This window comes from Micromonospora sp. URMC 103, assembly GCF_051386435.1.
GTDB lineage: Bacteria > Actinomycetota > Actinomycetes > Mycobacteriales > Micromonosporaceae > Micromonospora.
Genome location: NZ_JBPQTR010000004.1, coordinates 1,982,070 through 2,039,615 on the forward strand (window position 1 = coordinate 1,982,070; position 57,546 = coordinate 2,039,615).

51 protein-coding genes and 2 pseudogenes (2 of these 53 running past the window's edge) are annotated in these 57,546 nt (G+C 74.5%); 44 read left to right on the top strand and 9 right to left on the bottom strand.

Annotation, left to right across the window (positions count from 1 at the left end):
* Nucleotides 1-124: the 3' portion of a TetR/AcrR family transcriptional regulator gene (locus tag ACSNOA_RS12785; protein ID WP_436658199.1), read on the top strand. Its footprint begins 485 nt before the window's first position; the window shows 124 of its 609 coding nt (coding positions 486-609); its start codon lies beyond the left edge, outside the window; the stop codon is at nt 122-124.
* A gap of 62 nt (nt 125-186) precedes the next feature.
* On the opposite strand, the gene ACSNOA_RS12790 is transcribed toward ACSNOA_RS12785, so the two are convergent.
* Entirely contained in the window at nt 187-2,106 is a 1,920-nt protein-coding gene (locus ACSNOA_RS12790; RefSeq protein ID WP_436658395.1) for a helix-turn-helix domain-containing protein, read from the bottom strand.
* A gap of 14 nt (nt 2,107-2,120) precedes the next feature.
* Nucleotides 2,121-2,903, bottom strand: coding sequence for a 3-hydroxybutyrate dehydrogenase (locus ACSNOA_RS12795; RefSeq protein ID WP_436658200.1), 783 nt, complete (start codon nt 2,901-2,903; stop codon nt 2,121-2,123).
* Between the two features lie 228 nt (nt 2,904-3,131).
* Between ACSNOA_RS12795 and ruvC the strand changes: the two genes are divergently transcribed.
* The 10 genes and pseudogenes from ruvC (at nt 3,132) to ACSNOA_RS12845 (ending at nt 13,510) form a co-directional block, all read left to right on the top strand.
* Nucleotides 3,132-3,659, top strand: a complete 528-nt coding sequence (ruvC, locus tag ACSNOA_RS12800) for a crossover junction endodeoxyribonuclease RuvC (RefSeq protein ID WP_436658201.1) — start codon at nt 3,132-3,134, stop codon at nt 3,657-3,659.
* Complete coding sequence (ruvA, locus tag ACSNOA_RS12805) at nt 3,656-4,258, top strand: Holliday junction branch migration protein RuvA (RefSeq protein ID WP_436658202.1); 603 nt, start codon at nt 3,656-3,658, stop codon at nt 4,256-4,258. Before ruvC ends, ruvA begins: the two co-directional genes overlap by 4 nt.
* A pseudogene (locus ACSNOA_RS12810) lies at nt 4,255-4,599 on the top strand (Holliday junction branch migration DNA helicase RuvB); the annotation flags it as partial. The gene ruvA and the pseudogene ACSNOA_RS12810, both read left to right, overlap by 4 nt.
* 39 nt (nt 4,600-4,638) lie before the next feature.
* Nucleotides 4,639-5,277 (top strand): annotated as a pseudogene (locus ACSNOA_RS12815) (LAGLIDADG family homing endonuclease); the annotation flags it as partial.
* A 9-nt stretch (nt 5,278-5,286) separates the two neighbouring features.
* Nucleotides 5,287-6,333, top strand: a complete 1,047-nt coding sequence (gene ruvB, locus ACSNOA_RS12820; RefSeq protein WP_436658396.1) for a Holliday junction branch migration DNA helicase RuvB — start codon at nt 5,287-5,289, stop codon at nt 6,331-6,333.
* Nucleotides 6,334-6,452: 119 nt separating this feature from the next.
* Nucleotides 6,453-6,809: a preprotein translocase subunit YajC gene (gene yajC, locus ACSNOA_RS12825; protein WP_436658203.1), complete on the top strand. Its 357-nt coding sequence runs from the start codon at nt 6,453-6,455 to the stop codon at nt 6,807-6,809.
* A 249-nt stretch (nt 6,810-7,058) separates the two neighbouring features.
* Nucleotides 7,059-8,990 carry a protein translocase subunit SecD gene (gene secD, locus ACSNOA_RS12830; protein WP_436658204.1) on the top strand — a complete coding sequence of 644 codons (1,932 nt, stop codon included), beginning with the start codon at nt 7,059-7,061 and terminating at the stop codon, nt 8,988-8,990.
* 1 nt (nt 8,991) lies between these two features.
* Complete coding sequence (gene secF, locus ACSNOA_RS12835) at nt 8,992-10,176, top strand: protein translocase subunit SecF (protein WP_436658205.1); 1,185 nt, start codon at nt 8,992-8,994, stop codon at nt 10,174-10,176.
* Between the two features lie 105 nt (nt 10,177-10,281).
* Complete coding sequence (locus tag ACSNOA_RS12840; protein WP_436658206.1) at nt 10,282-10,848, top strand: adenine phosphoribosyltransferase; 567 nt, start codon at nt 10,282-10,284, stop codon at nt 10,846-10,848.
* Between the two features lie 166 nt (nt 10,849-11,014).
* Complete coding sequence (locus ACSNOA_RS12845) at nt 11,015-13,510, top strand: RelA/SpoT family protein (protein WP_436658207.1); 2,496 nt, start codon at nt 11,015-11,017, stop codon at nt 13,508-13,510.
* 409 nt (nt 13,511-13,919) lie between these two features.
* Here the strand turns inward: ACSNOA_RS12845 and ACSNOA_RS12850 are convergent, their stop codons facing one another.
* On the bottom strand, nt 13,920-14,759 hold the full coding sequence (locus ACSNOA_RS12850) for a peptidylprolyl isomerase (RefSeq protein ID WP_436658208.1): 840 nt from the start codon (nt 14,757-14,759) through the stop codon (nt 13,920-13,922).
* A gap of 63 nt (nt 14,760-14,822) precedes the next feature.
* Complete coding sequence (locus ACSNOA_RS12855) at nt 14,823-15,716, bottom strand: peptidylprolyl isomerase (protein WP_436658209.1); 894 nt, start codon at nt 15,714-15,716, stop codon at nt 14,823-14,825.
* A gap of 261 nt (nt 15,717-15,977) precedes the next feature.
* Between ACSNOA_RS12855 and ACSNOA_RS12860 the strand changes: the two genes are divergently transcribed.
* Both ACSNOA_RS12860 and hisS read left to right on the top strand, forming a co-directional pair.
* A complete protein-coding gene (locus ACSNOA_RS12860; protein WP_436658210.1) occupies nt 15,978-16,697 on the top strand; it encodes an MBL fold metallo-hydrolase in 720 nt (239 codons plus the stop codon).
* Nucleotides 16,698-16,752: 55 nt separating this feature from the next.
* Nucleotides 16,753-18,081: a histidine--tRNA ligase gene (gene hisS, locus ACSNOA_RS12865; protein ID WP_436658211.1), complete on the top strand. Its 1,329-nt coding sequence runs from the start codon at nt 16,753-16,755 to the stop codon at nt 18,079-18,081.
* Between the two features lie 18 nt (nt 18,082-18,099).
* On the opposite strand, the gene ACSNOA_RS12870 is transcribed toward hisS, so the two are convergent.
* Both ACSNOA_RS12870 and ACSNOA_RS12875 read right to left on the bottom strand, forming a co-directional pair.
* On the bottom strand, nt 18,100-19,080 hold the full coding sequence (locus ACSNOA_RS12870) for an NADPH:quinone reductase (protein WP_436658212.1): 981 nt from the start codon (nt 19,078-19,080) through the stop codon (nt 18,100-18,102).
* Complete coding sequence (locus ACSNOA_RS12875) at nt 19,080-19,367, bottom strand: antibiotic biosynthesis monooxygenase (protein WP_436658213.1); 288 nt, start codon at nt 19,365-19,367, stop codon at nt 19,080-19,082. Before ACSNOA_RS12875 ends, ACSNOA_RS12870 begins: the two co-directional genes overlap by 1 nt.
* Before the next feature lie 55 nt (nt 19,368-19,422).
* Between ACSNOA_RS12875 and ACSNOA_RS12880 the strand changes: the two genes are divergently transcribed.
* Nucleotides 19,423-19,890, top strand: a complete 468-nt coding sequence (locus ACSNOA_RS12880) for a MarR family winged helix-turn-helix transcriptional regulator (RefSeq protein WP_436658214.1) — start codon at nt 19,423-19,425, stop codon at nt 19,888-19,890.
* 117 nt (nt 19,891-20,007) lie between these two features.
* Here ACSNOA_RS12880 and ACSNOA_RS12885 read toward each other — a convergent pair whose 3' ends face one another.
* Nucleotides 20,008-20,514 carry a PaaI family thioesterase gene (locus ACSNOA_RS12885; protein WP_436658215.1) on the bottom strand — a complete coding sequence of 169 codons (507 nt, stop codon included), beginning with the start codon at nt 20,512-20,514 and terminating at the stop codon, nt 20,008-20,010.
* Nucleotides 20,515-20,570: 56 nt separating this feature from the next.
* Here ACSNOA_RS12885 and ACSNOA_RS12890 point away from each other — a divergent pair, with 56 nt between their 5' ends.
* Nucleotides 20,571-21,056 carry a winged helix-turn-helix transcriptional regulator gene (locus ACSNOA_RS12890; protein WP_436658216.1) on the top strand — a complete coding sequence of 162 codons (486 nt, stop codon included), beginning with the start codon at nt 20,571-20,573 and terminating at the stop codon, nt 21,054-21,056.
* 252 nt (nt 21,057-21,308) lie between these two features.
* Nucleotides 21,309-22,358 carry a S1 family peptidase gene (locus ACSNOA_RS12895; protein WP_436658217.1) on the top strand — a complete coding sequence of 350 codons (1,050 nt, stop codon included), beginning with the start codon at nt 21,309-21,311 and terminating at the stop codon, nt 22,356-22,358.
* Nucleotides 22,359-22,491: 133 nt separating this feature from the next.
* Here the strand turns inward: ACSNOA_RS12895 and ACSNOA_RS12900 are convergent, their stop codons facing one another.
* Nucleotides 22,492-23,208 (bottom strand): DUF998 domain-containing protein, encoded by a 717-nt coding sequence (locus ACSNOA_RS12900; RefSeq protein ID WP_436658218.1) that lies wholly within the window; start codon nt 23,206-23,208, stop codon nt 22,492-22,494.
* A 154-nt stretch (nt 23,209-23,362) separates the two neighbouring features.
* On the opposite strand from ACSNOA_RS12900, the gene aspS reads away from it, so the two are divergent.
* The 4 genes from aspS to ACSNOA_RS12920 all read left to right on the top strand — a co-directional run bounded on the left by aspS (nt 23,363) and on the right by ACSNOA_RS12920 (nt 28,099).
* Nucleotides 23,363-25,168, top strand: a complete 1,806-nt coding sequence (gene aspS, locus ACSNOA_RS12905; RefSeq protein ID WP_436658219.1) for an aspartate--tRNA ligase — start codon at nt 23,363-23,365, stop codon at nt 25,166-25,168.
* A 100-nt stretch (nt 25,169-25,268) separates the two neighbouring features.
* Complete coding sequence (locus ACSNOA_RS12910) at nt 25,269-26,078, top strand: SDR family oxidoreductase (RefSeq protein WP_436658220.1); 810 nt, start codon at nt 25,269-25,271, stop codon at nt 26,076-26,078.
* An 84-nt stretch (nt 26,079-26,162) separates the two neighbouring features.
* Nucleotides 26,163-26,750, top strand: coding sequence for an ArsR/SmtB family transcription factor (locus ACSNOA_RS12915; RefSeq protein WP_436658221.1), 588 nt, complete (start codon nt 26,163-26,165; stop codon nt 26,748-26,750).
* Nucleotides 26,747-28,099: an MFS transporter gene (locus tag ACSNOA_RS12920; RefSeq protein ID WP_436658222.1), complete on the top strand. Its 1,353-nt coding sequence runs from the start codon at nt 26,747-26,749 to the stop codon at nt 28,097-28,099. Before ACSNOA_RS12915 ends, ACSNOA_RS12920 begins: the two co-directional genes overlap by 4 nt.
* A gap of 83 nt (nt 28,100-28,182) precedes the next feature.
* Here ACSNOA_RS12920 and ACSNOA_RS12925 read toward each other — a convergent pair whose 3' ends face one another.
* Complete coding sequence (locus ACSNOA_RS12925; protein WP_436658223.1) at nt 28,183-28,923, bottom strand: GNAT family N-acetyltransferase; 741 nt, start codon at nt 28,921-28,923, stop codon at nt 28,183-28,185.
* A gap of 139 nt (nt 28,924-29,062) precedes the next feature.
* Between ACSNOA_RS12925 and ACSNOA_RS12930 the strand changes: the two genes are divergently transcribed.
* The 24 genes from ACSNOA_RS12930 to aroQ all read left to right on the top strand — a co-directional run.
* On the top strand, nt 29,063-29,275 hold the full coding sequence (locus ACSNOA_RS12930; protein WP_436658224.1) for a hypothetical protein: 213 nt from the start codon (nt 29,063-29,065) through the stop codon (nt 29,273-29,275).
* A gap of 75 nt (nt 29,276-29,350) precedes the next feature.
* On the top strand, nt 29,351-30,868 hold the full coding sequence (locus ACSNOA_RS12935) for a replication-associated recombination protein A (protein ID WP_436658225.1): 1,518 nt from the start codon (nt 29,351-29,353) through the stop codon (nt 30,866-30,868).
* A 2,885-nt stretch (nt 30,869-33,753) separates the two neighbouring features.
* Nucleotides 33,754-34,377, top strand: coding sequence for a hypothetical protein (locus tag ACSNOA_RS12940; protein WP_436658397.1), 624 nt, complete (start codon nt 33,754-33,756; stop codon nt 34,375-34,377).
* 152 nt (nt 34,378-34,529) lie between these two features.
* On the top strand, nt 34,530-34,991 hold the full coding sequence (locus tag ACSNOA_RS12945; RefSeq protein ID WP_436658226.1) for a DUF948 domain-containing protein: 462 nt from the start codon (nt 34,530-34,532) through the stop codon (nt 34,989-34,991).
* 30 nt (nt 34,992-35,021) lie between these two features.
* Nucleotides 35,022-35,327: a hypothetical protein gene (locus ACSNOA_RS12950; protein ID WP_436658227.1), complete on the top strand. Its 306-nt coding sequence runs from the start codon at nt 35,022-35,024 to the stop codon at nt 35,325-35,327.
* On the top strand, nt 35,324-38,002 hold the full coding sequence (gene alaS / locus ACSNOA_RS12955; protein WP_436658228.1) for an alanine--tRNA ligase: 2,679 nt from the start codon (nt 35,324-35,326) through the stop codon (nt 38,000-38,002). The genes ACSNOA_RS12950 and alaS overlap by 4 nt, the downstream gene beginning before the upstream one ends.
* Nucleotides 38,003-38,075: 73 nt before the next feature.
* Nucleotides 38,076-38,534: a Holliday junction resolvase RuvX gene (gene ruvX / locus ACSNOA_RS12960; RefSeq protein WP_436658229.1), complete on the top strand. Its 459-nt coding sequence runs from the start codon at nt 38,076-38,078 to the stop codon at nt 38,532-38,534.
* Nucleotides 38,534-39,730, top strand: coding sequence for an endolytic transglycosylase MltG (mltG, locus tag ACSNOA_RS12965; protein WP_436658230.1), 1,197 nt, complete (start codon nt 38,534-38,536; stop codon nt 39,728-39,730). The genes ruvX and mltG overlap by 1 nt, the downstream gene beginning before the upstream one ends.
* On the top strand, nt 39,730-40,554 hold the full coding sequence (locus tag ACSNOA_RS12970; protein WP_436658231.1) for a shikimate dehydrogenase: 825 nt from the start codon (nt 39,730-39,732) through the stop codon (nt 40,552-40,554). The genes mltG and ACSNOA_RS12970 overlap by 1 nt, the downstream gene beginning before the upstream one ends.
* A 142-nt stretch (nt 40,555-40,696) precedes the next feature.
* The gene (locus tag ACSNOA_RS12975; protein WP_436658232.1) at nt 40,697-42,400 is read left to right on the top strand and encodes a glycosyl hydrolase; all 1,704 of its coding nucleotides are present in this window, start codon (nt 40,697-40,699) and stop codon (nt 42,398-42,400) included.
* A gap of 173 nt (nt 42,401-42,573) precedes the next feature.
* Complete coding sequence (locus ACSNOA_RS12980) at nt 42,574-44,514, top strand: hypothetical protein (RefSeq protein WP_436658398.1); 1,941 nt, start codon at nt 42,574-42,576, stop codon at nt 44,512-44,514.
* Nucleotides 44,515-44,590: 76 nt separating this feature from the next.
* On the top strand, nt 44,591-46,183 hold the full coding sequence (locus ACSNOA_RS12985; protein WP_436658233.1) for a lipopolysaccharide biosynthesis protein: 1,593 nt from the start codon (nt 44,591-44,593) through the stop codon (nt 46,181-46,183).
* Nucleotide 46,184: 1 nt separating this feature from the next.
* Complete coding sequence (locus ACSNOA_RS12990; RefSeq protein WP_436658234.1) at nt 46,185-47,552, top strand: O-antigen ligase family protein; 1,368 nt, start codon at nt 46,185-46,187, stop codon at nt 47,550-47,552.
* Nucleotides 47,549-49,264, top strand: a complete 1,716-nt coding sequence (locus tag ACSNOA_RS12995; protein WP_436658235.1) for a lipopolysaccharide biosynthesis protein — start codon at nt 47,549-47,551, stop codon at nt 49,262-49,264. Before ACSNOA_RS12990 ends, ACSNOA_RS12995 begins: the two co-directional genes overlap by 4 nt.
* Before the next feature lie 7 nt (nt 49,265-49,271).
* Complete coding sequence (locus ACSNOA_RS13000) at nt 49,272-50,174, top strand: sulfotransferase domain-containing protein (protein ID WP_436658236.1); 903 nt, start codon at nt 49,272-49,274, stop codon at nt 50,172-50,174.
* Nucleotides 50,171-51,451 carry a hypothetical protein gene (locus tag ACSNOA_RS13005; RefSeq protein WP_436658237.1) on the top strand — a complete coding sequence of 427 codons (1,281 nt, stop codon included), beginning with the start codon at nt 50,171-50,173 and terminating at the stop codon, nt 51,449-51,451. The genes ACSNOA_RS13000 and ACSNOA_RS13005 overlap by 4 nt, the downstream gene beginning before the upstream one ends.
* A 125-nt stretch (nt 51,452-51,576) precedes the next feature.
* A complete protein-coding gene (locus ACSNOA_RS13010; RefSeq protein ID WP_436658238.1) occupies nt 51,577-52,056 on the top strand; it encodes a UDP-N-acetylglucosamine--LPS N-acetylglucosamine transferase in 480 nt (159 codons plus the stop codon).
* A gap of 101 nt (nt 52,057-52,157) precedes the next feature.
* Nucleotides 52,158-52,769 (top strand): glycosyltransferase, encoded by a 612-nt coding sequence (locus ACSNOA_RS13015; protein ID WP_436658399.1) that lies wholly within the window; start codon nt 52,158-52,160, stop codon nt 52,767-52,769.
* Entirely contained in the window at nt 52,766-53,686 is a 921-nt protein-coding gene (locus tag ACSNOA_RS13020) for a glycosyltransferase family 2 protein (RefSeq protein WP_436658239.1), read from the top strand. The genes ACSNOA_RS13015 and ACSNOA_RS13020 overlap by 4 nt, the downstream gene beginning before the upstream one ends.
* Before the next feature lie 26 nt (nt 53,687-53,712).
* The gene (locus tag ACSNOA_RS13025) at nt 53,713-54,369 is read left to right on the top strand and encodes a class I SAM-dependent methyltransferase (protein ID WP_436658240.1); all 657 of its coding nucleotides are present in this window, start codon (nt 53,713-53,715) and stop codon (nt 54,367-54,369) included.
* 78 nt (nt 54,370-54,447) lie between these two features.
* Nucleotides 54,448-55,626: a chorismate synthase gene (gene aroC, locus ACSNOA_RS13030; RefSeq protein ID WP_436658241.1), complete on the top strand. Its 1,179-nt coding sequence runs from the start codon at nt 54,448-54,450 to the stop codon at nt 55,624-55,626.
* Nucleotides 55,623-56,150: a shikimate kinase gene (locus tag ACSNOA_RS13035; protein ID WP_436658242.1), complete on the top strand. Its 528-nt coding sequence runs from the start codon at nt 55,623-55,625 to the stop codon at nt 56,148-56,150. Before aroC ends, ACSNOA_RS13035 begins: the two co-directional genes overlap by 4 nt.
* Nucleotides 56,151-56,190: 40 nt before the next feature.
* On the top strand, nt 56,191-57,270 hold the full coding sequence (gene aroB, locus ACSNOA_RS13040) for a 3-dehydroquinate synthase (protein WP_436658243.1): 1,080 nt from the start codon (nt 56,191-56,193) through the stop codon (nt 57,268-57,270).
* A protein-coding gene (aroQ, locus tag ACSNOA_RS13045) for a type II 3-dehydroquinate dehydratase (protein ID WP_436658244.1) crosses the window boundary here: on the top strand, nt 57,267-57,546 show its 5' portion. Its footprint extends 158 nt past the window's final position; 280 of the gene's 438 nt are visible here — the first part of the coding sequence; it begins with the start codon at nt 57,267-57,269; its stop codon lies beyond the right edge, outside the window. The genes aroB and aroQ overlap by 4 nt, the downstream gene beginning before the upstream one ends.

Consider the following 57,546-nt stretch of genomic DNA (forward strand, 5'->3'; position numbering starts at 1 on the left):
CCTGGCGCTGCTCACCGGGCCGATGCTCATTCAGCGCGTCCTGCGCTGGCACCCCGAGCTGGACGACACGGTGCTGCCGGAACAGGTGGTCGACGGGGTGCTCGACGGCATCCGCGCCCGCTGACCCGGTCGCGCCGGGCTGTGCCGCCACGCGGGAGCCACGTCGAGCCGCGGGCGCCCGCCGCCTCAGCCGGCGGGGGAGCGCAGCCGGTGCAGGCGCAGCGCGAGCTGCACCTCCAGGGCCCGCTCGGGCTTCTGCCAGTCCGCGCCGAGCAGCTGACCGACCCGTTCCAGACGCTGGGTCACCGTGTTCACGTGCACGTGCAGCTGCTCGGCGGCGCGGGCGAGGCTGCCGCCCACCCCGAAGTACGCCTCCAGCGTCCGGACCAGCGCCGTGCCCCGGCGCGCGTCGTAGTCGACCACCGGGCCGACCGTCGCCGTGAGGAACTGCTCCACGTCGCGGTCGCCGCCGTCGCCGACCGCCCCGAGCAGCAGGCCCACGAAACCCAGCTCGGCGGTGCTCGCGCCCTGGCCGGCCCGGCCCAGCGCGCCGAGCGCCGTGAGGCACCGGTCCGCCTCGCGGAACGCGGTCGCCAGCGAGGCCGGGCCGACGGACGGGCCGCTCGCCCCGGCCGTCACGGGCCGACCGGTCACCCGGGACAGGTCCCGGGACACGGCGCGGGCGCTGCCGCCGGCGTCCTGGCCGGGCAGCATCAGCACCACCCGGCCGTCGCGCGCCGCGGCCAGCCCGCCGCGGGTCGAGGCGTACGTCGTGGCCCAGGAGAGCACCCGCTGCCGGGCCGAACCGGTCGTGGCGATCGCATCCTCGCCGACCGCCACGAGCACGTGCGGCGCGTCCAGGTCGACCCCGAGCCGGCGGGCGCGGCTGCGCAGCGCGTCGGTGTCCCGCAGCGGCCGGGCGATGAGGTCGTCGAGCAGTTCGCCGCGCACCCGACCCTCCGCCTCGGCGACCGTACGGCGGAACAGCAGCAGCAGCGCGGTCACCAGCGCGGCCCGCTCCAGGATCCGCTGGTCGGCGTCGACCAGCTCCTCGTCCGGGCGCAACACCAGCGCGCCCAGGTTCTCGGCGCCGGCCACCACGGCGGCGTACCAGAGCGACCCCCGGCGCACGCTGCGCCCCTCCGTACGCGACGCGGCCACCGCCTCCACGATGTCCGGCCGTTCCGGCTCGTCTATCTCGCCGACCCGCGCGAGCCGGCGGCCTTCGGCGTCCAGCGCGAGCAGCGCCCCGCCGAGCACCTCGACCACCGCGGCGGCCACGTCCTCGACCCCGCCGCCGCGCAGGACGAGGGCGGTCATCCGGTCGTGCGCCGCGGCGGCCCGCTCCACCGAGCTGCTGTGCGCCCGGATCGTGGTGTTCGCGGCCGACAGCTCGGCCAGCGCCGAGCGGGTCTCGGCGAGCAGCCGGGCCGTGTCGATGGCCACCGCCGCGTGCGCGGCGAGCGACACGAGCAGGGCCACCTCCTCCCGGGCGAACGGCCGCGCCGAGCGGTTGGCCGCGTAGAGGACGCCGATCGAGGTCGACCCCAGGCGCAGCGGCACGCCGAGGATGGCCACGAGGCCCTCCTCACCCACGCCCGCGTCGATCTCACCGGTGTGGTGGAAGCGGTCGTCCTCCGGGTAGTTGGCGGTCACGTAGGGGGCGCCGGTCTGCGCCACGAGGCCCCCGAGCCCGGCGCCCATGGGCAGCCGCAGCCGCTGGAACCGGGCCGACACCGAGCCGTCGGTGACCCGCATGTAGGTGTCGCCGCGCTCGTCGTCGTTCAGCGTCATGTACGCCACGTCGGCGCCGAGCAGCGTCCGCGCCCGGTGCACGATGGCGCGCAGCACGTCGTCCAGGTCCCGGAGGCCGGCCAGGTCGCTCACCGTGTCGTACAGCCCGGAGAGCTCGGTCTCCCGGCGGCGCCGGCGCTCCAGCAGCGCGCGGACCCGCAGCGCCACGGTCTTCGCCTGCTCCAGCTCGGCGAGTTGGTCGGCGGGGAGGCCGGCGGCGCGGGCGGCGACCAGCGGGCCCTCGAACTCGACGGCGGCCGCCTCCCGCGCGAGCAGTTCGAGGAACTCCACCGGCGAGGACATGACGCCCATTGTGCGGGGGGCCACTAGTTCGCCGTCCAGCCCCCGTCGAGGGCGATCGACGCGCCGGTGATGAAGGCCGCCGGGGTGGTGCAGAGGTACGCCATCAGCTCGGCGACCTCCTCCGGCTCGATGAGCCGCTTGATCGCGGCGCGGGCCAGCATGATCTTCTCGACGACCTCGGACTCCGGGATGCCGTGGCTGGCCGCCTGGTCGGCGATCTGGCTCTCCACGAGCGGCGTGCGCACGTACGCCGGGTTGATGCAGTTGGCCGTGACCCCGTGCGCCGCGCCCTCCAGCGCCACCACCTTCGACAGGCCCTCCAGGGCGTGCTTCGCCGACACGTACGCCGACTTGTACGGCGAGGCCCGCAACCCGTGCACGGAGGAGATGTTGACGATGCGCCCCCACCCCTTCGCGTACATGTGCGGCAGCGCCCGGCGGATGATCAGGAACGGCGCCTCCACCATGACCCGGTGCAGGTACGCGAAACGCTCGGCGGGGAAGTCCGGCACCGGGGCGACGTGCTGCAGGCCGGCGTTGTTCACGACGATGTCGACGTCGGTGTCGAGCCGGTCCACGGCCTCGGCGTCGGCGAGGTCGATCCCCTCGGCCCGGCCGCCCGCCTCGGCGGCCACCGCCTTCGCCGACTCGACGTTGCGGTCCACCACCAGCACGGCCGCGCCGGCCGCCGCCAACCGGAGGGCGCAGGCCCGGCCGATGCCGCTGCCGCCCCCGGTGACCAGGGCGGTCCGACCGGTGAGGTCGACGTTCACGACGTGGGGGACCGCCACGGGTTCTGCCGTCATGGCGCACAAAACTACGAGCTGTGTGGCCGGGCGCACATGGGGTCGTGACACATACTCGACCGCCAGGGTGTGTGGGAGCGCTGCACGACCGGCGGCGGGCCGGCGGCTGCTGTCGGTCACGTGTGTCGCGCGCCGCCTCCGCCCCGGCGTGTCCCGTGAGGCCGGTGGTTCCGGTGACCAGTAGGGTGTCGAACACACGTACTGCTGGCGGCTGGGGGAGGAGGCGGCGTGCGGGTGCTCGGCGTCGACCCGGGGCTGACCCGGTGCGGTGTGGGTGTCGTCGAGGGCGTGCCCGGCCGGCCCTGCACCCTGGTCGCCTACTACGTCGTCTACACCGACCCCGCCGACGAGCTGCCGCTCCGCCTGCTGCACCTGGACCGCTCGCTCACCGACCTGGTGGCCGAGCACCAGCCGGAGAGCGTGGCCGTGGAGCGGGTCTTCAGCCAGCACAACGTCCGCACGGTGATGGGCACCGCCCAGGCCAGCGGGATCGCCGTGCTCGCGGGCGCGCGCGCCGGGCTGCCCGTGCAGACGTACACCCCGAGCGAGGTCAAGGCGGCCGTGACCGGTTCCGGCCAGGCGGACAAGGCGCAGATGACGGCCATGGTGACCCGGCTGCTGCGGCTGCCGGAGCCGCCGCGCCCGGCCGACGCCGCCGACGCGCTCGCCCTGGCCATCTGCCACATCTGGCGCGGCGGCACCCGCTCCAAGCTGGCCGCCGCGGCCGACCGGGCCCGACGAGGAGGAGTCAGATGATCGCGAGCGTGCGCGGGGTGGTCGCGGCGACCGGTCCCGACCAGGCCGTCATCGAGGTCGGCGGCGTGGGCCTCGCGGTGCACTGTGCCCCGGCCACGCTGGCCGAGCTGCGGGTGGGCCAGCCGGCCCGGCTGGCCACCAGTCTGGTCGTGCGGGAGGACTCGCTCACCCTGTACGGGTTCGCCGACGACGACGCCAAGCAGCTCTTCGAGCTGTTGCAGACCGCGAGCGGGGTCGGCCCCCGGTTGGCCCAGGCCGTGCTCGCCGTGCACACCCCCGACGCGGTACGCAAGGCGATCGCCAACGCCGACACGGCCGCCCTGACCCGCGTGCCCGGCATCGGCAAGAAGGGCGCCGAACGCCTCGTGCTGGAGCTGCGCGACCGGATCGGCCCGGTGCCGGTGGGCGCCGACGGCGCGGCCGGCGTCACCGGCGGGGCCTGGCCCGACCAGGTCCGGCAGGCGCTCGTGGGGCTGGGGTGGACGGCCGCCCAGGCGGACCAGGCGGTCGCCGCGGTCGCGGAGACCGTCGACGGGCCGACCCCGCCCGTGCCGGTCCTGTTGAAGCAGGCCATCCGGCTGCTGGGCCGCACCCGATGACCGCTCCCGACGGCGGGCTCGTCTCGGCGTACGTCAACGACGCCGAGCGGGACGCGGAGGCCAGCGTCCGGCCGAAGAAGCTGGACGAGTTCATCGCCCAGCACCGGGTCCGCGACCAGCTCGACCTGCTGCTTCAGGGCGCCATGCGGCGCGGGAGCCCGCCGGACCACATTCTCCTGTCCGGGCCGCCCGGCCTGGGTAAGCCGGTGTCCGTCGACGCTCTGGTGCTGCTCGAGAACGGCTCCCGGCGGCGTCTGGGCGACATTCGTGTCGGCGATCGCGTCATCACCCGCACCGGTGCGGGTGCGGCGGTGAGTGCGGTGCACGAGCAGGGCGAGCTGAGCTCCGTTCGGATCCGGACCGCCTCGGGCCGGGAGGTGGTGGCGGCACCGGATCACCCGTTCTGGACGCCCGACGGCTGGGTGAAGGCCGGCGACCTCACCGACCGTGACTACGTCGCGAACGTGCTGACGCCGGACCTGGTCGCCGACGGCACACAGGATCTGGCCGAGTTCAAGCTCGCCGGCTACCTGGTGGGTGACGGCTGCACGACCAACCAGGTCACCTTCACGGGCGGCGACGAGAGTGTTTTGGCCGACTTCCGGGCGACCTGCGATCGGTTGGGCCTCGTCCACACCACCAGACCCAACAGCGCACGAAGCTCCCTGATCCGGATCTCCGGCCTCCGCCCGTGGCTCGCGGAGCACGGGCTGCTCGACAAGAACGCCTGGCAGAAACGGGTCCCGGAGTTCGTCTATCGAGGCGACGCCTGGCAGGTGTCGGCGTTCCTCGGCGCGTACTTCGCCTGCGACGGCACGGTGAGCCGGCGCGGGAGGAATCGCTACGACGTGGTTGTCGAGTACTACAGCGTGTCTCGTGAGCTGCTGGCGGATGTGCAACACCTTCTGCTGCGTCTGGGCATTCAGTCCCGGCTGAAGCTGAAGCGGGGGCGTTACCAGGGCAGACAGCATGAGTCGTGGCGTCTCAGCATCACCAGCCAGGACGACGTGGCCAGGTTCGTCGAGCGGGTGACCGTGATCGGGGAACGAGGCAGGCGACTCGCGGAGTGGGCTCCCCGGCGTGACCGGTTCGAGGAGCGGCTCGCGGCGGACCGGGTGACCGCGGTGGAGCCGGTGGGCCTCCAGGAGTGCCGGTGCCTGACCGTTGAGGGCGACCACACGTTCACCGTCAACGATTTCGTCGTCCACAACACCACCCTCGCCAACATCGTGGCCGCCGAGCTGGGCTCGGGCATCCGGGTGACGAGCGGCCCCGCCATCGAGCGTTCCGGCGACCTCGCCGCGATTCTCACCAGCCTCGCCGAGGGCGACGTCCTCTTCATCGACGAGATCCACCGGATCGCCAAGCCGGCCGAGGAGCTGCTCTACAGCGCCATGGAGGACTTCCGCGTCGACGTGGTGGTGGGCAAGGGGCCGGGCGCCACCGCCATCCCGCTCGACGTCGAGCCGTTCACGCTGGTGGGCGCGACCACCCGCTCCGGCCTGCTCACCGGGCCCATGCGGGACCGGTTCGGCTTCGTGGCGCACCTCGACTTCTACTCCCCGCAGGACCTGGAGGTGCTGCTGCGCCGCTCGGCGCGGATCCTCGGCGTGCCGATCACCGACGACGGCGCCGCGGAGATCGCCGGCCGGTCCCGGGGCACGCCCCGGATCGCCAACCGGCTGCTGCGCCGGGTGCGCGACTACGCCGAGGTCCGGGCCGACGGCGTGGTCACGCTCGACACCGCCCGCGAGGCCCTCACGGTGTACGACGTCGACGCGCTCGGCCTGGACCGGCTCGACCGGGCGGTGCTCACCGCGCTGGTGGACTCGTTCCGGGGCGGCCCGGTGGGGCTGTCCACCCTCGCCGTGGCGGTGGGGGAGCAGCCGGACACGGTCGAGGAGGTCTGCGAGCCGTTCCTGGTCCGGGCCGGGCTGCTGGCGCGTACGCCCCGGGGGCGGGTGGCCACCGCGGCGGCCTGGCATCACCTGGGCCGTACGCCACCGAATGGTACATTTGGCACGGATGCCCCTCCCGTGCCCGATCTGTTCTCGACCGCGCCCGATCAGCCGTGATCCGAACGTGATCTGTGCCGCATTCGGCGTTCCCAGGCGCAGGGATTAGACTTCGCCGCGGTCTCTACAGGATGTGAGATTCCGCCTCCGCTCCGGCATACCGGTGCCGGCGGGAGCCAATGGGAAGGTCTGTAACCGTGCATTACGCAGCAGCGGGCGGTGGAGCCGGCGGTCTCACGCCGATCCTCATGATCGTCCTGCTCTTCGGTGTCATGTACTTCATGATGATCCGCCCCCAGCAGAAGCGCCGGCGCGAGGCCGAGGCCATGCAGTCCGCGCTGGGTCCGGGTGACGAGGTGGTCACCATCGGCGGGCTCTACGGCACGGTCACCGGCGTGGACGACGACACCGTGCTGCTGGAGGTCGCCCCCGGGGTGCAGACCCGGTACGCACGCCCGGCCATCGCCCGGGTGGTCACGCGGGCCGAGCTTCCGGCCACCCCGGCCGTCGACGACGCGGACACCGTCAAGGAGTGACCCGCCACCTGTCCGGGCGGCTCCTCCGCCGGCCGGACCGGACGGCGGGCGGGACGTGAAAACTGGATAGTCGGGTCGACGCCTGAGGCGTCGGCACGCCTCCGTGACCGGTCGGTGTCCCCTGCCGCCCGCGGGAGTGTCGTGCCGCCGTCGTGCGCGCCGCCCGGGAGGACCCGTCGGCCGGTGACCCCGGCCGACACCGTCGCCGCGGGGGCGGCGGCGCGACCGTTACAGGGAGACAGGACAGCCGTGGCACCACCTCAGGGACAGATGCGCCCCGGCCGGCAGTTGGCCGTGCTGGCGGGCATCTTCGTGGTCCTCTATCTTTTGGTGTTCTTCTCGGGAGGCGCCAGCGGCAGCTTCAAGGACCGGCTCGAGCCGCGGCTCGGCCTGGACCTCATCGGCGGCACCCGGATGACGCTCGAGGCGAAGAACACCGTCGACGGCCGGGCGCCGACGGCGGAGAACCTCGAAGAGGCCCGCCAGATCATCGAGAACCGGGTCAACGCGTTCGGTGTGGCCGAGGCCGAGGTGGTCACCGAGGGCAACCGGAACATCGTGATCTCCCTGCCCGGCGAGAACCGCGACCTGACCAGCGTGGGCACCCCCGCCGAGCTGCGTTTCCGCAAGGTGCTCAAGGCGGCCGACGGCAGCGGCGCGGTCACGCCCCCGGCGCCGGCGCCCACTCCGTCCGGCAGCGCCAGCCCGGCCCCGTCGGGCAGCGCGAGCCCGTCGGGCGGTGCGAGCGCGACGCCGTCGGGCAGCCCGTCCGCGAAGGTGACCACCTCGCCGTCGGGCGGCCAGGGTGGCATGGCGCCGACGCCGAGCAGCAGCGCCAGCCCGTCGGCACCCGCGTCGGCCTCGCCGAGCGCCGCCGCGCCCTCGCCGAGCGCCAGCACTCCGGTCCCGGCCGGTATCGAGGAGCAGCGCAAGGCCGTCGAGCAGAAGGTCGGCGCGGCCGCCTGGTCGGCCGCCAACGGCCTGCAGGCCCCGGCGGACCTCACGGCCGACCCCTCCCTCGCCGACAAGCTGAAGCCGTTCAGCACGCTCAGCCCGGAGGAGGTCGGGGTCCTGCCGGCGCAGATGCAGTTCAACGTGCCCACCATCGGTTGCGCCCAGCTCGACAAGCGGCCGCCGGGGTCGATCTCCGACCCCAACCAGCAGACCGTCGCGTGCGAGGACGGCGCCGCCAAGTACCTGCTCGACGTGGCGAAGGTGCTCGGCACCGACGTGGACGACGCCAGCGCCGTGCTCGACCAGACCAACTCCTGGGTCGTCAGCCTGGACTTCACCGGCGGCGGTCAGGACAAGTGGACCAACCTGACGCGTGAGGCGTTCAACAACGAGGGGCAGGCGTGCGACGCCTCCGCCCTCGGCCAGGACGGCAAGTGCCGCGTCGCCGTCGTGCTGGACAACGAGATCGTCTCCTCGCCCGAGATCCAGGGCGTGCTCACCGGCAACTCCCAGATCACCGGCAGCTTCAACCAGAAGGACGCGAGCACGCTGGCCAGCCAGCTGCGCTACGGCGCCCTGCCGGCGACCTTCGAGGCGCAGGAGCAGCAGAACGTCTCGGCCACCCTGGGCGCGAGCCACCTGCGGGCGGGTCTGCTCGCGGCCGGCATCGGCATGCTGCTGGTCATCATCTACGCGTTCTTCTACTACCGGCTGCTCGGCTCGGTGATCTTCCTGAGCCTGGCGCTCTCGGCGCTGCTGGTCTTCGGTGCGCTGATCGTGCTCGGCCGGCAGATCGGCTTCACCCTGACGCTCGCCGGCATCGCGGGCTTCATCGTCTCGCTCGGTGTGGCGGCGGACTCGTTCGTCATCTACTTCGAGCGCCTGAAGGACGAGATCCGCGAGGGTCGCAGCCCACGCAGCGCGGTGCCCCGGGCCTGGGCCCGTGCCCGCCGGACGATCATCTCGGCGAACGCCATCTCGATCCTCGCGGCCGTGGTGCTCTACATCGTGTCGGTCGGCACGGTGAAGGGCTTCGCCTTCGCGCTGGGTCTGGCCACGGTGCTCGACCTGGTCGTGGTGTTCCTCTTCCGGCACCCGATCATGACGATGTTCGCCCGGACGAACGCGTTCCTGTCGCCACGGGTGAGCGGCCTGGGCCGCGTCCTGCGCACGGCCGAGGCCGAGGGGGCCACCACCACCCGCCCGTCCCGCGTGAAGGAGGCCTGACATGGCCCGCAGTGGTCTGGCCACCCGCCTCTACCGGGGCGAGGCCGGTCTCGACATCATCGGCAAGCGCAAGCTCTGGTTCTCCATCGCGGGCGTGCTGGTGCTCGCCGCGGTGCTGAGCTTCTTCGTCCGGGGTTTCACCCTCGGCATCGAGTTCGAGGGCGGCAACTCCTTCCAGGTGCCCGCGAGCGTCGGCACGCTCACGCAGGCCGAGGAGCGGGTCAACGGGGTCCTGGGCGCCGAGGCCGGCGGCGCCGAGGTCGAGTCGGCGCAGACCATCGGCGGTGGCTCCGGCGAGTTCTACGAGTTCCGCACCGCGGTCCTGCCCTCGGACGAGGCCAACGCGGTCAAGTCGGGGCTGGCGCAGGAGTTCGGCATCAACGCCGACCAGATCAGCGCCAACCAGGTCAGCGCGGCCTGGGGTGGCCAGTACACCGAGCGCGCCATCCTCGGCCTGGTCATCTTCATCGCGCTGGTGATGCTCTACCTGATCATCCGGTTCGAGTGGCGGATGGCGGTCGGCGCGGTCTCCTCGCTGCTGCTCAACCTCGTCCTCACGGCGGGTGTCTACTCGGCGGTCGGGTTCGAGGTGACGCCGTCGACGATCATCGGTTTCCTCACGATCCTGGGCTTCGCGCTCTACGACGTCGTCGTGGTGTTCGACAAGGTCCAGGAGAACACGCGGGGGATCACGGGCAACAACAACCAGACGTACGGCGAGGCGGCCAACCTGGCCATCAACCAGACCCTCATGCGGTCGATCAACACCGGTCTGGTCGCGCTGCTGCCCGTGGGTGGCCTGCTCTTCATCGGTGTGCCGCTCGGCGCGGTCACCCTGAAGGACCTCGGTCTGGTGCTCTTCGTCGGTATGTTCATCGCCGTCTACTCGTCGATCTTCTTCGCCACCCCGGTGCTCACCACGCTCAAGGACTTCGAGCCGCGGATCCAGGCGCACACCAAGCGCGTCCTGGCCCGGCGCGGGGCGATCGCCCGGGGCGAGCTGACCCCGAAGGGTGCGCCGCGTCCGGCCGCGGGCGCGGAACCGACCGACGCGGAGGCGGCCGCCCTCGCCGGCGCCGCGCCGAAGGTGGGCGCGCGTCCGGCGGGCAAGCGGCCGACCGGCGCCCGCAGCGGGCGGCCGAGCGGCGGCGGCGGAAACCGGCCGGGCGGCGCGAAGCGGCGCTGACCGGCCGGCCGGGGCCGACCCGGTAGGAAACCACCAGACGGCGTCCTGCATGCTGTGCGAGCAGCAGCAGGACGCCGTCGTCGTCGGAAGGGATACGGGACAGCCGTGACGGACACCCACAGCGCCGAGGTACGCGGCGACAGCGGCGAGCAGACCGCCCGCCTGGTGGCCAGCCGTGTGCTGGACGTGCCGGACTTCCCGAAGCCCGGGGTCGTGTTCAAGGACCTCATGCCGCTCTTCGCCGACGGCGCGGCCTTCCGCGAGGTGATCGACGGCATCGTGGCGTACCACGGGCGGGACGCGTTCGACGCCGTGGTCGGCATCGAGGCGCGCGGCTTCGTGGTGGCGGCCGCCATCGCGTACGCCACGGGGGTGGGCGTGGTGCCGGTCCGCAAGGCCGGCAAGCTGCCCCGGGCCGCCTACTCGGCGTCGTACGCCCTGGAGTACGGCGAGGCCACCCTCGAGGTGCACCAGGACGCGTTCACGGCCGGGCACCGGGTGCTCGTGGTCGACGACGTGCTCGCCACCGGCGGGACGGCCGCGGCGACGCTGGACCTCGTCGAGCGGGCCGGCGGCACGGTCGCCGGGTTCACCGTGCTGCTGGAACTGAGCTTCCTCGGTGGCCGGGAGCGGCTGGCGCCACGTCCGGTCCATGCCCTGCTGACCGTTTGACCCCGACGGCCGTCGGACGGACCCGGCGCGGTCCGTCCGGCGGAGCGGCAGGGCACCGTGCGTGCGGGTAGCATTGCCCTTTGCTGAGCGGACGTGACCCGTCCGGCGGCACGAGACCAGGCCGACCGTGCGGTCGGCGTGATTCCGGCGAGCGGTGAGGAGGCCGGTGTCCCACGATGTCGTCCCTCCGGTGGAGGGCACGGTGCACCCGACAGGCGACGCGGACGGCTCGGTGACCGACCGGAACGGTGACGCGACGGCCCGGGTGACGGGCGCTGGCAACGGCGTAGCCGTCCCGACCGACGACGTCCGGTCCGACGCGGTGCGTCCCGCCGACGGCGTCGTGGTCCCGCTCCGCGCCGACGTCGCGGGGGATGCCGCCCCGAGCGCCGGCTTCGCCCTCGCGAGCGCCCCGACCGGGCGCCGGGTGCGGGCGCGGCTCGCCCGGTTCAACGCGCCCTGGCAGACCTCCCAGGTCAGCGAGGTGCTCGAGCCGCTCATCGCCATGCACCGGGAGAACCACCCGAAGGCCGACGTGCGGCTGCTCCAGCGCGCCTTCGACACGGCGGCCCGGTGGCACTCCGGTCAGTACCGCAAGTCCGGCGACCCGTACATCACCCACCCCCTCGCGGTGGCCACCATCCTGGCCAACCTGGGGATGGACACGACCACGCTGGTCGCCGCGCTGCTGCACGACACCATCGAGGACACGGAATACACGCTCGACCAGATGCGGGCCGACTTCGGCGGCGAGGTCGCGCTGCTGGTCGACGGGGTCACCAAGCTCGACAAGGTGAAGCTGGGCGACGCCGCGAAGGCCGAGACCATCCGCAAGATGGTCGTGGCCATGGCCAAGGATCCGCGGGTGCTGGTCATCAAGCTCGCCGACCGGTTGCACAACATGCGCACCCTCACCTTCCTGCCCCGCCCCAAGCAGGAGCAGAAGGCGAAGGAGACGCTGGAGATCCTCGCCCCGCTGGCCCACCGGCTCGGTATGAACACGATCAAGTGGGAGCTGGAGGACCTGGCGTTCGGCACGCTGTTCCCCAAGCGGTTCGAGGAGATCAACCGACTCATCGGGGAGCACCAGCCGCAGCGCGAGGCGCTGCTGCGCCAGGTCACCCAGAAGGTCCAGACCGACCTGAAGGCCGCCAAGATCAAGGCGGAGACGACCGGCCGGCCGAAGCACCTCTACTCGATCTACCAGAAGATGATCGTGCGGGGTCGCGACTTCAACGACATCTACGACCTGGTCGGTGTGCGGATCCTGGTCGACACGGTGCGGGACTGCTACGCGGCGCTGGGCGTCATCCACGCCAACTGGCAGCCGGTGCCGGGCCGGTTCAAGGACTACATCGCGATGCCCAAGTTCAACATGTACCAGTCGTTGCACACGACGGTCATCGGGCCCACCGGCAAGCCGGTCGAGATGCAGATCCGCACGTACGCCATGCACCGCACGGCCGAGTTCGGCATCGCCGCCCACTGGAAGTACAAGGAGCACAAGGGCGTCCCGGTGGTCGGCCCGCCGGCCCACATCGACGAGATGACGTGGCTGCGGCAGCTGCTCGACTGGCAGCGCGAGGCGGCCGACCCGAGCGAGTTCCTCGACGCGTTGCGGTTCGACCTGTCCAGCCAGGAGGTGTACGTCTTCACCCCGAAGGGCGACGTCATCCCGCTGCCGACCGGGTCGACGCCGGTGGACTTCGCGTACGCCGTGCACACCGAGGTCGGGCACAAGTGCATCGGCGCCCGGGTCAACGGCAAGCTCGTGCCCCTCGAATCGACGCTGTCCAACGGCGACGTGATCGAGATCTTCACGTCGAAGTCCGACACGGCCGGCCCCACGCAGGACTGGCTGGGCTTCGTGAAGAGCCCCCGGGCGCGTACGAAGATCCGCCAGTACTTCAACAAGGAGCGCCGCGAGGAGGCGATCGAGGCCGGCAAGGACGCGATCGTCAAGGCGATGCGCAAGCAGGGCATGCCGCTGCAGCGGATGCTCACCTCCGACGCGCTCATGGCGATCGCCCGCGACCTGCACCTCGCCGACGTGGCCTCGCTCTACGCGGCGGTCGGCGACAGCCAGGTCAGCGCCCAGTCGGTCGTGCAGAAGCTCATGGCCTCGTACGGGGGCGAGGAGGGCGCGGCGGAGGACATCGCCGAGACCGCCGTCGCCACCCGGCCGCCGCGCAGCCGCCAGAGCAGCAGCGACCCGGGCGTGGTGGTCCGCGGCGTCAGCGACGTCTGGATCAAGCTGGCCCGCTGCTGCACCCCGGTGCCACCGGACGCGGTGTTCGGCTTCGTGACCCGCTCCGGCGGGGTGAGCGTGCACCGCGACGACTGCGCCAACGCCGAGGACCTGCGGGCGCAGGCCGAGCGGGTCGTCGAGGTGAGCTGGAAGCTGACTTCCGCCTCCACGTTCCTGGTCGCCATCCAGGTCGAGGCGCTCGACCGGCACAAGCTGCTCGCCGACGTCACCCGGGTGCTCTCCGACGAGCGGGTCAACATCCTGTCCGCGACCGTCACCACCACCCGCGACCGGGTGGCCGTGAGCCGGTTCAGCTTCGAGATGGCCGACCCGAAGCACCTGGGCCACCTGCTGGCCACGGTCCGCAAGGTCGACGGCGTCTTCGACGCCTACCGGGTCACCTCCGGCGCCTGACCCCGTCGCCCACCCGGGTGTCGTGGGGCAGGGTGTGCGCGCTCCGGAGGACCGGTGGCTCGCACGTGTCCGTCGCCCGAGGCGGCCTCGTGCTCACCAGCGTCCGGCGCCCGCAGCCGCCTCGTGCTCGCCGGCGCCGGTTGGGTCGCGGCAGCTGACGGGTACGCGCCCCGCGCCCTCGGGGCGACGCACCGGCCATCCAAGCCTGCCTGGCCGACCCGCCGCTGCATGATCGACCAACCGGAAGCGCTTGATCCACTCCGTTGCGCCGATGTGGCGGTGTCCGAGGGCGCCGGATACCGCCGTTTCGGCGGAATGGTGTCGATCAGAAGCCGCGGCGGCGGGCCGGATGCGACAGCGCCCGCCGGTCCGTGGACCGGCGGGCGCTGTTCGTCAGATCGAGGGAGCGTCAGCCCTGCGGGGCGCTCATCGTGAGCTTCTTGATGACGATCTCCTTCTTGGGGTGACCGCCACCGGCCTGCTGGGCGAAGGCGCCGTCGTCGCCGGCCTTGGCCACGTCCTGCACGATGTTCATGCCGCCGGTGACGGTGCCCAGGACCGTGTAGTTCGGGTCGAGCGGCGAGTCGCCGTAGACGATGAAGAACTGGCTGCCCGTGCTGCCCGGCTGGCCCGAGTTGGCCATGGCGATGACGCCCTCCGGGTACGGGGGACGCTTGTCGGTGGGCAGGTTCTCCTCGGCCAGGCGGTAGCTCGGGCCGCCGGTGCCGTCGGTGTCCCGCCAGCCCTTGCCGGTCGCGCTCGGGTCACCGCACTGGAGCACCTTGATGCCCTCGGTGACGAGCCGGTGGCACTTGCTGTTGTCGAAGAAGTTCTTCTCGGCGAGGTGGGTGAAGCTCCCCGCCGTGCACGGCACGAGGGACCGGTCGACCCTCGCGGTGATCTGCCCCAGGTTCGTGTCCAGCGTCATCGTCTGGACGCCGGTGTTCGACTGCTGGTTGGCCGGCAGGCCGACGTCCTTGATCTGCTTCGGCCGCTGGTCGGTCGGGAGCTCGGTGTAGGCGCACTGGGACTGGCCGGGCGCCGCGGCGTCGGTGGTGGTCTTGTCGTCGTCGCCACCGAGGCTGGTGGCCAGCCAGACGGTGCCCGCCACCACCAGCAGCAGGGCGAGGCTCGCCCCGACGATCGCCTGGGTCTGCCGGCGCTTGCGGGCCCGCGCCGCGCGCTCGGCCATCTCCTTCTCGAGCCGGGCGCGTGCCGCCGCGCGCTGCCGCTCTCTGGTGGACGTCACGCCTTGATCCTCCTGGACTGTCTGCTCGGCGCGGTGGGTGCCGTTGCGATGGGTGGGGCCGGGTCAGCCGGCGTTCGGGCTGGCCGAGGGGGCGCCCGAGCCGGTCGGCGCCGGCGCCGGGGTCGACGCCCCGGTGCTCGGCTCGCCGACGGTGAGGCTCTGGATCACCACGTCGGTCTTGGGCTTGACCTTCGCCCCCGCCCCATTGTCCACGGTCGGCAGGCCGCCGATCTTCTCCAGGACGTCGAGGCCGCCCGTGACCTTCCCGATCACCGGGTACGTCGGCTGCGGCGGGTTGTAGTCCTTGAAGAAGAGCAGGAACTGGCTGCCGTTCGCGCCCGGTGGGTTGGCGACCATCGCCACCGTGCCCTTCGGGTACGCGGGCGGCTGGTTCGCCGCGGGGCTCGCGGACGGGCTGGGCGACGGGACCTCGGGCACGTTCTCGTCGTAGAACGAGTAGGTCGGCCCGCCCAGGCCGGTGCCGCTCGGGTCGCCGCACCGCAGCGCGCCCTCCGCGGTGATCTCGTGGCACTTGGTGTTGTCGTAGAACGACCGGCTCGCCAGGTGGGCGATGCTCGCGCCGGCGCACGGCGCGGCGGCCAGGTCGAGGTCGGCGGTGATCGGCGCGCCCTGGTTGGTGGTCACCGTCATCGTGCGCGTGCCGTCGGTGGGCAGGCCCGTGGTGGCGGGCGTGCCCACGTCCTTGAGGTTGGTGTTGGCGGTGGCGTCCTGCGGGGTCCAGAGGCAGACCTCGTCGGCGGCCGTGTCCTTGGCCGGCTCGGAGTCGAAGGCACCGAGCGCCCAGGCGGAGCCGACCACGATCAGCGCGAGCACCACGGCCGCGCCCACCCCGGCCTGGATCTGCCGGCGGCGGCGGACCCGCGCCGCGCGCCGGGCCATCTGCCGATCGAGCTTGGCCCGCGCCAGTTTGCGCTGCCGGTCCCTGCTGGAAGCCACCCGTGCTCCCCTTCCTCTACCCTGGTCGTCACCGGCGTCCCGGGCGTTTCGCGCCCGTGCGGGCCAGTGCGCCACGCCACACGCCCGCCAGAGTGTACGGCCACCGGCTGTGAATGTGGTGTACGAGGTCCAGGCTGCCCGTATCGGAGCGCATCGCTGTGCCCGGTGGGACCGGCGGGACGGATGGTCCGCCGAAAGCCGACGGTCCCGCCGGTTAGGCTGATCAGGACGGACCCCGGCTCGACGGAAAGGGGAGCGGACGTGCTCGTGGCCGGCTTTCCCGCCGACGCCTTCGGCACCAACTGCTACGTGGTCGCCGCGGCGCCGGGGGAGCAGTGCGTGGTGGTCGACCCCGGGATCGGGGTGCTCGACCGGCTCGACGCCGTGCTCGCCGAGCACCGCCTGCACCCGGCCGCCGTGCTGCTCACCCACGGCCATCTCGACCACACCTTCTCGGTGGCGCCCGTCTGCGGCGCGCGGGGCATTCCGGCGTACGTCCACCCGGGCGACCGCGAGATGCTCGCCGACCCGGCCAAGGGGCTCTCGGCGGACCTCACGGCGCTGTTCGGCGGCCGGCTGCCGTACACCGAGCCGGAGGACGTGGCCGAGCTGACCGACGGCGCCACCCTGCGCCTCGCCGGCCTGGAGTTCACCGTCGACCACGCCCCCGGCCATACCGGCGGGTCGGTGCTGTTCCGGATGCCCGGCGCCGGCTCGCGCTGGGAGGCCGACGAGATCTGCCTCTCCGGCGACGTGCTCTTCGCGGGCTCGATCGGTCGCACCGACCTGCCGGGCGGCAGCATGCCGGCCATGCTCGCCAGCCTGCGGGGCAAGATCCTCCCGCTGGCGGACGACACGGTCGTCCTGCCCGGCCACGGCCCCACGACCACGATCGGCCGCGAGCGCGCGACCAACCCGTACCTCATCGAGGTGGCGGAGTCCGGCGGCGCGCGCCCGGCCGCGCCCACCCGCGGTCTGTGACGACCGCGACCCACGACCTCACCGCGCCGCCCGCGCGGCATCCAAGGAGTACGCGATGAGCAAGCCCACGCCCATCTCCGGCTTCCCGGAGTGGACGCCCGCCCAGCGGATGATCGAGCAGTTCGTGCTCGACCGCATCCGCGACACCTTCGAGCTGTACGGGTTCGCCCCGCTGGAGACCCGCGCGGTGGAGCCCCTCGACCAGCTGCTGCGCAAGGGGGAGACCTCCAAGGAGGTCTACGTGATCCGGCGGCTGCAGGGCGAGGAGCACGGCGGCGCGGGCGACGACGCGCTCGGCCTGCACTTCGACCTGACCGTGCCGTTCGCGCGGTACGTGCTGGAGAACGCCGGCAAGCTGCAGTTCCCGTTCCGCCGCTACCAGATCCAGAAGGTGTGGCGGGGGGAGCGGCCGCAGGAGGGGCGCTACCGCGAGTTCGTCCAGGCCGACATCGACATCGTCGACCGGGACACGCTCGCCCCGCACCACGAGGCGGAGATGCCGCTGGTGATCGGGGACGCGCTGCGGTCCCTGCCGATCCCCGAGGTCCGGATCCAGGTCAACAACCGCAAGATTTGTGAGGGCTTCTACCGGGGCATCGGGCTGACCGACCCGGAGGCGGCGCTGCGCGCCGTGGACAAGCTCGACAAGATCGGCCCGGCGAAGGTGGCCGAGCTGCTGGCCGAGACCGCCGGGGCGAGCGAGGCGCAGGCCAAGGCGTGCCTGGCGCTGGCGGAGATCTCCGCCCCGGACGCGTCGTTCGCCGACGCGGTGCGCGCCCTCGGCGTGAGCGACCCGCTGCTGGAGGAGGGGATCGCCGAGCTGGTGCGGGTGGTGGAGACGGCCGCCGAGCACGCGCCGGGCCTGTGCGTGGCCGACCTGCGGATCGCGCGCGGCCTCGACTACTACACGGGGACGGTCTACGAGACCCAGCTGCGCGGCTACGAGCGGTACGGCTCGATCTGCTCCGGCGGCCGGTACGACAACCTGGCCAGCTCCGGCGCCGTACGGTTCCCCGGGGTGGGGATCTCGATCGGGGTCACCCGGCTGCTCGGCCTGCTGTTCGGCACCGGCGGGCTGTCCATCTCCCGGGACGTGCCGACCTGCGTCCTCGTGGCGGTGACCACGGAGGAGCAGCGGGCGGCCAGCAACCGGGTGGCCGACGCGCTGCGCCGGCGCGGCATCCCGACGGAGGTCTCGCCGAGCGCCGCGAAGTTCGGCAAGCAGATCCGCCACGCGGAGCGCCGCGGCATCCCGTACGTCTGGTTCCCGGGCACGGACGGCGCGCAGGACGAGGTGAAGGACATCCGCTCCGGCGACCAGCTCCCCGCGACCCCGCACACGTGGACCCCACCGGCGGAGGACCTGAAGCCGCTGGTGAGCTGACCCCACGGGGGGAGGGGGCTAGAGCTCGACCACCACGCGGCCTCGGGAGCCGGACTTCTCGGCGGCGTCGTGGGCGTCGGCGATGCGGTCGAGGGGGTACCGGCCGACGATCGGGTAGCGCAGGTCGCCCGCCTCGACCGCCTCGGTCAGCGCGGCGGCCGCCGCCCGGTTGGCGTCCTCGGGGAAGTCGTCGTTGCTGAGGAACCGCACGGTGACGTTCTTGAAGCCGAGCGGCCAGTACGGGACCTGCGGCTCGGCGTTGCCCGTCGCGTACGTGGCGACGGTGCCACCGACGCGCAGGACCTCCAGATCGGTGGCGATGCCGGTGTCGAACGCGACCTCGGCGACCCGGTCGACGCCGTCGGGCGCCACGGCACGGATCTGGTCCACGTCCGCGGCGGTTCCGGCCGTGACGACGACGTGGTGGGCGCCGGCCGCCAGCGCCGGTGTCCGCTGGTCGGGGTGCCGCACGGTGGCGATCACGGTGGCGCCGCCGCGGCGGGCGACGGCGAGGGCGGCCCGGCCCACGGCGCCGAGCGCCCCCGTCACGAGGACCGTCCGCCCCGCCACCGGTCCGTCGGCGAAGACCGCCCGGTGGGCCGTGATGCCGGGGATCCCGAGCAGGGCGCCCTGCTCCAACGGCGCGCCGTCGGGCAGGTCCACGGCGTGCGCCGCCGGCACGGTCACGTACTCGGCGGCGGTGCCGAACGGGCGGTACGACTGGGCGAGGTACACCCAGACCCGGCTTCCGACGCGCGCCGCGTCGACACCGGGGCCGACGGCGTCGATCGTGCCGGCGCCGTCGCCGTGCGGGATCACCCGCGGGTAGGCCATCGTGGAGCCCCACCAGCCCCGCCGCTTGCCGAGGTCTCCGACGTGCACACCGGAGAAGGCCACCCGTACGCGCACCTCGCCGGGCCCCGGCTCGGGCGTGGGCACCTCGCCGACCTGCAGGACGTCGTGGGCGTCGCCCTGCCGCTCGTAGAACGCCGCACGCATCACCGCTCGCCTCCGGCCAGGGTGCCCTCCTCGGCGCTGACCACGCTGTCGATCGCCGCGAAGAACGCCGCGATGCCCGGCAGGTTCGCGCCCTTCGCGCGGGAGGCCGCGAAGTCCTCGGCGCTGCGCCAGCGCACGATGTCCAGCCATTCGCCGTCGGGCAGCCGGACCAGGTCGGCGTCGAGGAAACCGGCCCGGTCGGCGCGGAAGTCGGCGAGCATCGCCGGCCGGGCGGCCAGCAACGCGTCGGTCTGCTCCGGCAGGACGCGGAATCGCGTCAGTTCCACGGTCGTCATCTCACCCACACCCCTCAGTAGTAACCTGCGTTGATAGTATCCGGAGGTGACTAAATCGGAGCGGCGAAGCGAGCGGAAGCGACGTGATCCGGATCTCGGGGTCCTCCTCGGGCAGCTGCTGTTCGCGTTCCAGGACGAGCTGTTCGCCACCCTCGCCGCCCAGGGGCACCCCGACCTGCGGCCACGCCACGGCGTCGTGCTCGCGTACCTCGACGCCGAGGGCAGCCGGGCCACCGAGCTGGCCCGGCAGTCCGGGCAGCACAAGCAGGTCGTGGGCAAACTGGTCGACGAGCTGGAGGCGCTCGGGTACGTGGAGCGGCGGCCGGACCCCACCGACCGGCGGGCCAAGCTCGTGTCGCCGACCGCCCGCGGCCTGGACCAGATGGCGAGGTCGGACGCGATCGTGGCGGCGATCGAGGCGCGGCACGCGCGGGCCGTCGGCGCGGAGACCTACCGGGCGTTCAAGGCGGTCCTCCGCGAGGTGACCGAGGGCCAGCGCGCGCCGAGATCGTGACCACGCCTCCGCGATCTTGCACTTTGCGCCCGGGCGAAAGGGGCAGATGCCTCGATCCACGGGCCGGAAGTGCAAGATCGCGGGGGAGTCGGGGGCGGGGGCGTCGGGCGGGGGGTGTTAGGGCACGGGGAACAGGAGGCAGCTGCTCGTGGCGTGGGCTACGAGGCGGCCGCCGGTGTCCGTGAGGCGGGCCTCGGCCAGCGCCGTGCGGCGGCCGCGTTGCAGCACCGTGCCCTCGCACCGCAGGGTCCCGGAGTCGACGGTGACCGGGCGCAGGAACTTCACGTTCAGGTCGAGCGAGGTGTAGCCCATCCCGGCCGGCAGCGTGCTGTGCACGGCGCAGCCGGCGGCGGTGTCGAGCAGGGTCGAGATGACGCCCCCGTGGACGCTGCCGAGCGGGTTGTAGTGGAACTCCTGGGGCACCAGTTCGACGACGACGCGTCCCTCGTCGGCCGTCAACCGTGACATGTCGAGCAGGTGCATGACCGGCGGCGCGGCCAGCTCGCCGGCGGTCATCGCCCGGAGCAGCTCGAGCCCGCTGCGGCGGCCCAGCTGCGCGGCGTTCTCGGCGGGGTCGGACCAGGAGAAGGTACGGCTGCGGACCGGTTCCTGCGTCTGCGTCATGGACTCAGCCTGGCAGCCGGTTGCTGAGTCTGTCAACGAGACCTAGCCTGGTCGCCATGAGGCCCGAGGCGCTGGACTGGTCGGTGGAGAACTGCACGATCGCCCGGGCGATGGAGATCCTCGGTGAGAAGTGGACCCTCGTGGTGCTCCGCGAGGTGTTCAACGGGATCCGCCGCTTCGACGACATGCGGGTCCGCACCGCCATCCCGCGACAGGTGCTCACGAACCGGCTGGCGACGCTCGTCGAGCGGGGTGTGCTGCGCCGCGAGCCGTACCGGGAACCGGGCAGCCGGCTGCGCTACGAGTACCGGCTCACCGAGAAGGGTCTCGACCTCTGGCCGGTGCTCGTCGCCGTGCTCGGGTGGGGCGACCGCCACCTCGCCGACCCGGACGGTTCACCGGTCAGCGTGGGGCACCGCGACTGTGGCGCCGAGGTCCACGTCGAGCTGCGTTGCGCGAAGGGGCACCGCCTCGACTCGCCGCGCGACGTGGTGCCCCGGCCGGGTCCCGGTGCGCGTCGCCGGGTGGGCGCCACCTCATGATCGCCGGGGTCTGTGGCGGCCGTCGGGGCCGGAACGGCGTGAGCAGATGATATAGACGGGCATCTTTGTCCGCGACGTGTCCGGCCAGGACCGCCTTTCTCGGGATGAAAGGGGCGGAACACAGTCTTGCTGAGGATCTTAAGTATGTGAATACTTCAGTGAGGTTCGGCCGGTTCCCCCAGTTCGGCCGGACCCTTTCCGGGCCCCGCCGCCCCCGGCGCGGGCCGTCACCCCCGCCCTGGAGGTTGTTACATGCGACCCACGAGGTCCACGCTCCGCCACGCCGCCACCGTCGCCGTGGCCGGCACCCTGGTCGTCGGCTCGCTCATCGGCGCGCCCGCCCAGGCCGCCCCCGTCGCCTCCCCCGACGCCGCCACCAGCCTGTCCGAACGGCTGGGCGCCCGCTCCGCCGGCACGTACGCCGACGCCAGCGGCAAGATGATCGTCACGGTGACCGACGAGGCCGCCGCCCGCGAGGTCCGCGCCGCCGGCGCGACCCCGAGGTTCGTCCAGCGCGGCGCCGCCGAGCTCAACCGGGTGACCGCCGACCTGGAGAGCAGCGTCAAGATCCCGGGCACCGCCTGGTGGACCGACCCGGTGAGCAACCAGGTCGTCATCTCGGTCGACAGCACGGTGACCGGTGCCAAGCTGGAGCGGGTCAAGGCCGCCGCGGCGCGCGCCAACGGCGCCCTGCGGGTCGAGTCCGAGGCCGGCGTGCTCAGCACCCGGATCTCCGGTGGCCAGGCCATCTACGCCGGCGGCGGCGGCCGCTGCTCGCTCGGCTTCAACGTGCGCAGCAGCAGCGGCGTCTACTACTTCCTGACCGCCGGGCACTGCACCAACATCTCGTCGAGCTGGTACTCGAACTCCTCCCAGACGAGCCTGCTCGGCACTCGCGCCGGGTCGAGCTTCCCCGGTAACGACTACGGCATCGTCCGGCACAGCAACTCCGCCAACGCGGCCGGCAACGTCTACCTCTACAACGGCAGCTACCGGGACGTCACCGGTGCGGCCAACGCCGTCGTGGGCCAGACCGTGCAGCGCTCCGGCAGCACCACCGGCCTGCGCAGCGGCAGCGTGCAGGCGCTCAACGCCACGGTGAACTACGCCGAGGGCAGCGTCTCCGGTCTGATCCGGACGAACGTCTGCGCCGAGCCGGGCGACAGTGGCGGCTCGCTCTTCGCGGGCAGCAGCGCCATCGGCCTCACCTCCGGCGGCAGCGGCAACTGCCGCACCGGCGGCACCACCTACTTCCAGCCGGTCACCGAGGCGCTGAGCGCCTACGGCGTCAGCATCCTCTGACCGTCACCCCGCCAGCGGGCCGCCGGAGCCATCCGGCGGCCCGCCCCGCGTGTCCGCACCGGCGGGCCGCGCCTCCCGTCCCGCCGTGGGCACCCGCAACCGGCCGCGCCGTCGAACCCGGTCCGCCAGCCGGTCAGCGGAGCCGGCCGCGCCGCCGTGCGGCGGGCCCGCGGGAGAGGCGGCGACCGCCGGGTCGTACCGCCGCCGTCCGCCGGCCGGCGGCGGGCGCCCCGGCGGCGGCCCACGCGAGCTGCGCCCGCCGGGCCGACAGGACGGCCAGCAGCGGCCAGAGCGCGGCGGCCAGGGCCGTCACCCGCTCGGCCAACCCGGCCCGGGACCCGCCGGTCACCTCGAACGCGAACCAGCCGAAGAGGAGCAGCAGCAGCGCCGTGACGCTCAACCCCACGGCCCGGCGGAACGCCCAGGGTGGGTCGGGGCGCCCGATCCCTGCGCCGGGCGGCAGTCGCAGCGCCGAACCGGCCGGCCAGAGCGCCAGGGACAGCACGGCCACGGTCGCCACGGTGCCGTGGGCGAGCGACCCGCCGACCGGCGGCCGGGGAAAGGCGATCAGCGCGATCGTGGCCACCCCGCCCACCGCGAGCAGGAAGCGACTCGGCAGCCCGGCCGCGTGCAGCACGGCGGCGATCACCAGGTAGCAGGCGCCGAACAGCACCAGGGCGCCCGTCATGATCCAGGAGTCGGTGGCGTCCCGGCCGGCCAGTTCGCTGATGGTGTCCCGGACCGGGTCGTACCCGGCGGGCTGCCGCGCCCCGGCGACCGTCCAGCCGCCCACCAGCAGCACGGGTGCCGCCGCCGCCGTGGCGACGGCCCAGGACGGTACGGCCCGCATCCGGCCACCGTAGCCGCCGCTCTCGCCCGCCGGGCCCGGTTCGTCCACCAGCCACCGGAGGAATCGTGCCCGGCGTGCCGGGTGCCCGGAGCGACGGCGGTCGCCCCTGACAGAATGCCGGTGAGGACTGTTCCACGATGAGGAGTTGCCAGCCGTGATCCGTACCCACAATGCCGGAAGCCTGCGCGCCGCGGACGCCGGCTCGACGGTGACGCTCGCCGGCTGGGTGGCCCGCCGCCGCGACCACGGCGGCGTCATCTTCGTCGACCTGCGCGACGGCTCCGGTGTGGTCCAGGTGGTGTTCCGCGAGGAGGACGCGCACGCGCTGCGCAACGAGTTCTGCGTGAAGGTCACCGGCGAGGTGACCCGCCGCCCGGAGGGCAACGAGAACCCGGACCTGCCGACCGGCGAGATCGAGATGACCGCCACCGAGCTGGAGGTGCTGTCCGAGGCCGCGCCGCTGCCGCTGCCCGTGGACGACCAGGTCGAGGCCGGCGACGACATCCGGCTCAAGTACCGCTACCTGGACCTGCGCCGCAGCGGCCCCGCGACCGCCATGCGGCTGCGCTCCCGGGCCAACCAGCTCGCCCGCGCCGTGCTCCACGAGCGGGACTTCCTGGAGATCGAGACCCCGACCCTCACCCGCTCCACCCCGGAGGGCGCCCGCGACTTCCTGGTGCCGGTGCGGCTGCAGCCCGGCAGCTGGTACGCGCTGCCGCAGTCGCCGCAGCTGTTCAAGCAGCTGCTCATGGTCGGCGGCATGGAACGCTACTACCAGATCGCCCGCTGCTACCGGGACGAGGACTTCCGGGCCGACCGGCAGCCCGAGTTCACCCAGCTCGACATCGAGATGTCCTTCGTCACCGAGGACGACGTGATCGACCTCGGCGAGGCCATCGTGTCGGCGCTCTGGTCCGACCTGGCCGGCCACGAGATCCCCCGCCCGATCCCGCGGATCACCTGGCACGACGCGATGGCCCGGTACGGCTCCGACAAGCCGGACCTGCGCTACGGGGTCGAGCTGACCGAGCTGACCGACTACCTGCGCGGCACCGAGTTCCGGGTCTTCGCCGGCGCGATCGACGCCGGCGGGTACGTCGGCGCGGTGGTCATGCCGGGCGGCGCGAGCCAGACCCGCAAGGAGCTGGACGGCTGGCAGGACTGGGCCAAGGCGCGCGGCGCGCGGGGCCTCGCGTACGTGGTGCTCGACGCGGAGACGGGCGAGGCGCGCGGCCCGGTGGCGAAGAACCTCTCCGAGGCGCACCTCGCGGGGCTGGCCGACGCGGTCGGCGCCAAGCCGGGCGACGCCATCTTCTTCGCGGCCAGCACGAACACCCGGGAGGCGCAGGAGCTGCTCGGCGCGGCCCGCATCGAGATCGCCCGCCGTGCCGGCCTGGTCGACGAGAGCGCGTGGGCGTTCTGCTGGGTGGTCGACGCGCCGATGTTCGAGAAGACGGACGAGGGTGGCTGGACGGCCGTGCACCACCCGTTCACGTCGCCGAACGCCGAGTGGGTGGACCGGTTCGAGGAGGCGCCGGACCGGGCGCTCGCCTACGCGTACGACATCGTCTGCAACGGCAACGAGATCGGCGGTGGCTCGATCCGTATCCACCGGGGTGACGTGCAGAAGCGGGTGTTCGACCTGCTCGGCATCACGCCCGAGGAGGCGCAGGACAAGTTCGGCTTCCTGCTGGAGGCGTTCAAGTACGGCGCGCCGCCGCACGGCGGCATCGCCTTCGGCTGGGACCGGATCTGCATGCTGCTCGCCGGCGCCGACTCGATCCGCGAGGTCATCGCCTTCCCGAAGACCCGGGGTGGCTTCGACCCGCTGACCGGCGCGCCGACGCCCATCACCGCGCAGCAGCGCACCGAGGCCGGCATCGACGCCAAGCCCAAGCCGCAGGCGGCGCCGCACGGCGGCACCGCGGGCCCCGCCGCCCCGGTGGCCGACCCGACCTGACGGGTTCCGTCGCCGCGTTCGTGGCCGATCAGGAGGTTTGCGTCATGATCGCGTGTCGGGACGACGCAAACCTCTTGATCATCGGCTGGAAGGGGGCGGCGTGACCGTACTCGCGGTGGGCGCCAGCGGGTTCCTCGGCGCCGAGGTGTGCCGGCGGGCCGCCGCGGCGGGCGAGCGCGTGGTGGGGACGTACCGCAGCGGGCCCGTCGAGGTGGCCGGCGTCGAGGCGCAGCGGCTCGACGTCACCGACCGGGCGGCCGTCCGCGCACTGCTCGCGCGGGTGCGGCCCACCGTGGTGGTGGGCACCCCCTACCGCTACGGGGACTGGGCGGTGACCGCGGACGGGGCGGCGCACGTCGCGTACGCCGCCGCCGAGGTGGGCGCGCGGCTCGTGCACATCTCGAGCGACGCGGTGCACGGCGGCCGTCCCGAGCCGTACGCCGACGACGATCCGCCCAGCCCGATCTTCCCGTACGGGGCCGCGAAGGCGGCGGCCGAGACCGCGGTCCGCGCGATCGACCCGAGTGCGGTGCTCGTCCGGACGTCGCTGATCGTGGGGGAGCGGAGCAAGCAGATCCAGCTCTGCCGGGACGCGCTCGCGGGACGGGCCGTCCTGTTCACCGACGAGCTCCGCTGCCCCATCGACGTGACGGACCTGGCCGCGGCCGTGCTCGAGCTGGCCGGCACCGACTACGCGGGCCTGGTGAACGTGGCCGGCCCGGACGCGGTGAGCCGTGCCGAACTCGGCCTGCTCGTGGCACGCCACGAAGGGCTCGACCCGGCCGGGATAAAGACCGCCACCGGCGTCGAGTGCGGCGTCGTGCGCCCCACCGACGTACGCCTCGACTCCTCCCGCGCCGCCGGCCTGCTGCGGATGCGGCTGCGCGGCGTACGCGAACTCCTCGCCTGACCTTTTCGATCCCCTGCCGCACACATGCACACTTCCTGTGCACAACTATTGTGCACAGAAAGTGTGCACAGCTATTGTGCATGCATGGCACACGAGAAGTCGGCCCCGCGCACCGTCCACCTGGACGCCGGCCAGGTCCGCACCCTCGCCCACCCGCTGCGGATGCGGCTCCTCGGCACGCTGCGGGTGGACGGCCCGGCCACCGCCACCTCGCTGGCCGAGAAGCTGGGCACCAACACCGGGGCGACGAGCTACCACCTGCGGCAGCTCGCCGAGGTGGGTCTGGTCACGGAGGACCCCGACCGGGGCACCGGCCGGCAGCGCTGGTGGCGTGCCGAGCACGACATCAGCAACTTCGAGCCGAGCGAATTCGACGACGACCCCGACACCCGGGCGGCCGTGCGGTGGATCGAGGCCAACCACATCCGGCTGTGGGCCGAGCAGGCGGAGCGGTGGATGGCGTCCGCGGACGAGCACTCCCGCGAGTGGCGGGACGCCGCCGCCCTGAGCGACATGGTTCTGACGCTCGACCCCGGCCGCCTCCGGGCGCTGAACGACGAGCTGTGGCGCGTGGTCATGCGCTACCACGAGGAGCCGCCCTCGGACGGGCCGGACGCCCGGCAGGTCCACGTCTTCCTGGCCGCGTTCCCCCGGGTGGAGGAGAAGCCGTGAGCGCCCTGTCCGTCAGTCAGGTCCGGCGTCGCTACCTCGTCCTGCACGGCCTGCGCTGGCTGCCCACCGGCCTCACGATCCCCGTGATGATCCTGCTCATGCAGGAGCGGGGCCTGTCCCTGTCGCAGATCGGCCTGGTGTCGGTCGCGCAGGGCCTGGTCGTGCTGGCGCTGGAGCTGCCGACCGGCGGGTTCGCCGACGCGCTCGGCCGGCGGCCGGTCCTGGTGGCGGCCTGGATCATCAACCTGGCCTCTCTCCTGCTCTTCAGCGTGGCCGACTCCTCCGCGCTCTTCTTCCTGGTCTGGGCGTTGCAGGGGGTCTTCCGCGCGCTGGACAGCGGCCCGCTGGAGTCCTGGTACGTCGACGCGACGCTGGCCGCCGATCCGGACGCGAAGTACGAGGCCGGGCTCGGCTACGCGGGGACCGTCATCGGCGTGGCCATCGGCGCCGGCGCGCTGATCGGCGGCGGGCTGGTGGCGCTCGGCCCGGTCGGCCCGGTCAGCGCGCTCACCGTCCCGGTCCTGGCCGCCGCCGCGCTCCAGGCCGTGGCCCTCGTGGCGCTGCTCGTGCTGCTGCCGGAGGTCCGCCGCGGCCCGGGCGGCGGCGGGTTGCGGGCATCGATCGTCGAGGCGCCGCGGATGGTCGGGCAGGCGGTCGGCCTGCTGCGCCGCTCCCGGGTGCTGCTCGCCCTGGTGGCCGTCGAGCTGTTCTGGGGCTTCGGCATGGTGACCTTCGAGTCGCTGCTCCCGGTCCGCCTCTCCGAGGTCGTGGGCGGCGCCGAGCGGGCCGCCGCGCTGCTCGGGCCCGCGAGCTCGGCGGCGTGGCTCGCCCAGGCGGCCGGCGCCGCGCTCACCCCGCTGCTGCTGCGCTGGCTGGGCGCCGCGCCGAGCGCCGCGCTCCTGCGGATCGTCCAGGGCGTCACGGTGGTCGGCATGGGCCTGTTCGCCGGACCGGTCGGCGTGCTGATCGCGTACCTCGCCTGCTACGCCGTGCACGGCACGTCGAACCCGCTGCACATGGGACTGGTCCACCGGCAGGTCGACGGGCCGCACCGCACGAGCGTCATCTCACTGAACTCGATGATGGGTCAGCCGGGCTTCGCGATCGGCGCCGTGGTGCTCACGGCGCTCGCCGACCGGTCCAGTGTGACCACCGCGATGCTGGTCGGCGCGGTGGTGCTCGCCGTCGCCGCGCCGCTCTACCTCCCCGCCTGGCGGGCGGGTCGGGCACCGGCCGCGCCGGCTGTCGAGGCGGCCGCCGCGGTACCGGACCAGCCGGGCGTCGCGCCGGCCGGCACGGACGGGCCGGCCGCGGTCGCCGACACGCTCGGGTCCACGAGGGGCGGCTGAGGCGGCGCGCGGGCGGCCGGCACCGGCGCCGCGGGGTCGTGCACGGGATCCCGCGGCGCCGCACCACATCGGACGGGGGTGGCTCAGGCGAGGCGTACGGAGCTGCGGGGGAGGGCGTTGGTGAAGCCGAGCCGCCGGTAGAGTCGGATCGCTCCGGCGTTGGCGGTGAAGACGCCCAGCGCGGCGAGGTCGAAGCGGGCCAACAACGCGCGGGTCATCCCGGCGGTCAGCGCCGCGCCGAGCCCGCGTCCGCGTTCGGCCGGTGCGACGGTCAGCCCCGCGAGGAAGCCGATGTCGCCCCGGCTGCGATCGGCGCCGCAGGCCACCAGCCGGTCACCGTCGCGGATGCCGTACCAGTCGACGACCCGGGGGTCGCCGGGCCGGGACGTGGTGGTCGGGAACGCCTCCTCGATGAGCGCGGCGAGCGCCGGGTGATCGGCCTCGGTGAGCCGCACCACCCGCTCCTCGCCCGGCTGCTGCGGCGGTGGCACGGTCGTCCAGAGGAAGTCCCACTCGTCGTGCGTGGTCACGGGCAGCCGGCCGGCGAGATCGGCCGGGTCGAGCCGGGGCAGGTGCACCCACTGGCCCGGTCCGAGCACGCCGTCCGCGACGAGCGCGGTGCAGACGTCCAGCGCCGGCCCCGGCGCGCCGAGGGCGCCGCCGGCCGGCCCGTGCTCGGGCGGCAGCAACCAGAACACCGCGCCGTCGCGCCGGTAGCCGCGGGGATCGCTGCCCCGCCACAGGGAGTGACGGGCGTACGGGTGGTGGCCGGCGGCGGCCAGGACGGCGTCCCGGCCGTGCAGGACCTGGTCGGCGATGATCATGCCCCCAGCCTAGGACCGCCGTCGGGGCCCGTCCGCGGGTGCCCCGACCGGCCGACCCGGTCCACCGTGGAGATTGACGATCGGACCGATTGGGTACATCCCGCGCCGACCTACTGGGAACCCCCACCGGAGGGACGACATGCTCGCCATTCTCGCGGCGATCGTATTCGGGTTCGCCCTGCTGCTCGATCTCATGGACACCAACTTCGGCGCACCGGACCTGTTCAACTGGAACACCCTCGTGCTCATCGGCCTGCTGCTGCTCGCCCTCTACCTCGCGGGCGTCGGTCGCGGCCCCGCCGGAGGTGGCGGCGGTCGCTGGTACCGGGGCCGCCGTCCGGGACGCGGCTGACCGTAACGGATCACCGAGGGCCGGCCCCGTGGCGCGATTCCGGCGCCGCGGGTCCGGCCCGGTACTGTTTCCGTGATGGAGTCCGACGCCCTCTTCTCCCTCGGTGAACCCGCCGGAGCGCCCAGCGCACCCGCGGGTTCCGGCGGTGTGGACGGGTTCACCGCGGCGGGACCGGATTCGCCGTTGCCCGTCCGGATGCGCCCCGCCACCCTCGACGAGCTGGTGGGGCAGGACCACCTGCTCGCGCCGGGGGCGCCGCTGCGCCAGCTCGTGTCGGGCGGCGCGCCCATGTCGGTCATCCTCTGGGGGCCTCCGGGCAGCGGCAAGACCACCATCGCGCACCTCGTCGCGCGGGCCACCGACCGCCGGTTCGTCGCCATGTCGGCGCTCTCGGCCGGGGTCAAGGACGTCCGCGCCGTCATCGAGGCGGCCCGCCGGCAGCGCCGCGCCGGTGGCCCGCAGACCGTGCTGTTCATCGACGAGGTGCACCGGTTCAGCAAGACCCAGCAGGACTCGCTGCTCGCCGCCGTGGAGGACCGCACCGTCACGCTGCTCGCGGCGACCACCGAGAACCCGTACTTCTCGGTCATCTCGCCGCTGTTGTCGCGCTGCGTGCTGCTGACCCTGCAACCGCTCGACGACGACGCGGTACGCGGCCTGCTGCGCCGGGCGGTCGCCGACGAACGGGGCCTCGGCGGCGTCCTCACCCTCGACCCGCCCGCGGAGGACCACCTCGTCCGACTCGCGGCCGGCGACGTCCGCAAGGCACTGACCGCGCTGGAGGCCGCCGCGGCGTCCGCCACCGCGCTCGGGACCGGGCGGATCGACCTCGGCACCGCCGAGCAGGCCGTGGACGTGGCCGCCGTCCGCTACGACCGGGACGGCGACGCGCACTACGACGTCATCAGCGCGTTCATCAAGAGCATGCGCGGCTCGGACGTCGACGCCGCGCTGCACTGGCTGGCCCGGATGCTGGTCGCCGGCGAGGACGCCCGGTTCATCGCCCGCCGCCTGGTCATCTTCGCGAGCGAGGACGTCGGCATGGCCGACCCGGGCGCCCTGAGCGTGGCCACGGCGGCCGCGCACGCCGTGGAGTACGTGGGCCTGCCGGAGGCGCAGCTCAACCTCGCCCAGGCGGTGATCCACCTGGCCACCGCACCCAAGTCCAACTCGGCGACCACGGCGATCGGCGCGGCGATCGCCGACGTACGCGCCGGACGCGGTGGCCCGGTGCCGCGCGGCCTGCGCGACGCCCACTACGCCGGGGCCCGCGGGCTCGGCCACGGCGCCGGCTACCGCTACCCGCACGACGACCACCGCGGTGTGCTCACCCAGCAGTACGTGCCCGACGATCTCGTCGGCACCGACTACTACCAACCCAGCCAGCACGGCGCGGAACGGTCGGTGGCCGCCCGGCTGCCGCTGCTGCGCCGGATCGTCCGCGGCCTGCCCGCCCCGGCGTCCGTCGCCGCGAACGGCGGCGCGGCGGGCTCGGCTGGCGGTCCGGCGGGTTCGGGCGGCGGTCCGGCGGGTTCGGGCGGCGGCGCTTCGGATGAGGGCGGCACCGACGCCGCCGGGAAGGGTCAGCAGTGAGATCGCGTGGTGGGGAGCGACCGGACGACGGCCCGGACGAGCGGCGCGATCCCCGCGCCAAGGGCCGCCGTTGGGGACGGGGCCGGGCCGAGGCCGAGCCGGAGGAGCCGGTCAGCGGCGAGGAGTTCGGCTGGATCGACGACCTGCGCACGGCCAAGCAGCAACGGGTCGAGCTGGGGCCCGACGCGCCGGACGCCGGCCCGCCAGCGCCTCCGCGCGGCGGTGCGCCGGTGCCACCGCCGTCCGGGCCCGGGCCGGACGCGCCCCCGCCGGGCCGGGGGCCCGCGGGCCCGCCCGCCGCGCCTCCCGTACGCCGGGGCGGGCCGGAGACCGGGCGACCGCGCCCCGCAGACGGGCCGTGGCCGGGCGCCGACGAGCCGCCCGCCGCACCTCGCCGTCCTGACCCGCAGCCGCCGGCCGCGCCGCCCGCCGGCGCGCCCGCCCCCGTCCGCCGTGCCTCGGCGCCGGTCCCCGGCGCGGGCCCGCGCCCGACCGCCGGGGCCCCGGCGGAACCACAGCCCGGTGCGTACGGCGCCCGACCGACCTCCGGCGGTCCCCGGCCCAGCCCGCAACACCCCGCCGGCGCCGGTCCGGCGACCCCGCACGGCGCCGGCCCGACCTCGGGCGGCCCGTCCGGCGCCCAGCCGCGTCCGACGCCCGGGGACCCGGCGGCGCGCGGTGCCCGACCCGGTCCCGGTGTCCAACCCGGCGCCGCCGGGCGCTACGGCCCACCGGCCCCCGGCGACCCGGGGTTCCCGGGCCCGGTGGGGCCCGCCGGTCCCGGGGCGCCGACCTCGGGCGCCGGTGTGCCGCCGGCCGCCGGCCGCGGTGTGCCGCCGACCGCCGCTCCCGGGACGCCGCCGACCTCCGGTCCCGGTGCGCCGCCGGCCGCCCGCCGCGGTGCGCCGCCATCGCCCGGTGCGCCGCTGTCACCCGGTGCGCCGCCGGTTCCCGGCGCCGGGCCGCAGCCGTCCCGCCGTGGCGTGCCACCGGCCGCCGCGGCCCCGCCGACCACGGGCCGCGGAGCGGTGCCGACGTCCGGTGCCGGCGCGCCGCCGGCCGTCGGCCGTGGACCGCAGGCGCCCGGCGGCCGTGGCGTGCCGCCCACTCCCGAGGCGCCGCAGACCGCCGGTCCCGCGGTGCCGCCGATCTCCGGACCACCGGCCGTGCGGCGGCCGGATTCCGCGCCGCCCGGTCCGCGTACCGGGCCCGATTCCGCGCCGCCCGGTCCGCATACCGGGCCCGATTCGACCGCCGGCCTGCCCGTGGGCCGGCGCGCGGCCGCCGACCCGGCCACCGCCGCCGACCTTCCACCGCTCGGGCCGGACGGACCGGGCCCCGAGCGGACCACGGATCGCGCCCGCCGGACCCCCCGCCGGCGCGGCGCGGACGATCCGGGAACCGTCCCGGACGGCGGGGCGCCGCTCACCGATGCTCCCGCCTCGCCGGGTGGCCGGCGGCGCGCGCCCGACACCGACGAGGCCACGGCCACGGGCGCGGCCGCCGCGATCCCGGGGACTTCCGGCGTGGAGCCCCGGAGCGGCCGGGCCGCCGGGCGTCGCCGGCGCGCGGCCGAGGAGCCCGAGGCAACCGCCCAGCGAGCGGACGAGACCGCCCCGGCGGGACGCCGGCGGGCGGCGGACGAGGACACCGGTTCGCACCGTGTCCCGGAGGACGGCCGCGCCGACCGTCCCGACCGTCCGGCCGACTGGCTCCGGCAGGCCGGCCGCCTGCCACACACCGATCCCAAGCTTCCGGTGGTCAACTGCGGTGGCGCGACGCCGTCCGCCCCGGTGCCCCCGCCGCCATCGGACCGCTCCACGGGGCGGCGCCCCGCCCCGGGTCTCGTCCCGCCCGGAGCGGAGCCGGCGGGTCCCCGAGCCGGCGGCCGCCGCGGCTCGCGTGCGGCCGTGCCGGGCCAGGAGCCGACCGGCGAACGGCCGATCGGTCCCCGCCCCGACAAGCCCGTCGACGGTCCGGCCGGCGGGCGCCATGGCGCGCCCGAAGAGCCGGGCCGCGACGAGCCGACCGGGCGGCGCGCCGCCGCGGCCCGTCCCGTCGACGATCCGCGGACGGCCCGCCCCGGTTCCGGACCGGCCGCCGGTCGCGGCGTACCGGCCAACCCGTCCGCCGGACCTGCCGCGGCGGGCCGCGACGTGACGCGCCCGGGCCCGGAGGCTCCGGCCCGGGGAGCCGCCCGCCCGGGCCCGGGCACCGACCCCGCGGCCCGGCCCGGCGGCGACGGCCCGGCCCGGGGAGCGGCCCGCCCCGGCGGCGACGGCGCGGCCCTGGGAGCGGCCCGCCCGGGCCCGGGCCCCGAGCCCGCGCCCGGCCTCCAGGGCGGGCCGGCGCGCGGTGCCGCCCGTCCCGGCGCCGACGCTCCCGCGCGGGCTGCCGCGCGCCCCGCGCCCGATGGCCCCGCCCGCGGGGCGGCCCGCCCGGACGCCCCGCCCGGACCCGGCCCCCATCTCGCCGGACGGTCCGGACCGGACGGTCCGGACCGCCCGCCGACCTCCGGCGGCCCGGACGACCACGTCCGGTCCGGTCCGCGCCCCGGTGGTCCGGCCGCGGCCGGGTCCGTCGGCGCGGCCCGCGTCCCCGCCGCCGGACGACCGGCCTCCGAGGATCGTGTCGCCGCCCGCGCGCTGCCACCCCAGCGTGAGCCGGGGCGACCCGAGCCGTCCGGGGTCTCGCCGATCCCGCCCCCCGGTGGGCCGGGCGAGCCGCCCGCCGTGGCCCGGGCCGCCGCCGTCGTGACACCGCCGCCGGGCCCCGAGCCGGCGGACGCGCCGCCGCTGCGCCGCGCCGCCGACGAGGACGCTCCGGAGGACGGGACCGACGCGGCCGGTGGGCTGCGCGGCGCCCGCTCGGAGCTGCGGCGGCAGATGCGCGAGCGGCGCCGGCTGCGGATGGCCGTGCTGGCACTGGTCAGCCTCGTCCTGCTCGGCGCGGTGCCGCTCTACTTCGGCTTCCGTACGCTGAGCCGCGACCCGGTCTTCGACACCCTCGACGCGCTGAGCGTGCCGGGCTGGGCGGCCACGAAGACGGTCGACGACGTCAGCGGCAGTCGGTGGTGCCTGCTCGAGTGCCGGCTGCGGGAACGCACCGTCACCTCCGAGCGGTCGCCCGAGGAGACGCTGAAGGTCTACGAGGACGCGTTGCGGCAGGACGGCTGGCGCCCGTGGAAGGTGGCCCGCTGCCCGGAACAACAGGAGAAGGGCAGCTACACCTGCTGGCGTCGGGACGAGCTCACGCTCGACCTGTGGGTGCGTCCGCCGGCCTGCGTACCGCCGCCGGTCGACGGCGAGCCGGCCATCGTGCCGTCTCCGGACCCGTCGGCCGCTGCGGGCGCGTGCCCCGGCTCGTTGGTGTCGGTGAAGGTCCGCAACGCGATCGACGACGAGCGGACCCGACCGCTGCCCAGCACCGATCCGTCACTCACCGGCGAGGATCCGTTCCCGACGTTGACGGCGGATCCGTTGGGCGAGCTGACACCAACACCGTCGTGAGCCGATTTCCATCACGGACGGTAGGGTCTGGGGCTGGCGGGCACGCCTGCTCCCGCTGACCGGCCACGGTCGCGGTGCGGCGGTCTGGGCATGACGGGTCGCGCGTTCCGGGGCGTCCGGTTCGGCGAGAAATCTGCTTGAGGAGGACAGGCGTGGGCATTTTGGAGGTCGCGGCGCTGATCGCGGCGATCGCGTTCGCGATGCTGGTGTTGATCCTGACGCTGCCCATCCTGCGGCTGCGGCACACCGTGGACGCGACCACTCGCATGATCAACGATCTGAACGACCGGACGGCCCCGCTGCTCGGCGACGTGAACACCACGGTGAAGAACGTCAACACCACGCTGGAGCAGGTGCAGACCTCCCTCGACGGCGTCAACCTCCAGCTCGCCAAGGTCGACACGATGACCGGCCACGCCCAGAACGTCACCGCCAACGTCGCCAACCTCGTCGCCGTCGTCTCGGCGGCCGCCGCCAACCCGCTGGTCAAGGTCGCGGCGTTCGGCTACGGGGTCCGCAAGGCGGCCGCGGCGCGCCGGCACGCCGAGACCGAGCGCGAGGTGCGCGACGTCATCAAGCAGCAGCGGCGCGCCGCCCGGCGCGTCGAGCACTGACCCGCTGGCCGACCAGGAGGTACGAGGGGCATGAGACGCTTGTTCTGGCTCGGCGTGGGGCTGGCCGTCGGCGTGGTGGTGGTCCGCAAGGCCACCCGCACCGCGCAGTCGTACACTCCGGCCGGCATCGCGGGCACGTTGTCGCAATCCGCTGGCGGCCTGGTCGAGTCGCTCCGTAGTTTCGTGGAGGACGTCCGGGTCGGGATGGCCGAGCGCGAGCACGAGATCCACCAGGCGTTCGCCCATGGCGAGGCGTTCGACGACCAGTTCGCCGACCTGCGGGAGGACCCGCGGATCGGCGACCGAGAAATCTTTCCGGAGGAACACCAGCGATGAAGACGGCGGAGATCAAGCGGCGGTACCTCGCCCACTTCGAGGCGAACGGCCACGCCGTGGTGCCGTCCGCTCCGCTGCCCGCCATCAGCGACCCGAACCTGCTGTTCGTCAACGCCGGCATGGTGCAGTTCGTCCCCTACTTCCTGGGCCAGCAGGCCCCGCCGTACGCGCGCGCGGTCAGCGTGCAGAAGTGCATCCGCACCCCGGACATCGACGAGGTCGGCAAGACCAGCCGGCACGGCACGTTCTTCCAGATGAACGGCAACTTCTCCTTCGGCGACTACTTCAAGGACGGGGCCATCCCGCTCGCCTGGGACCTGGTCACGAAGCCGGTCGCCGACGGCGGCTTCGGCCTCGACCCGGAGCGGATCTGGCCGACGGTCTACCTGGACGACGACGAGGCGTTCGAGATCTGGCGCTCGGTGGGGATCCCGGCCGAGCGGATCGTGCGCCGCGGCAAGGCGGACAACTTCTGGTCGATGGGCATCCCCGGCCCGTGCGGCCCGTCCTCCGAGTTGTTCTACGACCGGGGGCCCCAGTACGGGCGGGAGGGCGGCCCGGCGGTCGACGAGGACCGCTACATGGAGTTCTGGAATCTCGTCTTCATGCAGTACGAGCGGGGCCCGGGCACCACCAAGGAGGACTACCCGATCCTCGGCGAGTTGCCCGCCAAGAACATCGACACCGGCATGGGCCTTGAGCGGATGGCCTCGATCCTCCAGGGCGTCGACAACCTCTACGAGATCGACGAGGTGCGGCCGATCCTCGACCGGGCGGCGGAGCTGACCGGCAAGCGGTACGGCGCGGGAACGAGCCACGTGGCCAGCGAGTCGCACCCGGACGACGTCCGGCTGCGCGTGGTGGCCGACCACGTGCGCACCGCGCTGATGCTGATCGGCGACGGGGTGACCCCGTCGAACGAGGGGCGCGGCTACGTGCTGCGCCGGATCATGCGCCGCGCGATCCGGGCCGTGCGGCTGCTCGGCTGGCAGGAGCGGGCGCTGCCCGAACTGCTTCCGGTGGCCCGGGACTGCATGGCGCCGTCGTACCCGGAGCTGGCCGCGGACTTCGACCGGATCGCCGACTACGCGTACGCCGAGGAGGACGCGTTCCTCTCGACGCTGCGCGCCGGCACCACGATCCTGGACGCCGCGATCGCGGAGACCCGCAGCGCCGGCGGCGCCGCCCTCACCGGCGAGAAGGCGTTCCAGCTGCACGACACGTACGGCTTTCCGATCGACCTGACCCTGGAGATCGCGGCCGAGCAGGGCCTGGAGGTGGACGCGGAGGGCTTCCGCCGGCTGATGGCCGACCAGCGGGCCCGGGCGAAGGCGGACGCGCAGGCCCGCAAGACCGGGCACACCGACGTGTCGGCGTACCGGGCGGTGCTCGACGCGGGCGGCCCGGTGGAGTTCACCGGCTACAGCGAGGTGTCCCGGGAGTCGCGGATCCGGGCGCTGCTCGGCGCCGGCGGCCCGCTGGGCGGGGCGGTCGAGGGGGACACGGTCGAGCTGGTGCTCGACACCACCCCCTTCTACGCCGAGGGCGGCGGCCAGCAGCCGGACCACGGGCTCATCACGGTGGGCGCGGGTCAGCTCGAGGTGCTCGACGTCCAGCAGCCCGTGCCCGGGCTCATCGTGCACCGGGCCCGCGTGGTCCGGGGCGAGGTGCGCCCCGGCGAGACGGGCTACGCGGAGATCGACACCAGCCGGCGGCGGGCCATCTCACGCTCGCACACGGCGACCCACCTCGTGCACCAGACGATGCGCAACTTCCTCGGCGAGTCGGCGACCCAGGCCGGGTCGCTGAACGCCCCGGGCCGGCTGCGCTTCGACTTCAACACCCCCACGGGCGTGGCGCCGAGCGTGCTGCGCGACGTCGAGCAGCAGGTCAACGAGGTGCTGCTGGCCGACCTGGAGGTGCACGCCTTCATCACCTCGCTGGACGAGGCCCGCCGGATCGGCGCGATGGCGCTCTTCGGCGAGAAGTACGGCGAGCAGGTGCGGGTCGTCGAGGTCGGCGACTACGCCCGGGAGCTGTGCGGCGGCACCCACGTGGCCCGCTCGGCGCAGCTCGGGCTCGTGAAGATCCTCTCCGAGTCGTCCATCGGGTCCGGCGTCCGCCGGGTCGAGGCGCTCGTGGGGATGGACGCGTTCCACTTCCTGGCCCGCGAGCACCTGCTGGTCTCCCGCCTCGCCGAGCTGTACCGCGTGCCGTCGGAGCAGGTCGCCGAGCGGGTGGAGCAGACCGTCACCCAGCTGCGCGACGCCGAGAAGGAGCTGGAGAAGCTGCGGGCGCAGCTCGTGCTCGGCGGGGCCGGGGCGCTCGCCGCGCAGGCCAAGGACGTGCACGGTGTCGCGTACGTCGGCACGGAGGCGCCGGAGGGTGCGGCCGGCAACGACGTCCGGACGCTGGCCCAGGAGATCCGCGGCAAGATCGATCCGGCTCGGCCGGCGGTGGTGGCCGTGGCGGCCCGTGCGGGCGGCAAGGCGTCGCTGGTGGTGGCCGTCAACCAGGCGGCCCGTTCCCGGGGCCTCGCCGCGTCGGACCTCGTGAAGACGGCCTTCTCCGGCCGTGGCGGCGGCAGCCCCGACCTGGCCCAGGGCGGCGGCCTGCCGGCGGCCGAGGCGCCGGCCCTGCTGCTCACCGTCGAGAAGGCGATCGCCGAGGCGTGATGGCTGACCATCGGCAGCCGGGGCGGACCGTCGGGTCCGCCCTGGCTCGTCGCGTGTCGGGGTGTGACCAGCGGTGACCGGACCGTCGCGCGGGGTGCGCCTCGGAGTGGACGTCGGCCAGGTGCGGATCGGCGTGGCCCGCTCCGACCCGCACGGTGTGCTGGCCACCCCGCTGGTCACCGTCGCCCGGGACCGCACGGCGGCCCCGGACGCCGTTCCCAGCGACCTCACCGAGCTCGCGGCCCTGGTCAGCGAGCATGAGGCGGTGGAGGTCGTGGTCGGTCTCCCGGTGAACCTCGCCGGCCGGCACGGGCCGGCCGCCGTCCAGGTGAAGGCGTACGCGCAGCGGCTGGCCGATGTGATAGCGCCTGTGCCGGTAACGCTCACCGACGAGAGGATGTCAACGGTCGTGGCTTCTCGTAGGCTGGCCGAGCGTGGCGTCCGAGGTAAACGTCAACGCGCGGTGGTCGACCAGGCCGCCGCAGTCGAGATCCTGCAGAGCTGGCTGGACGCGCAGCGGAGGCGGACCTGATGATCGACGATCTGGACCTGGGCTTCGACGAACCGGAGCGGGGTGAGAAGGGCCGGCACCGGCGCAGCTTCGTCCGCAAACGCAACGGCAGATCCGGCGGCCGGGGGAAGACCGTCCTGGCGCTGCTGCTCGCCCTCGTCCTGCTCGGCGCGATCGGGGGCGGCGCGTTCTACGGCTTCGACCGGATCCAGAGCTACTTCGTGACCCCCGACTACGACGGCGCGGGCACCGGTGAGGTCACCGTCGAGATCAAGCAGGGCGCGCTCATCGCGGACATGGCCGACGCGCTCTACAGCGCCGGCGTGGTGAAGAGCTCGAAGGCGTTCATCGAGGCCGCCGGTGAGAACTCCCGCAGCAAGAACATCCAGCCGGGGACGTACAAGCTGCGCAAGCAGATGAGCGGCGAGCACGCGGTCATCGCGCTCCTCGACCTGAAGAACAAGATCGTCAACGGGCTCACCATCCCCGAGGGCCGCACCGCGAAGAACGTCTACAAGCTGCTCTCGGAGAAGACCGACATCCCGGTCAAGGAGTTCGAGGCCGCGGCGAAGGACCCCATCGCGCTCGGTGTGCCGGACTGGTGGTTCAAGCGCAGCGACGGCAAGAAGATCAAGCCGTCGATCGAGGGCTTCCTCTACCCGGACACGTACGAGATCCCGCCGAAGGCCACCGCGGAGAGCATCCTCAAGCTGATGGTCGACAACTTCCTCTCGGTGACCGGGCAGATGGAGTTCGCCGACCGGGTGCAGAAGGAGCGCGGCGGCATCACCCCGTACGAGGCGCTGGTCGTCGCGTCGCTGGCGCAGGCCGAGGCCGGCAACAAGGACGATCTCGGCAAGGTCGCCCGGGTCGCCTACAACCGCGTCTACGGCGAGTTCGACTGCGGCTGCCTCGAGATGGACGTCACGGTCAACTACTACCTGGAGCTGATCGGGAAGCCGACCAAGGCGTCCAAGGACATGACCCCCGCCGAGCTCGACGACCCGAAGAACCCGTACAACCGCAAGCTCAAGGGCCTGCCGCCCACTCCCATCAACAACCCGGGCAAGGAGGCCCTGGCGGGGTCCATGGACCCGCCGCCGGGCAAGTGGCTCTTCTTCGTGGCGATCGACAAGCAGGGGCACTCCGCGTTCGCGGACACGTACGAGCAGCACCAGCGCAACGAGGCCAAGGCCCGGGAGGCCGGGATCATCTGATGGCGACGCCACGGCGGGCGGCCGTGCTCGGCAAGCCGATCGCGCACTCGCTCTCCCCGGTGATCCACAACGCGGGCTACGCGGCGGCGGGGCTGGCCGGCTGGTCGTACACCCGGATCGAGTGCGCGGAGTCGGAGCTGCCGGGCCTCGTGGCCGGCCTGGGCCCGGAGTGGGCCGGGCTGTCGGTGACCATGCCGGGCAAGGAGGCGGCGCTCGCGGTGGCCGACGCGGCCTCGCCGGTCGCCCGCGCGGTCGGCGCGGCCAACACGCTGGTACGCCGCCCGGACGGCTCCTGGTACGCCGACAACACCGACGTGACCGGAATGGTCGAGGTGCTCGCGGCGGCCGGGGTGCGTCCCGGCGCCACGGTGACCGTGCTGGGCGCGGGTGGGACGGCCCGCGCGGCCCTCGCCGCGGCGGCCCGCCTCGACGCCCGGTCGGTGACCGTGGTGGCCCGCCGCGCCGCCGCCGTCGACGCGCTGCGTCCCGTCGCCGACGCGGTGGAGGTCCCGGTCACCGGGGCGGGCTGGGCCGACGCGGCGCGGCACCTCGACGCCGACGTGGTGGTCTCGACCGTGCCGAAGGGGGTCGCCGACCCACTCGCGGGCGCGGTGGCCCGGCGGCCGGAGACCGTGGTCTTCGACGCGCTCTACGACCCCTGGCCGACGCCGCTGGCCGCCGCCGCGGCCGCCGCGGGTTGCCGGATCGTTTCCGGGCTCGACCTGCTGCTGGCCCAGGCGGTGGGCCAGTTCGAGCAGTTCACGGGGGTGCCGGCCCCGCGCGCGGCGATGGCCGCCGCGCTGGCCGCCGCCCGCCGCGGCTGAAACGGCCGGCGCCCGGGCCCGGCCGCTGTGGCACCCCTTAGCCGACCATTAAGACGCGCTTAGGTCGCGCCGACTTCTCCGCGACACCCGGTGTCCGTCGATACGCTGCTCTGCGTTACCGCATCCGACACAGGGAGTTTCCGTGACGAGGCGTGGACTGCACCGACACCCCCGTGCCGGCGCCCACCGGCGCAAGGCCCTCGCCCTCGGGGTGCTCGGCGCCACGGTGGCGGCCGGGATCGTGGCGACGATGATGCCGCTGCTCGCCGCGGAGGACCTGTCGATCGCGGCGGCGGCCGACACCACGGCCACCACCGTCTCCCAGGACGGGGACAACGCGGTCAAGACCACCCTCGCCACCTGCCCGGCCCGGTGCGACGGCAACCCGCGCGGGGGCCGCGACGCCGTCCTCCGGTTCGCGGTGGCGACGCTGCCCGCCCGGGCCGTCAACGTCCGGGCCACGCTCCGGGTGTACGCGTGGCGGACGGCCACCGCCACGGTGACGGCGCACGCCTCGCCGGTCGACGCCGGCGCCGCCCGGCCCGCCCCGGCGGCGCCGGGGCCCGCCCTCGACACGGTCGGCGGGGTGCGGCCCGGCTTCAACGAGTGGGACGTCTCGCCGCTCGTGACCGGCAACGGCACCTGGACGGTGTCGCTGGCACAGACCGGATGGGACAGCCGGATCTACTGGGCGTCCACCGAGCACCGCGACCCGCAGCTGCGTCCCCGCCTGCTCGTCACGTTCGACCTCGGCGCCCCGCCGTCGTCGCCCGCCACCACCCGCCCGGCGCCCCCGCCGTCGGCGAGCGTCTCGGCGAGCGCGTCGGCGCGACCGACCCCGACCGCGAGCCCGACCGCGTCCGTGCCGCACCCGACGCCGAGCCCGTCCACCGGGTCGGGTCGCTGCGGCGAGGTGTCGGCGATGCTCGTCCCCTCCTGCGGGGCGTGGTGGGGCATGTACTCGCCGACCAGCGCCGCCGACGGCTGGGACCACGGCCGGGCCGTCGGCGTGGTGGAGGCGCAGGTCGGGCGGCGGTTCGACATCGTGCACCGCTACCACGACTTCTCCAACGTGGGCAGCAACGGCGCCTTCCCCGACGCGTACGAGCGGCAGCAGATGCGCGAGGGCCGGCTGATGTTCTTCGCCTGGGAGTCCCGGGTCTTCTCCACGGGAACGGTGCTCACCTGGGCCGACGTCTACAGTGGCCGGCACGACGCGACCATCGACGCGGTGGCCGGCCGGATCCGGGACACCGGCGTGCCGGTCTTCCTCGGCTTCGACCACGAGCCGGAGGACGAGCCCGCGAAGGGCGGCGACGCGGACTTCGTCCGCGCCTGGCGGTACGTGCACGACCGCTTCGCGGCGGCCGGCGCGCACAACGCCGTCTGGGTCTGGACGGTGATGGGCTGGTCGGGGCACTACGACCGCTACCCCGGGCTGTACCCGGGCGACCGTTACGTCGACTGGGTGGCCTACGACCCGTACAACTTCCACGTCTGCAACGGCAGCACGGTGTGGAAGAGCCCGAGCGCCACCATCGGCTCGTTCTACAAGTGGCTGGACGAGCGCGGCCTCGGTGCCGGCAAGCCGCGGATGCTCGCCGAGTTCGGCACGAACGTCCACACCGGAGACCCGGACGCCAAGCGGCGCTGGTTCGAGGAGTTCCCGGCCGCCCTCAAGGCGCACCCGAAGATCAAGGCGGCCATCTACTTCAACTCGCCCGGCATGACGACGACCTCGCCCACCTGCAACATGACGATGAACCACGACGCCTCCGCGCTGGCCGGCTTCACCCGCGCCGGCCAGGACGGCTACCTGCGGCAACCCACGAGAGCGGGCCGGTGACCGGTCGTCGGTGACCGCCGGGCGCAGTCGGACATCCGACTCCGGTCGCTGACCGGCCAATCGGTGGATATCGCGCACGGTGGTGGGCGGGGCACGCTACGCGAGGTCTCACCACCTTGGAGGCGCAGGTGCCCGCTTTCCCGTCCTTCCGGCGTCCCACGGCACGGCTCCGCATCCGGGCGGGGGTGGTCGCGCTGGCGACCGTCGCCGCGGTGCTGGCCGTGCCCACCGCGTCCGCCGCCGCCGTGGTTCCGGTCCCCGAGCCGGGGACCCTCGTGTCGACGAACCCCGCCGACACCACCCCGCACGCCCGCGACGGTGAGACCCGCGCCTTCGCGCAGGTCGGCGCCACCGTCTACGTGGGTGGCAGCTTCACCCAGATCCGGCAGACCGCCGGCTCGCCGTGGCTCGCCCGGCCCTACCTCTTCGCGTACGACCGGACCACCGGCACGATCTCCACGACCTTCCTGCCGGTGCTCGACGGCGCCGTCAACTCGCTCGTCGCCGGCCCGGGCGGGACGCTGATCGTGGGCGGCGCCTTCAAGACCGTCAACAGCGTGTCCCGCAAGAACCTCGTGGCGCTCGACCCGGCCACCGGGGCGACGCTCGGCGGCTGGGTCGGCCGGTCCGACGGCGGGATGATCCGCGACATGGCCCTGCAGGGCAACGCGCTCTACGTGGCGGGCGCCTTCAACTGGCTCAACGGCACCGCCCACTCCGGGCTCGCCCGGCTCGACGCCAGCACGGGCGCCGTCGACCCGAGCTTCACCGTCGACGCCACCGTGGGCCGCCACGGCACCGGCTCGTACGCCTGGACCATCGACATCACACCGGACGGCAGCACCATGGTCGCCGGTGGCAACTTCACGTACGTCGACGGTCTGCCGCGCAACCAGATCGCGCTCATCGACCTGACGGGCACCCCGAGCGTGGTCGACTGGAGCACGGAGAAGTTCGTGGCGCCGTGTGCCGCCCCGGCGACGTTCGTCCACTACGTACAGGACGTCGAGTTCGGCCCGGACGGCAGCTGGTTCGTGGTCGGCGCCAACGGCGGGGCCGGCTGGCCGGCCGCGTACTGCGACGTGCTGGTCCGCTTCGAGACCGCGGCCCGGGGCGCCGGGCAGGTCGGCACCTGGGTCGACTTCACGGGTAACGACACGATCACCTCCGTCGAGGTGGCCGACAACATCATCTACCTGGGCGGGCACTTCCGCTGGCTGAACAACCCGTACGCGACCGACGCGGCGGGCCCGGGCGCCGTCGACCGCCTCGGCATCGCCGCGGTCACCCCGGCCACCGGTCTGCCGGTCAACTGGAACCCCGGCCGCCGTGGCAGCGCCGCCATGCCTCCCGGCACCAGCGACTGGGGATCGCAGGTGCCGGTGCTCTGGCGCGGCAGCGACGGACTCTACTTCGGGCACAACTCCGACGGCATGGGCGGCGAGTACCACGGCCGGCTCGGCATGTTCCCGCTCGCCGGCGGCCGGACCATCACCCCCAAAAACCCGCCGACCGGGACCACCGGCTACCTCTACCTGGGCACGGGCGAGGGTCAGCTCGCCAAGGTGCCGTTCGACGGGACCGCGATCGGCACGCCGACCACGGTGAGCCAGCCGAACTACACGGGCGCCGGGGCCACCTGGCGGGTGAGCGACCGTATCTACTGGTCGCACGTCGTGCCCGGCACCCCCACTGGCAGCCGCCTCGACATCTCGATGTTCACCGGTGGCGCGATCGGCGTGCCGTGGGAGTCGTCCGGCTACAACGACTGGTTCAACCCGGCCTCGCTGACCGGCGCGTTCTTCCTCGACGGCCGGCTCTACTACACGCGGGTGGGCGCCAACACGCTCTACTACCGCTACTTCGAGGTCGACGGCAACTACCTGGGCGCCACCGAGTTCACACTGACCACCGCCGGGGTCCCCTGGTCGACGGTGCGCGGCATGGCCTGGGTCGGCGGGCGGATCGTCTACGGCTCGACCGACGGCGCGCTGCGCAGCGTGCCGTTCGACCCCGCGGCCACGGCCGTGGTCGGCGCGCCGCCGACGGTCATCGCACCGGCCGCCCCAGGGCTCACCTGGTCGGTGCCGCGGATGTTCTTCTCGGTGCAGTGACGGACTCACCGTCCGTGACAGAAGCCCGGTGGCTCGCTATGGTCGCCAGACACCCACGACAGACGGTGAACGCTCCATGACAGACGCTCCCGTCGGCTGGCCCGCCGACGCCTCCCGCCCGTCCCGCACGGTCACCCTGGCCGACCTGCTCCGCGTCCCGCTGCACCGGGTCCGCCTCGTGGCGGCCGCGGCGGCGGCCGGCCTGCTCGCGGCCGTCGGATACCTGCTGCTCGCGCCGCCCGTGGTGACCGCGAACGCCGTGGTCGCCGTGCGTCCCGTCGTCACCGACGCGTTCACGCCGAGCGGCGCGGCCGCCGACCGGGCGGTGAACATGAACGTGGAGAGCGGCATCGCCACCGGCACGGAGGTCGTGCAGCGCCTCGCCGACGCGAACGGCCGGGAGCAGCGCGACGTGCGGGACGCGCTCGCCGTCGAGGTCCCCACCGGCGGGCAGATCCTGCGGTTCTCCTACCGGGACCGGTCGGCGGACCAGGCCGTCCGCGGCGTCAACCTCGCCGCCCAGGCCTACCTGGACGTGCGCCGGGCCATGTACGAGAGGCAGCGGGCGGAGATGCTGCGCTCGTACGACGAGAGCATCGGCAAGGTCGCCGCGCAGCAGACCGCGTTGCAGAAGCGGGTGGCGGGAGCCCGGGACGGCGCCCTCGACGCCGCGGTGGCCGAGCTCGCCGGGGTCAACAGCCAGCTCACCCAGTTGAACTCCGCGCGCACCGAGATCGCGGCCGTCGACGTCAATCCGGGCTGGGTCACCCGGACGGCCGAGCGGGCCCTCGTGTCCACCGGTGGGGCGGGTCCGCTCCACCTGATCGCCGGCCTGCTCGGCGGCGCGCTGCTCGGGGTCGTGCTCGCGTACGCCTGGGAGTCGGTGGACCGCCGGATCCGGTCGGTGGCCGACGGCCGCGAGACCACCGGCCTGCCGCTTCTGGGCACCGTCCGGCGCCGGCGGTTCCGCGCGGGAGCCCCCGCCCTGGAGGCCGACGTGCGCTACGTGGCCATGGCGATCGCCGAGCGGGTACGGCAGCCCGCCCGGGTGTGCCTGCTCGCGGCCCGGGAGGATCCCACTCCACTCACCGCCGGCCTCGCGGCGGCGCTGGCCGCCGAGGGGCGGGAGGTGTTCGTGGCCGACGACAGCGGGCGGGCCGACCGGCTGCGCGGCGCCGTGCTCGGCGACGCCGCGCAGGTGTCGGCCGTGACCGACGCCGCCCGGACGGTCGTGCCGAAGCCACGCCCCGCGAACACGCCGGCGGTCAACGGCCCCGCGCTGCCGTCCGCGTCCCGCCGTCCGTCGCCGCACCCGCCCGGGGCCCGCCGGTCCGCGGAGGCGGACGCCACGCTCACCCTGCACCGCGTCGGGCCGGCGCCGGGCGGCGAGAACGGCCGGGTGGTCGCCGTGGACGCGGTTCCCGTCGGGCTCGGCAGCGTCCGGATCGGCAGTTGGCGGCAGGGCGCGGACCACGGGCTGGTGCTCTACAACGCGCCGCCCGCGGAGTCCGACCCGCGCGGCGTGGTGATCGCCCGGCAGGGCACGGCCGTCGTCGTGGTGGAGCGGGACCGCACCCGGCAGGGCGACCTGCGGCGACTCGTCGACCGGCTCCGCGCCGCCGGGGTCACGCCGCTGGGCTTCGTGTTGACCCGCAGCGGCTGGGGCTGACGTGCCGGCCACCCGTGCCCCGGCGGTCAGCGAGCCGGCCGGGGGAGACCCGCCGCCCGCCGGGCCGCCGGACCCGCTCCCGCCGCGCCGGCCGCCGATGCTGCCGCTCTGGCCGCTGGCCGTGATGTTCGGCCTCGTGCCGCTCTGGTGGCTGGCCGGCGCCTTCTACCTCGGCTGGTCGCTGCTCGGGGCCTTCCTGCTCGCGCTGCTGCTGGTCCGGGGCCGGACGCCGCTGCCGCCGGCCACCGGGCTCTGGCTGCTCTTCCTGGCCCTGGTCCTGGTCAGCGCCACCCGGCTCACGTCGTCCGGATCGATTCCGGCGTTCGCCCTGCGGCTCGGCTTCTACGTCACGGCGCTGGTGGTGGGCGTCTACGCGTACACGCTCGCGCGGGAACGCGCCGACGCCGCGGCGGTGCTCCTGCCGCTCTGCGCCTTCTGGCTCGGGCTGGTCGCGCTGGGCTGGCTGGCCGTGCTCGCGCCGCGGCTCGCGCTCACCACGCCCACGGAGCTGCTCCTGCCCGCCGGCGTGGCCGGCGACTCGTACGTGCAGGACCTCGTCCACGTCGCCACGACCGAGTACAACGCGCGGTCCCTCGACCCGATCTTCCGGCCCGCGGCGCCGTTCCCGTACACCAACAACTACGGCAGCGCGTACGCCATGACGCTGCCCTGCGTGGTGGCGTACACCATGCTGCGCGGGCGCGGCGTGCTGCGCGCGGTGCTGCTCGCCTCGCTGCCGCTGTCGCTGGCGCCGGCCTTCCTCACCCTCAACCGGGTGATGTTCGTGAGCCTCGGCGCGGGTCTCGCCGTGCTCGGCGTCCGGGCGGCCCTGCGCGGCAACGTCCGCGTGGGCGCGTCCGTCGTCGGCGTGCTGGTCCTCGGCGGTCTCACCAGCCTGTTCATCCCGGTCGCCGAGCTGATCGGGAACCGCGTCGAGTCCACCGACACCAACACCGACCGGTTCTCCCTCTACGCCGAGGTGCTGCGCCGCATCGGCGAATCGCCCTGGCTCGGCTACGGCGCGCCGGTCCACGCGGACACGGTCACCGCCGAGGCCCCCGTCGGCACGCAGGGGCAGCTCTGGATGGTGCTGTTCAGTCACGGCGTACCGGCGCTGCTCTGCTTCCTCGCCTGGTTCGTGGCCGCCGCGCTGCACTGCCGCCGGGCCCGGTCGGCGGCCGGGCAGTGGCTGGCCGTGGTGCCCGTCGTCTGCCTCGTGCAGGTCCCGTTCTACGGCATGGCGAGCCCGACCCTGGCCGTCGCCTTCTTCGCGATCGCCGTCGCGGTCGCGCTCACCGAGCGGGAGACCGCGGCGGTCGTCACGCCCCCGCCGCCGCCGGCCCGCCGCGCGGAGACCGTGCCGGCATGACGGCCGACACCCGCCCATCCGCCGGCGCCCGCCGGGACGACGCGCGGGCGGGTACGCCGGTGCCCGGGTCCGGTCCGGTCGACGCGCCGACCGACACCCGTCCCGGCGGCGTCGAGGCGGCGACCGACGGTACGGCCGAGGTCCGGCGCGGCACCCGCAGCGGGATCGCGGGGCTGGCCGGCGCGGCCAGCAACGGCCTCTTCGGCTTCCTGCTGGCCGTGGTCATCACGCGCGGCTACGGCACCGCCGGGGCGGGGGCGTTCTTCGCGGCCGTCGGGGTGGTCACGGTGGCCGCCGCCGTGTGCACCCTCGGCGCCGAGACCGGCCTGATCTGGACGCTGCCCCGGCGGCGCGCCGGCGCGCGGGGCGACGCGGCCCGGGTGCTCACCGTGGCGTTCGGCCCGCCGCTCACGGTGGCGGTCACCGTGGGGCTGGCCGGCGTGGTGGCCGCCGGCGCGCTCGCGCCGCACCTGCTGGGCGATGCCCGACCGGGCGACTCGGCCCTGCTCGCGGTCAGCTTCGCCGCGGTGCCGCTCGTCGTGGCGATGACCCTGCTGTTCGCCGTGCTGCGTTGCGTGCGCCCGATCGGGGCGTACGTCGGGGTGCAGTCGGTGCTGCTGCCGGCGGCCCGCCCGCTGCTCGTGGGCGCCGCGGCGCTGGCCGGCGGCGGGGTGCTGGCCGGCGTGACCGGCTGGCTGATCCCGGCGGCGTGCGCCGTCCTGGTCTGCCTGGTGCTGGTGGCGGGTCCGCTCGGCCTCGGCCGCGGCGCGGCGGTGCGGCCGGAACGGGGCGGCCCGCTCGGCCTCGCCCGGGTCGCCCTGCTGCGGCCGGAGCGCGGCGACTGGTCGGCGTTCTGGCGCTTCGCGCTGCCCCGGGCCGGCTCCGCGGCGATCGACGCGAGCGTGGTGTGGGTCGGCGTGCTCCTGACGTCCGTGCTCGCCGGCCCGGCGGACGCCGGCATCTTCGGCGCGGTAGGTCGCTACGTCCTGGCCGGTCAACTGGCCATGCAGGGCCTGCGCGTCGCGGTGTCGCCGCAGCTGTCCCGCCTGCTCGGCGAGGGCCGGCGGTCCGCCGCCGCGGCGGTGCACCGGCGGCTGACCGCCTGGGCGCTCGTGCTGTCCTGGCCGGTGTACCTGCTGCTCGCCGCGTTCGGACCGGCGTTCCTGCAGCTGTTCGGCCCGGAGTTCGCCGCGGGCGCCTCCGCCATGACCGTGCTGGCCGTGGCCATGCTCGTCAACACGGGCGTCGGCAACGTGCAGAGCCTGCTGCTGATGAGCGGCCGCAGCGGACTGCACCTGGCCGCCACCGCGGCCGGGCTGGCGGTGACGGTGTGCCTCGGTCTGTGGCTGATCCCGGGGCACGGCGTGACGGGCGCCGCGCTGGCCTGGGCCGCCGGCATCGCCACCGAGAACCTCACGGCCTTCGGGTGCGCCCGGGCCGTGGTCGGCGAGCCCCTGGTCGACGCGGCGCTGCGGCGAGCGGCGGCCGGAACCCTGGCCGCGGTCGGGACCGCCGGTCTGGCCGGCGTGCTCGCCGCCGGCCGGGGCCTCCCGGGGCTGGCGGTGGCCCTCGCGGTGCTGGCGGCCGGCTGCGCCGGGCTCGTGACCGTTCCCCGCGTGCGCCGGCGTGTCGCGGTGAGCATCGGACAGATCCGCCGGGGGGAGGCGGCGGCGCCGACCGCCGCCGCTCCGGCGCCGACGAAGGGCAGGTGAGGGTTTCGTGCCGTCCATCCGGGACCGGGTGAAGCAGCTCGTGCCGACGCAGGTGACCAGCCGGGTGCGCGACTCGCTTGTCGACTACGGCGTGCGGACCAGCGACCGCAGGCCGCTGCCGGACTTCCTCGTCATCGGCACCAAGCGGGGCGGCACCACCTCCCTGTGGAACTACCTGATCCAGCACCCGCTCGTGCCACGCCTCTTTCCGGCCTGGAACACCAAGGCGTCGCACTACTTCGAGGAGAACTGGCGGCGCGGCGAGGCCTGGTACCGCTCGCATTTCCCCACGCAGCGGCAGCGGGCCGCGCTGGAGAGCCGGCACGGCGGGCCGGTGCGGGTCGGCGAGGCCGCCCCGCTGTACATGTTCCACCCGCTCGCCGCCCAGCGGGTCGCCGCGCTCATGCCGTCCGTGCGGCTGATCGTGCTCCTGCGCGACCCGGTGGAGCGGGCGTACTCGCACTGGAAGGAGCGGCGGACGCACGGCGTCGAGCCGCTGGACTTCCCGGCCGCGCTCGCCGCCGAGCCGGAGCGGACGGCGGGGGAGCGGGAGCGTCTCGTCGCCGAGCCGGAGTACCACAGCGAGCGCCACGACTGGTACAGCTACCGGGCCCGGGGCCGCTACCTGGAACACCTGGAGCCGTGGCTCGACCGGTTCGACCGGGGGCAGTTCCTCTTCCTGCCCAGCGAGGACCTGTACCGCGACGCCCGTGCCACGTACCGCCGGACGCTGGACTTCCTCGGGCTGCCCCCGTTCGACCTGCCCGCTTTCGACGTCTACAACGACCGCCGGTCGGCGCCGCTGGACCCGGCGGTACGGGCCGAGCTCACGGCGTACTACCGGCCGTACAACGACGCGCTGCGCGCGCGGCTCGGCCTGAACCTCGATTGGCCGGACGGGGCGGCGTGACGCCGGCGGCCACCGCGCCGGCCGATCCCCGGTCCCGCGACGACGGGCTGGGCTGGGTGACCCGGGCGGTGTTCGGCGACGAGCGGGTCGCGCTGACCGTGGGCGGAACGCCGCCGGCCGGCCACCGGGCGGTGGCCCGGTACGCCGTCGTCCCGTCGGTGCCGCGGGCGCGGTTCCTGCTGCCGCTCGGCGCGCCGCGAGCCACGGCGGCGTCGCTGCTCGCGTACAACGCGCTGCGACCGCCGAGGGTGCGTGCGGTGCGGGCCGCGCTGAGCGGGCTGTCCCGGCTCGGCGCGACCGGCCGGGCGTTTCCCACCCTCACCGTTTCGGTGCCCGTGGGTGGGCGCCCGGCCGAGTTGCTGCTGGCCGACCGGCTCGCCGCCGACCTCGGGGGCGGGCCGCTGCACGCCGCCTGCGGGGTACGGCCACCGGACCCGAACCACAAGCCCACCCTCCAGCTGTTCAGCGCCGACGGCCGGCCGCGCGGCTACGCGAAGATCGGCTGGAACGGCGCGACCCGGGCGCTGGTCGCCGCCGAGGCGGCCGCGCTACGCGCGCTGGGCGCGTTCAGCGGCGTGCCCGACCATCCGGCCACACCCCGGCTGCTGACCCGTGTCGACTGGGCGGGGCAGGTGGTCGCCGTCGTCGAGCCGCTGCCACCCCGCGTACGCGGGATGCCGGTCACCGAGCCGCCGGCGGTCGCGGCGCTGCTCGCGGTCGCCCGCCGGGGTCGGGCGGCGCCGCAACGGCCGCTGGCCGGCTCGCCGTTCCTCGCGCGGCTGACCGCCGAGGCGGCCGCGGCCGGCGTCGCGGGGCGGCGGGCGGCGGCCGCGGTGGCCGCTCTCGCCCGGCGGTACGCGGACACCACCGTCGAGTTCGGGCACTGGCACGGCGACTGGGTGCCGTGGAACCTGGGCCGGCACGGCGGGCGCCTCGTGGCGTGGGACTGGGAGCACAGTGGACCGGACGTTCCGCTCGGCTTCGACCTCGCGCACGACGCGTTCCAGCGGGCCGTGGTGCTGCGGGGCGAGCCGGTCGCAGCCGGTGCGCGGGCCGTCGACGGGCAGCTCGACCGGTACGGCGACGGGTTCGGCCTCGGGCCGGCGCAGCGCCGGCTGGTGGCCGACGGGTACCTGCTGGAGATGTGGCTGCGCACGTGGCGGCTCGCCGACGCGGGGGCGGGCTGGAATCCCGTGCTGCATCCCGCTCTCCTCGACGTGGTCGAGGAACGACAGTCCGCCCGACCCGCGCAGGACCGACGCGCCGGTGGGCGTTGACCATCGCCGCAGCGTGACGGAAGAATTGCAGGTCGTGATGCTGGTCGCGACGGCGGTGGATGGGGCCGCCGGCGCGGACGTCGGCTCTGCCGACCGGGATCCGAGCGAGCGATGTGGGGAGTCGCGTGGACACGGACATCGAAGACGATGAGGCCCCGGTCCTGCTGCTGGTGGGTTCCAGCGGCGGGCACCTCGCCCAGTTGCTGGCGCTGCGGCCGTGGTACGAGGGCCGGCGGCGCTGCTGGGTCACCTTCGACACCCCTGAGGCGGTGTCGCTGCTCGCCGGCGAGGAGCTGGTGCCGGCCCACCATCCGACCACCCGGAACGTGCCGAACCTGCTGCGCAACGCGGTGCTCGCCTGGCGGGTGCTGCGTGGGCGGCGGGTCGCCGCGGTGGTCACCACCGGCGCCGGCGTGGCCGTGCCGTTCGTCGTGCTGGCCCGGCTGCGGCGCGTCCCGACCGTCTACATCGAGGTGTACGACCGCATCGACACCCCGACGTTGACGGCCCGGCTCTGCCGCCCGTTCCTCTCCGCCATGCTCGTGCAGTGGGACGAGCAGCGCCGGCAGTATCCGGAGGCGACAGTCGTGGGGACGCTGCTGTGAGCGGGGACGCGGGCGCGGGGGCAGCTCCCGCGGACAGCCCGGCGGCGGCCCGGCCGGCCCCGCACCCGGCGCGTCCCGCCGTCCGGCCCGACTCCACCCGGGTGCCCCGGCAGCGCGACCGCGCCGACGCCGGCCGCATCCAGTTGCTGGTGGCCGTCGGCACCGACAAGCACCCCTTCGGCCGCCTGCTGGCCTGGCTCGAGGAGTGGCACGTCGAGGCCGCCGACCGGGTCGGCCTGACCGTTCAACATGGGCACAGCCCGGCGCCCGCCGTCCCGGGCGCGGTGCCCTTCCTCGCGCACGACGCGCTGCAGACCGCGATGTCCGGCGCCGACCTGGTGCTCTGCCACGGCGGGCCGGCCACCATCCTGGAGGCCCGCCGGCACGGCCACCTGCCCATCGTGGTGCCGCGCGACCCGCAGCGGGGTGAGCACGTCGACGACCACCAGCAGCTCTTCGCGCGCCGGCTCGGCGCGGCCGGCATGGTGGCGCTCTGCGAGTCCCGGCCCGCGCTGCACGACGCGCTGGCCGCCGGGGTCGCCGACCCGGCGCGCTTCGCCGTCGTGGCCGACCCCCGCACACGCGACGCGCAGCGGGCCGCCGTGGCCCGCGTCGGGCGGATCGTGGACGGGCTCATCGCCGAGGCCGCCCGGCGGGCGCCGCGGTGGCGGGTGTGGGGCCGCGCGGCCCGGAACGGGAGGCGGGCGCGATGACGGCGGCTCCACCGGTGAGTGTCGTGGTGCCCACCCGGGACCGCCCGGAGCTGCTCCGCGGGGCGGTGCGGGCCGCGCTCGACCAGGCCCACGCGGGCGCCGTCGAGGTCGTCGTGGTCTACGACCAGTCGGAGCCGGACGCGTCGCTCGTGGAGCTGTCCCGGCCCGGCCGGCCGGTCCGGGTGATCCGCAACGAGCGCACCCCGGGGCTGGCCGGCGCCCGCAACTCGGGGGCCCTGGCCGCCGAGGGCGAGCTGATCGCCTTCTGCGACGACGACGACGAGTGGCTGCCGGGCAAGCTGGCCGCCCAGGTCGCGGCGCTCGCCGCCGCCCCGGAGGCGGAGCTCGTGAGCTGCGGGATCCGGGTCAGCTACGACGGGCACACCGTCGACCGGGTGCTCGGCAAGGACCGGATCACGCTCGCCGACCTGCTGCGTGACCGGATGACCGAGCTGCACCCGTCGACCTTCCTGATCCGCGCGTCGGCGCTGCGCGACGGGTTCGGGCTCGTCGACGAGGAGATCCCGGGCAGCTACGCGGAGGACTACGAGTTCCTGCTCCGGGCGGCCCGCAGCGCGCCGCTGGTCAACCTGCCCACCCCGTACGCGCTGGTGCGCTGGCACCGCCGGTCCTACTTCGCCCAGCGGTGGGACACCATCTCCACGGCGCTGCAGTGGCTGCTGGACCGGTACCCGGAGTTCACCACCCAGCCGGCCGGCGAGGCGCGGGTGACCGGGCAGATCGCGTTCGCCCGGGCCGCCTGCGGGCACCGGCGGGAGGCGGTCCGCTGGGCGCGCCGGACCATCCGCCGCAACTTCCGCGAGCCGCGGGCCTACCTGGCCCTCGCCGTGGCCGGGCGCGTCGTCCGGGCGGACGCCGTCCTGCGCACCCTGCACAGACGCGGCCGTGGCATCTGAGGCCGACCGACCGACGAGGATGTGAGATGGCCCTGCACTCGCTCCGGTTCTACCTGGTGGACTCCCCGAGCTCGGTGGGCGCGAAACGGCGGGCCCGCCGCGCGGCCTGGCTGGCCGACACGTTCCCCGACCTCGCCGACATGACCGTGCTGGACCTGGGCGGCCGGGTGGCGAGCTGGGCGAAGGTGCCGGTGCGCCCCGCGCACGTGCACGTGGTCAACCTGGAGCCGCTGCCCGCCGACCTCCCCGACTGGGCGGAGGCGGACCACGCGGACGCGTGCGAGCTGCCGGAGAGCATTCTGCGCCGGCGCTACGACCTGGTCTTCAGCAACAGCGTGCTGGAGCACGTGGGCGGCCACGAGCGGCGGCGGCGGATGGCCGAGGCGGTCCGGTCGCTGGCGCCCGCCTACTGGGTCCAGACCCCGTACCGGTACTTCCCGGTCGAGCCGCACTGGGTGGCGCCCGGGATGCAGTTCCTGCCGGTGCCGGCGCGGGTGTTCGTGGCGCGGAAGTGGCCGCTCGCGTACACCCCGGGCAAGTCGTACGAGTCGGCCATGCGGCAGGTGCTCACCACCGAGCTGGTCGGCCGGGCCGAGCTGAGATACCTCTTCCCGGACGCCACCATTCGCGGCGAACGCCTGCTCGGCCTCACCAAGTCCCTCATCGCGGTCCGCCGGCCCTGAGCGCCGGCGTCCGTCCGCGGGTCGGGACGGGGCGGGCACCGCACGGGACCGACCACCCGGCGTGACAGACTTGCCGCTGTGTTGCGCTGGCTGACCGCAGGTGAATCGCACGGACCCGCCCTCGTCGCGATGCTCGAGGGGGTGCCCGCCGGGGTCGAGGTGACCACCGGCGACATCGCCGCCGAGCTGGCTCGCCGCCGGCTGGGCTACGGCCGGGGCGCGCGCATGTCGTTCGAGCAGGACGAGATCGAGGTCATCGGCGGCCTGCGGCACGGCGTCACCATCGGGAGCCCGGTGGCCGTCCGCGTGGGCAACTCGGAGTGGCCGAAGTGGCGCACCGTCATGGCGGCCGACCCGGTGGACCCGGAGGAGCTGGCGGGGCAGGCCCGCAACGCCCCCCTCACCCGCCCCCGGCCCGGCCACGCCGACCTCGCCGGGATGCAGAAGTACGGGCACACCGACGCCCGGCCGATCCTCGAGCGGGCCAGTGCCCGGGAGACGGCGGCCCGGGTGGCCGTCGGCACCGTCGCCAAGGCGCTGGTGAAGCAGACCCTCGGCATCGAGATCGTCTCGCACGTGGTCGAGCTGGGTCCGGTGGCCGTCAAGCCCGGGCTGCGCCCGCGTCCGGAGGACGCCGCGCGGATCGACGCCGACCCGTTGCGCTGCCTCGACCCGGAGGCCAGCGCCCGGATGGTCGCCGAGGTCGACGCCGCGAAGAAGGCGGCCGACACGCTCGGCGGTGTGGTGGAGGTGCTGGCGTTCGGGGTGCCGCCGGGGCTCGGCAGCCACGTGCAGTGGGACCGCAAGCTCGACGCCCGGATGGCCGCCGCGCTCATGTCCATCCAGGCGATCAAGGGTGTGGAGATCGGCGACGGCTGGCTGCAGGCCCGTTCGCGCGGCTCCGCGGCGCACGACGAGATCATTCCGACGGCCACCGGCGTCCGGCGGGTCACCGACCGGGCCGGCGGCCTGGAGGGCGGGATCACGACGGGCGAGCCGCTGCGGGTGCGCGCCGCCATGAAGCCGATCTCGTCGCTCAACCGGGCCCTCGCCACCGTGGACGTGACCACCGGCGAGCCGGCCACGGCCATCAACCAGCGTTCCGACGTCTGCGCCGTGCCCGCCGCCGCCGTGGTGGCCGAGGCGATGGTCGCCCTGGTGCTGGCGGAGGCGACCATGGAGAAGTTCGGCGGCGACTCGGTCGCCGAGATCCGCCGCAACCTGGCCGGCTACCTGGACGCGCTGGTGATCCGGTGAGCGCCGCGGCCGCAGGCGTCACGAGGCCGGTCTGCGTGCTGGTCGGCGCGCCCGGCTCGGGCAAGACGACGGTGGGGCGGGCCCTCGCCGACCTGCTCGGCGTCGAGTTCCGCGACACCGACCTGGACATCGAGCAGATGGCCGGCAAGCCCATCCCGGAGATCTTCATCGACGAGGGCGAGGCGCACTTCCGTACCCTCGAACGGGCCGCGGTGGCCGCCGCGCTCGCGGGCTGCCCGGGGGTGCTCGCCCTGGGCGGCGGGGCCGTCCTCGCCGAGGAGACCCGCGCCGCCCTGGTGGGGCACACCGTGGTGCACCTCTCCGTGGAGCTGTCCGACGCCGTGCGGCGGGTCGGCCTCGGCGCCGGCCGCCCGCTGCTGGCGCTCAACCCGCGGGCCACGCTCAAGCACCTCATGGATCAGCGCCGCCCCCTCTACGCCGAGGTGGCCACCGCGACGGTGGTGACCGACGACCGGGCGCCGGAGGAGATCGCCGCCGAGATCGCCGCGCTGCTGCGCGGGTGAGCGCGCCTGCGCGGCCGGGGGCTCGACTAGGCTGCCGGCGATGGACGACGTGACCCGGATTCCGGTCGGCGGCGAGCGGCCGTACGACGTGCTGGTGGGACGTAACCTGCTGGACCCGCCGCCGCGGCTGCTGCCCGGCGCCGAGCGGGTGGCGGTCCTGCACGCGGCCCCGCTGAAGGAGCTGGCCGACACCCTCGCCGGGCGGCTGCGCGGCGGCGGCGTCGAGCCGCTGCTCATCGAGGTGCCCGACGCCGAGGCGGGCAAGCGCGTCGACGTGGCCGCGGCCGCCTGGGAGCGGCTCGGCGCGGCGGGCTTCACCCGTACCGACGCCGTGGTCGGGGTCGGCGGCGGCGCGGTGACCGACCTGGCCGGCTTCGTGGCGGCCTGCTGGCTGCGCGGGGTGCGTTGGGTGCCGGTCGCCACCTCGCTGCTCGGCATGGTCGACGCCGCGGTGGGCGGCAAGACCGGGATCAACACCGCCGCGGGCAAGAACCTGGTCGGCGCGTTCCACCCGCCCGCCGGGGTCATCTGCGATCTGGCCACCCTCGACACCCTCCCGGCGGCGGACCTGGCTGCGGGCATGGCCGAGGTGGTCAAGTGCGGCTTCATCGCCGATCCGGTGATCCTGGACCTCGTGGAGCGGGACCCGGCGGCGGCCGTCGACCCGACGGGCCCGGTAGCCCGGGAGCTGATCGAGCGGGCGATCCGGGTCAAGGCCGACGTGGTGGCCGGTGACCTGCGCGAGTCCGGCGTCCGCGAGGTGCTCAACTACGGGCACACGCTGGCGCACGCCATCGAGAAGGTGGAGGGCTACCGGTGGCGGCACGGCGACGCCGTCGCCGTCGGCCTGGTCTACGCGGCCACCCTGGCCCGCCTCGCGGGACGGCTCGACGCGGCCACGGCCGAGCGGCACCGCGCGGCCGTCGCGGCGCTGGGTCTGCCCACCGGCTTCCGGGCGGACGCCTGGCCGGAGCTGCTGGCCGCCATGCGGGTGGACAAGAAGGCCCGGGGGAGCAGGCTGCGTTTCGTGGTGCTGGACGGGCTGGCCCGGCCGGCGATCCTGGAGGGCCCCGACGAGGCGCTGCTGCGGGCGGCGTACGACGAGGTGGCACTGCCGTGAGGGTGTACGTGCTGAACGGGCCGAACCTCGGCCGGCTGGGCACCCGCGAGCCGGACGTGTACGGGGCGACCACCTACGCGGACCTCGTGGCGCTCTGCGAGTCGACGGGCCGGGAGCTGGGCCTGGACGTCACGGTGCGGCAGACCGACGCCGAGCACGAGCTGCTCGGCTGGCTGCACGAGGCGGCCGACGAGGGCGCCGCCGTGGTGCTCAACCCGGCGGCCTGGTCGCACTACTCGTACGCGGTGCGCGACGCCTGCGCCATGCTGCGCGGGC

What these genes read in the sequence shown, in the direction of transcription:
- ACSNOA_RS12900 (WP_436658218.1), bottom strand. Translation starts at nt 23,208, where the DNA reads ATGCGGGCCGTACCGTCCTGGGCCGTCGCCACGGCGGCGGCGGCACCC.
- ACSNOA_RS12870 (WP_436658212.1), bottom strand. Translation starts at nt 19,080, where the DNA reads ATGCGTGCGGCGTTCTACGAGCGGCAGGGCGACGCCCACGACGTCCTG.
- yajC (WP_436658203.1), top strand. Translation starts at nt 6,453, where the DNA reads ATGGGAAGGTCTGTAACCGTGCATTACGCAGCAGCGGGCGGTGGAGCC.
- ACSNOA_RS12890 (WP_436658216.1), top strand. Translation starts at nt 20,571, where the DNA reads ATGAGGCCCGAGGCGCTGGACTGGTCGGTGGAGAACTGCACGATCGCC.
- ACSNOA_RS12925 (WP_436658223.1), bottom strand. Translation starts at nt 28,923, where the DNA reads ATGATCATCGCCGACCAGGTCCTGCACGGCCGGGACGCCGTCCTGGCC.
- ACSNOA_RS12795 (WP_436658200.1), bottom strand. Translation starts at nt 2,903, where the DNA reads ATGACGGCAGAACCCGTGGCGGTCCCCCACGTCGTGAACGTCGACCTC.
- alaS (WP_436658228.1), top strand. Translation starts at nt 35,324, where the DNA reads ATGAAGACGGCGGAGATCAAGCGGCGGTACCTCGCCCACTTCGAGGCG.
- secF (WP_436658205.1), top strand. Translation starts at nt 8,992, where the DNA reads ATGGCCCGCAGTGGTCTGGCCACCCGCCTCTACCGGGGCGAGGCCGGT.
- ACSNOA_RS12995 (WP_436658235.1), top strand. Translation starts at nt 47,549, where the DNA reads ATGACGGCCGACACCCGCCCATCCGCCGGCGCCCGCCGGGACGACGCG.
- ACSNOA_RS12985 (WP_436658233.1), top strand. Translation starts at nt 44,591, where the DNA reads ATGACAGACGCTCCCGTCGGCTGGCCCGCCGACGCCTCCCGCCCGTCC.
- ACSNOA_RS12915 (WP_436658221.1), top strand. Translation starts at nt 26,163, where the DNA reads ATGGCACACGAGAAGTCGGCCCCGCGCACCGTCCACCTGGACGCCGGC.
- ruvA (WP_436658202.1), top strand. Translation starts at nt 3,656, where the DNA reads ATGATCGCGAGCGTGCGCGGGGTGGTCGCGGCGACCGGTCCCGACCAG.
- hisS (WP_436658211.1), top strand. Translation starts at nt 16,753, where the DNA reads ATGAGCAAGCCCACGCCCATCTCCGGCTTCCCGGAGTGGACGCCCGCC.
- ACSNOA_RS12935 (WP_436658225.1), top strand. Translation starts at nt 29,351, where the DNA reads ATGGAGTCCGACGCCCTCTTCTCCCTCGGTGAACCCGCCGGAGCGCCC.
- ACSNOA_RS12940 (WP_436658397.1), top strand. Translation starts at nt 33,754, where the DNA reads ATGCGCGAGCGGCGCCGGCTGCGGATGGCCGTGCTGGCACTGGTCAGC.
- ACSNOA_RS12970 (WP_436658231.1), top strand. Translation starts at nt 39,730, where the DNA reads ATGGCGACGCCACGGCGGGCGGCCGTGCTCGGCAAGCCGATCGCGCAC.
- ACSNOA_RS12895 (WP_436658217.1), top strand. Translation starts at nt 21,309, where the DNA reads ATGCGACCCACGAGGTCCACGCTCCGCCACGCCGCCACCGTCGCCGTG.
- ACSNOA_RS13025 (WP_436658240.1), top strand. Translation starts at nt 53,713, where the DNA reads ATGGCCCTGCACTCGCTCCGGTTCTACCTGGTGGACTCCCCGAGCTCG.
- ACSNOA_RS12885 (WP_436658215.1), bottom strand. Translation starts at nt 20,514, where the DNA reads ATGACGCAGACGCAGGAACCGGTCCGCAGCCGTACCTTCTCCTGGTCC.
- ACSNOA_RS13020 (WP_436658239.1), top strand. Translation starts at nt 52,766, where the DNA reads ATGACGGCGGCTCCACCGGTGAGTGTCGTGGTGCCCACCCGGGACCGC.
- mltG (WP_436658230.1), top strand. Translation starts at nt 38,534, where the DNA reads ATGATCGACGATCTGGACCTGGGCTTCGACGAACCGGAGCGGGGTGAG.
- ACSNOA_RS12950 (WP_436658227.1), top strand. Translation starts at nt 35,022, where the DNA reads ATGAGACGCTTGTTCTGGCTCGGCGTGGGGCTGGCCGTCGGCGTGGTG.
- ACSNOA_RS12790 (WP_436658395.1), bottom strand. Translation starts at nt 2,106, where the DNA reads ATGGGCGTCATGTCCTCGCCGGTGGAGTTCCTCGAACTGCTCGCGCGG.
- aroB (WP_436658243.1), top strand. Translation starts at nt 56,191, where the DNA reads ATGGACGACGTGACCCGGATTCCGGTCGGCGGCGAGCGGCCGTACGAC.
- ACSNOA_RS12930 (WP_436658224.1), top strand. Translation starts at nt 29,063, where the DNA reads ATGCTCGCCATTCTCGCGGCGATCGTATTCGGGTTCGCCCTGCTGCTC.